Consider the following 56,145-nt stretch of genomic DNA (forward strand, 5'->3'; position numbering starts at 1 on the left):
TGCCGGGCGATCACCATGCCGCGCACCGGCTCCTCGCCCTTGCGGACCGGGTCGCCATGGAACATCTCCAGGCGGGCGTCCTCCAGGTAGCCGAGGAACTTGACGTTGTTCACGTGGCCCTGCGAGTCGATGTCACCGAACCGGATGTTGAACTCGTAGACATGCCGGTACTCGGCGGGAGGCGTGTCGGTATCCATGTCCTCGCCTGGGGTCTGGGGTCTCGCCCGGGAACGGGCTGCCACTCATGAATCAGGCCGATCGTAGCGACAGCCCGTCCCGCTCTCCCAGCCCGCCGGATTGTGGGATTGGCCTCTCTGAGGTCATGGAGACCAGCGCGACGGCTCCGGCGCAGGCGACGGACAACCCACAACGCAGCCCCATCTCACCACCGCAAGAGCCCGGCGGCCGACCATGCCCACTGCCGATATCCACCTGGACGACCAGAACATGCGGAAGGTGCCGACGCCCGCCGGGCGCTGGATGCCACCAGCGTCCATACGGACAAGCAGAACCCGCCACGGCGGGAAGAGGCCGGTTACGGCGGATGCCGGACCGGCCCCTCGCTATGTCGGCCCGTCGTGGCAGGCATGCGGCGTTCTGGAGATCCGCCCGCGCGCACACGGGGTCCGTACCGCCGTGGTGTGGGCCACGGCGGTACGGAACGCGGGTCAGTTGCGGGTCAACTTGCGGTGGGTGACGCGGTGCGGGCGGGCCGCCTCGGCGCCCAGGCGCTCGATCTTGTTCTTCTCGTAGTCGGCGAAGTTGCCCTCGAACCAGAACCAGTTGGAGCCCTCTTCCCACGCCAGGATGTGGGTGGCGATGCGGTCGAGGAACCACCGGTCGTGCGAGGTGATCACGGCGCAGCCGGGGAACTCCAGCAGCGCGTTCTCCAGCGAGCTCAGGGTCTCGGTGTCCAGGTCGTTGGTGGGCTCGTCCAGCAGCAGCACGTTGCCGCCCTGCTTGAGGGTCAGCGCCAGGTTGAGCCGGTTGCGCTCACCGCCGGACAGCACGCCCGACGGCTTCTGCTGGTCGGGGCCCTTGAAGCCGAAGGCCGCCACGTACGCCCGCGAGGGCATCTCGACCTGGCCGACCTTGATGTGGTCGAGGCCGTCGGAGACCACCTGCCAGACGGACTGCTCAGGGTCGATGCCGCCCCGGGACTGGTCCACGTACGAGATCTGCACCGTCTCGCCGACCTTCAGGGCGCCCGAGTCGGGGGTCTCCTCGCCCACGATCATGCGGAACAGCGTGGTCTTGCCGACGCCGTTGGGGCCGATCACGCCGACGATGCCGTTGGGGGGCAGATTGAGCGACAGGTCCTCGATCAGCAGCCGGTCGCCGAAGCCCTTGGTGAGGTTCTCGGCGACGATCACCGTGTTGCCCAGCCGCGGGCCCGGCGGGATCTGGATCTCCTCGAAGTCCAGCTTGCGGGTCTTGGCGGCCTCGGCGGCCATCTCCTCGTAGCGCTGCAGCCGGGCCTTGCTCTTGGTCTGCCGGGCCTTGGGGTTGGAGCGGACCCACTCCAGCTCCTCGGTCAGGCGCTTCTTGCGCTTGGCGTCCTTGTTGCCCTCGACCTTGAGCCGGTCGGCCTTCTTCTCCAGGTAGGTGGAGTAGTTGCCCTCGTACGGGTAGCAGCGGCCGCGGTCCAGCTCCAGGATCCAGGTGGCCACGTTGTCCAGGAAGTACCGGTCGTGGGTGACCGCCAGGACGGTGCCCTCGTACTTCTCCAGGTACTGCTCCAGCCACTGCACGCTCTCGGCGTCCAGGTGGTTGGTGGGCTCGTCCAGCAGCAGCAGGTCGGGCGCCTCCAGCAGCAGCTTGCACAGCGCCACGCGGCGGCGCTCACCACCGGACAGCTTGGTCACGTCGGCGTCCGGGGGCGGGCAGCGCAGCGCGTCCATCGCCTGCTCGAGCTGGCTGTCGAGGTCCCAGGCGTTGCGATGGTCGAGCTGCTCCTGCAGCTTGCCCATCTCCTCCATCAGCTCGTCGGAGTAGTCGGTCGCCATCTGCTCGGCGATCTCGTTGAACCGGTCGAGCAGCGCCTTGGTCTCGGCCACGCCCTCCTCGACGTTGCCGAGGACGGTCTTGCTCTCGTTGAGCGGCGGCTCCTGCTGGAGCATCCCCACCGAGTATCCGGGCATGAGCCGCGCGTCGCCGTTGGACGGCTGCTCCAGACCGGCCATCATCCGCAGCAGCGTGGACTTGCCGGTCCCGTTCGGGCCGAGGACGCCGATCTTGGCTCCCGGCAGGAAGCTCAAGGTGACATCGTCAAGGATCACCTTGTCGCCGTGCGCCTTGCGCACGCGCTGCATCGTGTAGATGTACTCGGGCATGCTTTAAAGCCTATGGGGTGGCGGCCACCACTCGTTGCACGTCCGCCCACCCCTCCCGCCCCTTTCCACACCACCGCCCCAACCGCCCCGCCGGCGAAGCCCACCCCTCCTTGGCGCGTCCACGCCGCCGACCCGGCCAGGGCCGGCCGCCTCGACGGGGCTTGCCTCTCCCCGGTGCGCGCGTGCCGTCGGTCCGGGCGGGTCAGACGCCCGGGGCGCGGGGGTCGTCGAGGGCGGGCAGGCAGACGCGGTCGCGGCCGGACTGCTTGGCCCGGTACAGGGCGAGGTCGGCAGCGGTCAGCAGCTCGATCAGGTCCTGGCCGTGGGTGCGCAGCAGCGACACGCCCACCGAGATGGTGACGCCGACCGTGCCCTCCTCGGCCGGGACCGTCAGGCGGCGCACCCGGCCACGCAGGCGCTCGGCCACCCGGCACGCCTCCACCGTGTCGGCGCCCGGCAGCAGGACCACGAACTCCTCTCCCCCGAACCGGCCGACCACGTCGTAGTCGCGCAGCTGGCTGCACAACGTGGTGGCGACCCCGACGAGGACCTGATCGCCGATCAGGTGGCCGTGGGTGTCGTTGACCCTCTTGAAGTGGTCGATGTCGATGAGCAGCAGGGCGAGCGGCTCGTTGGTGCGGTCGGCGCGCGACAGCTCGGTGTCGGCCTCGCGCTGCCAGGCGGCGGCGTTGAGCAGGCCCGTCTTGGCGTCGGTCCGGGCGGCGGCCTGCAACTGCTGGTGCATCAGGCTGCGCTGGAGCAGCACGACCGGCGGCAGGGCCAGGACCAGCAGCGCCAGCGACAGCGCGCTGATGATGGCCACGATGAGCCCCACGCACAGCTCGACGACGTCCAGCAGCAGGCTCTCGCGCGTCCACAGCACGTCCCGCCACCGGCTCTCGGGGTCGGCGGCGTGCGCCGCGATCGCCACCAGGGCGGTGTTGACCACGGTGAACAGGGCCGCACAGCCCACCGCGACGAGCACTCCCGGGTGGACGTCGATCACCCAGGCCGGGGAGCCCTGCAGCGGCTCGGGCACCGTCCGGTGAAAGGCGGTGGACGCGCACGCCCCGGCCAGGCCGAGCGCGGAGGCGACCAGCACCCGCCGGTACAGCAGGGTGCGCCGTACCCGGAGCTGCAGCAGCGCCTGTATCGGTATCGGCGCCAGCAGCGCGTAGACCGGCGGCAGCAGCAGCGCCACCGGCAGCCACCAGGCCGACAGCAGGTCCCGGGCGACCCCGGCGGGCATGCCCAGCCGCCGGGAGACCTCGATGCACACCGCCCCGCAGGCCAGCAGCGCGGCGAAGGTGCGCAGGTCCTCAGCCCGGACGGGGGTCCGGACGATGCCGTCGGCCGCCAGCGCCAGGTAGAGCCCGGCGACCGCGACCACGTAGAGCGCCAGCAGCGAAGGCCGCGCGAGCCGGCGGCCGAACCAGCCCGCCAGCTCCCCTCGGTCCTCCGCCGACGACTGCACTGCCGTCATCCTTCCCCCCAATCCTCACGTTGTGTAACACGATAGTTGCAACGTGTGCGACGTGGGTCTGGAATCAAGACGTTCGTCAACACTTCACGATCATCGCCCCGCACATCACCTTTCCCAGCATGAGAATCCTCCTCCTCCGCCTCCCGCCCCGGCGGCCCTTTGACGCCTCCCGTCAGATGCCCCCGCGGAGCCCTCCGCAGCGGGACCGACCGCAAGAGGCCACCCGGACACAGGACGGCGGATCTCCTCGGCCAGGCCCGCATGCCACGCGCCCCCGGCGCAGGTGAGCAGGCCGGTGCGGATGGCGTCGGTGGCGGTGCCCTTGAGGGGCCGCCCGGGTGCAGGTGGGCGGCCCCTCGTGGGCGGGGGTCAGGCGGCCTGGGTGCGGAGTTCGAACAGGTCGTGGTCGTCGGTGTCCGTGGCGGTCGCGCGGGGGTCCGCGGGCTCGCCGAAGAGGTCGGCGTCCTCGTTGCGGAGGGTGTCGGTCGGCTCGGTGGCCTGGGGGTTCTCGGTGTCGGTGGCCGAGTCACGGGTGGTCTCGCCATCGGTGGGGCTCTCGGCCAGGGACCACTGGTCGGTGAGCTCCCTGGCCTCCCGGCGGTCCTCCTCCGTCATGGTGCCGCGCTGGACGCGGCGGAACTGGGCGCTGCCCCGGCTGAGGTCGTGGCCGACGGTGGTGGCCTCGATCTCGGCGGAGAAGCGCAGCCGGCCGTCCTTGACGTACTCGCGGATGCGCAGCCGGCCGGACACCACGACGGGCTCGCCGCGCTTCATGTCGCTGGCGTTGACATTCTCAGCCAGGGAGCGCCAGCAGTTGACGGTCAGGAACATCGGCTCCAAGTCCTGCCACTGGCCGCTCTGCCGGTCGTAGCGGCGCGGGGTGCAGCCGACTCTCAGGGCCAGGAAGGGAGTGCCGTTGGCCGTCATCGTGAAGAAGGGGTCCTGGGCGAGCCAGCCGATGACGGTGACCTGTGCTTCGTTCATGGGGGTCCTCCACTTCGCGGTCGGTGCGCGGTGTCGGACGCCGCGCACTGACCACGGTGGCGGACCGGCCAAGGCCCGAGAAGCCTCCGGCGGAACTGTGGACAACCGGCCGGAACGGCGGCCCGGATCAGCCCCGGAAGAGCCCGGCAGGCGGTTCAGCTTCCGGAAGAGCCCAGCAGACGGTCGGCCTCGGCCTGGAAGCGGGCATAGGCCCGCAACTCGTCCGCGACCGGGTAGAGGACCTTCTGCTCGGCGACCTCGGCGATGCGCTCGCGCATGTGCAGTTCCATCCGCTCGCCGTGCCTGGCCGAGGACAGGGCGATCACGTTGCGGCAGGCCGACGAGGTGAGCGCTCCCATGCCCAGCACGCAGGCCAGCAGGACGGTGACGTACGGGATCAGCCCGGGGTTGCCGACCAGGTCCGGCGGCTGCTCGCTGATGCCGAGGACTCCGTAGGCGACCAGCAGGGCGATCCAGATCAGGGCCAGGGCGGCGATCAGGACCAGGAAGTACTGCCAGGTCTTGACCAGCCACCACCAGCGCGGCACCTGGTTGAAGGCCGGCAGCGTGTCCTTGAGGGAGTCGCCGAGGGCCTCGGGCAGCTCGGCGGCGTGCGAGCGGCCGGCGGCGCGGACCGAGCGGGCCCACGCCGGCGGCAGGCCGGTGACGACGTCGTCGGCGATGCCCTGCAGGGCGTTGTCCACGTCCCCCTGCTGGGCGCCGACCGGGCCGGTGAACGCGCCGCGCAGCTCATCGCGCAGCTCGGTCAGCCGCATCTTGCGCAGCGGGTCGCTGCGCAGCCGGGCGGCCAGCTTGGCCACCGGCCAGCCCACGTAGTCCACGGCGCGCAGCTCATAGGCGCTCTCCATGGCCTCGGCGACCGCCGGGACGCCCGCCGCGTCGGTGAGCGCGTCGGCCAGCTCCGCGGCGCGGCGCTCGTCGATCATGGACGGCGGCTCGGTGACGGCCCGCTGGTCGGCGAACCGCGCCACCAGCCGGTCGATGTCGACGGCCAGCCGCTGGGCGCGGGCGCGGCGGGCCGCGACGGTGTCGGCCAGCACCTCACGGAACCCGGCGACGCCGCCCTCGGCCACCGTGGAGGTGGTCACGATGCGCGGATCGGCCAGCCCCTCGGCCTCCAGCAGGCGGCGCAGGTCCGACACGCACTCGTCGATCTCCTCCTCCTGCAGCCGGTCGACCTGGTTGAGGACGATGAGGGTGACCCCGGCGTGCCGGGCGAAGGGAACGATGTAGTTGCGGTGCAGCGCGGCGTCGGCGTACTTCTGCGGGTCCACCACCCACACCAGCAGGTCGGCGACGCCGACGAACCGGTCGACCTCGGCGCGGTGCATCTCGGCGATGGAGTCGTGGTCGGGCAGGTCGATCAGGACCAGGCCCTGCAGCGACCCGGACTCGGCCCCGTTCCGGCCGCCCTCGGGCTCCAGCGCGCTGGCCCGGGCGTAGCGGTGCCGCTTGTCGACCTGCAGCCAGTCCAGCAGCGGCCCGGCGCCGTCCAGCCCCCACACGCAGGCGTGCGCCTTGGACGTCATGGGGCGGCGCATCCCGGTCGGCGACAGGTCCAGCCCGCAGACGGCGTTGAACAGGGAGGACTTGCCGCTGCCGGTGCCGCCGGCGAGGGTGACGACGGTGTGGTCGCCCGACAGCCGCAGCCGTTCCCCGGCACGGGTGAGCAGCGCGGTGGTGTCGGCCAGCAGGTCCGGGTCGATCCGTCCGGTGCCCAGGTCGACCAGCCGCTGCAGACCGTCGATCCTGGCCGCCAGGCCCGGGCCGGCGGGCTCGTCCGCGTTCCCGGCGGCCGGCTGCGGGGGGACCGCCGAGGTGGTCGTCGTCATCTGGTTCAAGTGCCGACCTCTAGGTTGTCCGGGGGTGTTCCGACGGGTCCGCCGGGCGGCGACCGCAGGTGGGCGCGCGACCGGCGGCCGCCGTCATCGAGCGACCTCTAGGTTGTAGGTGGCCTGGTAGAGCTGGACGGCGGCGGTCTCGTCGGGGATCCCGGCGGCGTCCAGCGCCTGACCGTAGCGGATGGCCTCCTCGTCGAACAGCATCCCGATGCGGCTACGCAGGTCGGCGCGGGCCTTGGCGCCCATGCCGCGCAGCGACTCGGCGCCGAACAGCGCCTTGAGCAGCCGCTGCGGCACCGCGCTGGTGCCCCCCTCGACCGTCACGTCGGTGGTCCCGTAGCCCAGCAGCCCGATCATCAGGACCAGGGACAGCGCCTCCTCGTCGAAGGTGACCAGCTTGGCCACCGACCGCTTGGTGACGCCCTCCGTGCGGATCAGCTCCAGGACGTGGTCCTGCCAGGAGCTGACCGCCCGGGTGACCCGCCGCGGCAGCTCCGGGGAGACCCCGGACAGGGCGCCGGCCGGGCCGGCCAGGATCTGCCCGCCGGCCGGGTGGGCGCGCCAGCGGGCCAGCACCTCCTCGGCGGCGTGCTCGGCGGAGGCCAGGATCAGCGACTCCAGCCCGGCGCGCAGCGCGCCCTTGAGGGCGCGCAGCCGGGCCGGGGCGCGGCGGCGCTTGCTGCTGCGATGGCCGGAACGGCCGCGCTGGACGCGCAGCGAGCGCAGCAGGTCGCCGGTGCCGGCGAAGTCCTGCCAGCGGGCCAGCACCTCGCCGCGCAGCAGCGAGCCGTTGCGGGTGGCCTCGTCCAGCTCGGCCATCGCGGTGGCGTAGGCGGCCTCGACCTCCTCGCGCAGCACGGTACGCACCTCGACCTGGGCCTCGACCTGCTTGGCCAGCTCGGGAACGCGGACCCGGAAGCTGTCCAGGACGCCGCCGAAGGTGTCGCGGATGACCTTGGAGCGGCGCTCGATGTTCTCCGACAGCTCCAGCAGCCAGGACCGGATGTCCTCGACGGCCTCCTCGGGCAGCCGGCTGTTCTCGATCCGGGTCTCGGGGATGGTGAACCGGCGGGCCTCCCCGACGCCCTGCTGCTCCAGCATCTCGCCGAAGTGGTCGACGACCTCCGAGCCGGCGCCCTGGGGGACGCGCGAGAGCACCACGCCGATGGTGGCGCCCTGCTCGCGGGCGCGCTGGAGCATCTGCCACACCTGGGCGTCGGCGTACCGGGCGGCGGTGGTGACGCACAACCACAGGTCGGCGGCGGACATCAGCTTGGTGGCGAACTCGTAGTGGTCCTCGAAGACCGAGTCGAAGTCGGGGCTGTCCAGCAGTGCCAGGCCCTCGGGGAGTTGGTCGCTGCTGATGATGACCAGCTGGTCACCGGCGATGGCGTCCGGGGCGGGACCGGGCACCCGGCCCATGTCGGGCAGCAGCGGCCCCTTGAGGAACCACTCGGCGTGGTCGGGGTGGCAGACCAGGATCGGGCTGCTGGTGGTGGGCCGCAGCACGCCGGTCGCGCTGACCCGGGACCCCACCAACGTGTTGACCAGGGTGGACTTGCCGGCCCCGGTGGAGCCGCCGAGCACCACCAGCATCGGGGCGCTCTTGCCGCGGATGCGGGGCAGCACGTAGTCGTCGAGCTGGCTCTTGATCTCCAGCTGGGCCGCCCGGGCGTCCTCGACCCCGGGCATGTCCAGTACGAACCGCACCTCGCTGACCTGGTCGCGCAGCTCGGTCAGTACCCGCGCCAGATCGACCTCCCGAGTGGGATCGGGAGCGACGCTCACCAGCCGCCCGCCCGCGCCACCGGACGCGCCCGCGCCGCGGCCGGTCCGCTCCGCGCCACCGGACGTCCCGGACGAGACCGGCGACCCACTCCGCTCGTCCCGCCCATCGGCCCCTGACGCACCGCCCGAACCGCCGGACACGCCGCTCGAATCACCGGATGTGCCTCCCGGGCCGTCGGACGCGCCGCTCGGACCGCCGGACGCCGTGGAGCCGGAAGATCCGGCGGCCCCGGAGGCCGACTCGTCCCGTTCGTCGGTCCCGGAGGACCCGGCGGCGCGCTCGTCACGTTCAGCGGCCCCGGAGGGCCGGGCGGCGCGCTCGTCGCGGTCGGCGGGCACGGAGGACCCGGCGGCCGGGGCCGGCTCGGTGGCGGCGGGGTCGGCCGGGCCCTCGGGGTGGCGGCCGTCGTGCACCGCGCTCTGGTCTGCTGGGGGTGTCACGGAGCCCGTCCCAAATCTCCATGCCGGTCTGCCGGGGATGCCGCGGAGCCCGCCCTGGAGGCCAGGTAGTCCGCTCGTATCATGTCGATCTCTCGCGCCACGTCCACCACGTCGCCCACGACCACGATCGCCGGAGGTCGCACGCCGGCGGCCGTCATCTCCTCCACCACCGTTCCGAGCGTGGCCGTCAGGGCCCGCTGGTCCGGAAGCGTACCGTCCTGGACGACGGCGACGGGCGTGTCAGGCGACCGACCATAGCGCATCAGGGCGTTGGCGATGCGGTCCATCCGCTCGACCGCCATCAGCAACACCAGAGTGCCCTGCGAGCGTCCGAGGGCCGCCCAGTCGACGGTGGAGGCGGGGTCGCCGGGGACCACGTGCGCGGACACCACGTGGAACTCCTGAGCGACGCCGCGGTGGGTGACCGGGATGCCGGCCGCCGAGGGCACCGCCACCGCGCTGGTGATCCCGGGGACCACGGTCACCGGAACGCCGTGCCTGGCGCAGTGCAGCACCTCCTCGGCGCCGCGGCCGAACACGAACGGGTCGCCGCCCTTGAGCCGCACCACGAACCTGCCCGCCTTGGCGTGCTCCACCAGGTAGTCGTTGATCCGTTCCTGGGTGACGGTGCGGCCGTAGGGGATCTTGGCGGCGTCGATCACCTCGACGTCCGCGGGCAGCTCGTCCAGCAGCAGCCGGGGCGCCAGCCGGTCGGTGACCACCACGTCGGCCTGCGCCAGCAGTTGCCGCCCGCGCACGGTGATCAGGCCGGGGTCACCGGGGCCGCCGCCGACCAGGGCCACCCCGGTCGGCTTGTGCCGCGAGTGGCGCATCCCGCCCAGCGGTACGAGAGTGGCGTCGCGCAGCCCGTCCACGACGGCGTCGCGGATGCCGGCGGCCCGGCGCGGGTCTCCGCCGGCCAGCACGCCGACGCTGGTCTCACCCACCTGTCCGGTGGCCGGGGTCCAGGCCGCCGACGCCTCGGCGTCGTCGGCCCGCACGTACCAGATCCGGGACTCCTCGGCCTCGGCGGCGACCGCCGCGTTCACCTTGGGGTCGTCGGCGGCGGCCTGGACGAGCCAGGCGCCGGCCAGGTCGCCGTCCTGGTAGGGCCGCCGCAGCCAGGTCAGCCGGCCGTCCGCGACGAGGTCGTCCAGGGAGGGGGTCACCTCCGGGGCGATCAGCACCACGTCGGCCCCGGCCGCCAGCAGCGCGGGGACACGGCGCTGGGCCACCCGGCCGCCGCCGACGACGACGACGCGGCGCCCACTCAGTCGCAGGCCAAGCAGGTACGGCGGCACGGTGCTCTCTCGATCGGGACGGTCAGGATAAGAAGGGACGGGCATGTCTGTTTGTCGACCAAAGGTACTCGGGTTCATGGACATATGGAGAGTGGTCGGCCTCAGTCGATAGCCGAGCGTGACACTACCGGCCGCCGTTCTTGTCGCTGACACCCGCGGAGTCGAACGTGGCCACCTCGTGCAGGACGCGCACCGCGCTCTGCACCAGGGGCAGCGCCAGCAGCGCCCCGGTGCCCTCGCCGAGCCGCAGTTCGAGATCGACCAGCGGGCGCAGCCGCAGGTGCTCCAGAGCGGCGGCGTGGCCCGGCTCGGCCGAACGGTGCCCCGCCACGCAGGCGCCGAGCACGTCCGGGCACAGCGCCGCCGCCACCAGCGCCGCCGCCCCGGCGATCACCCCGTCTAGAACGACCGGGACGCGCGCGGCCGCGCCGCCGAGGATGAACCCGGCCAGCGCCGCGTGCTCCAGCCCGCCGACCGCCGCCAGCACCCGCATCGGATCGGCGGCGACCGTGACGCTCTCCCCCGCCGGGCCGCCGCCCGCCCCGATCACGGCGGACTCGGCGGGGGCCAGGCCGTGGCGGGCGAGGGCGGCACGGACGACCTCGATCTTGTGGGCGTGGGCGGCGTCGTCGATGCCGGTGCCGCGACCGGTGACCCGCTCGGGCGGCAGGCCGGTGAACGCGGCGATCAGGGCGGCCGAGGCGGTGGTGTTGGCGATGCCCATGTCGCCGGTGACCAGGCAGCGGTTGCCCGCGGCGACCAGTTCGCGGGCGACCTCGATGCCCGTCTCCATCGCCCGGCGGGCCTGCTCGGGCGCCATGGCCGGGCCCCGGGTCAGGTCGGCGGTGCCGGGCGCGATCTTGCGCGGCAGCAGTCCGGGGGCAGGGGCCAGCGGCGCGGCGACACCGACGTCCACGACGGTGACCTCGGCGCCGACCTGGGCGGCGAAGGCGTTGACCACGGCCCCGCCGGCCAGAAAGTTGGCGACCATCTGCGCGGTCACCTCCTGCGGCCATGGGGACACGCCCTGGGCGTGCACGCCGTGGTCGGCGGCGAAGACGGCGACGGCGGCGGGTTCGGGGGACGGCGGCGGGCAGCGCCCGGCCAGCCCGGCCAGCCGGACCGACAGTTCCTCCAGGACGCCGAGGGCGCCCGGCGGCTTGGTCAGCCGAGACTGCAGGTCGCGGGCGTCGGCCATGGCCGCCTCGTCCAGCGGCCCGACGGCGGCGATCGTCTGCTCGATCAGGTCCACGGGCGCCTCCCCTGGCAGGCCACGCCGGCCGTAGGTCTCCTGGTGGACGGCCCACGCCAGCGGGCGGCGGCGCGCCCAGCCGTTGAGGGCCAGTTCGGGTACGGGCGGGAACCCCTCGACGTGCCCGACGCACAGGTAGGCGACCACCTCGACATGCTCGGGCAGGCCCAGCTCGGCTGCCAGCTCGCGCTCGTCGAAGAAGCTGACCCAGCCCACGCCCAGGCCCTCGGCACGGGCGGCCAGCCACAGGTTCTGCACGGCGCAGGCCACCGAGTACGGGGCGGTGCGGGGCTGGGTGTGCCGGCCCAGCGGGGCCCGGCCGCCGCGGGTGGGGTCGCAGGTCACGGCGATGTTGATGGGAGCCTCGCGGATCGCCTCGACCTTGAGGTCGTCGAAACGGTCGCGCCGGGCGGCCGGCAGGGTGCGGGCGTAGTCCCGGCGGTGCTTTTCGGCCAGTTCCCTGATCCGCCCGCGGCGGACCGGGTCCCGGATGATCAGGAAGTCCCAGGGCTGGGTGAGGCCGACTGAGGGGCCCCGGTGGGCGGCCTGGAGCACCCGGGTGAGCATGGCGTCGTCAACCGGATCGGGCAGAAAGCCGGTGCGGATGTCCCGGCGCTCCTCGATCACCCGGTAGAGGCTCTCGCGGGCGAGCGGCTCCCAGGGTCGGTCGGGGGCCCGTTCAGGGTCGGAGATCATCGAGCACCTCCAGCAGGGCGTTGTCGGCGGCCCGGTCCCGGACGGCGATCCGCAGCCAGTCCGGGCCCAGGCCGGGGAAGGTGTCGCCGCGCCGTACGGCGAAGCCCCGCCCGCGCAGCCGTTCGCGGAGCTCCGACGCGCCGGGCGTGTGAACGCACAGGAAGGACGCCCGCGCTCCGGGCACGGCGGTGAGCCCGCGCAGGGCCAGCTCCCCCGCCAGCCGGTCCCGTTCGGCGGCCATCTCGCGGGCCCAGACGTCCGCCTCGGCCAGGGCGGGCGGCTCGCAGCACGCCTCGATCGCGACGAGGGCGGGTGTGGACACCGCCCACAGCGGCTGGGCCTGTGCCAGGGCGGCGACCAGGGGCGGCTCGGCCAGGACGTATCCGGCGCGCAGCCCGGCCAGGCCCCAGGTCTTGGTGAGGCTGCGCAGCACCACCAGCCCGGGGACAGCGGCGGCGGCCAGGCTCTCCGGCTCGCCGGGCACGCAGTCCATGAACGCCTCGTCCACCACGACCGTACGGCCGGGGCGGGCCAGCGCGGCGATCTCGGCGGCGGGGTGCAGCACCGAGGTGGGGTTGGTGGGGTTGCCGATCATGACCAGGTCGGCGTCCGGGGGGATCCGGCCGGGGTCGAGCTTGAAGTCCCCGTCCAGGACGGCGCGTTCGACGGGGCGGCCGGCCGCCCGCAGCGCCGCCTCCGGCTCGGTGAACTGGGGGTGGACGACGACGGCGCGGCGCGGCGCCAGCACCCGGGCCAGCAGCACGAACGCCTCGGCGGCCCCGGCGGTCAGCAGGACGTCCTCGACGGCCCGGCCGTGCCTGCGCGCGACCGCCCGGCGGGCCGGGCCCGGGTCGGGGTAGGCGGCCAGGTCACCGACCGAGCGGCGGATCCGTTCGGCCAGCCAGGCGGGCGGGGTGCCACCGCGCACGTTGACGGCAAAGTCGGCGAGCCCCCCGCCGACCTCGGAATCCCCATGGTGCCGCAGGTCGACATCGCCGCAATCGGCCACCTTCCGTCCGGCGGTACTCGGGTCGGCTGTCTTCTGGTCGGCTGGGTTCCGGTCGGGGGCGTCAGTGGGCATGGCCATGTGCGGGGCCGTGTGCGTGGCCGTGGCCGTGGGCCGGGTCGTCGGGGTGGTGGTGCGGGGTCTGGGGGGCGCCGACGCGGTCCTCGAAGCCGGGCAGGGCGATGCGGTAGACGCAGGTGTCGCAGTTCATCCGGATGTCGCCGGCCAGGGCCTCCTCGTAGCGTTCGGCCACCAGGTCGGCCAGCCCGTCGCAGTCACCGATCACCTCGGCGCAGCGCACGTCCAGTTCCGGGTGCGCCGCCGCGTACTCCCGGGCCTCCGCGACCACTCGGTCCGGCAGGACGCCCGGGAACAGGAAGTACGGCAGCACGACGACGCGGCGGGCGCCGAGGCGGCGGCAGCGTTCCAGCCCCTCGGCGACGCTGGGGCGGGCCAGCGACACGAACGCCGCCTCGACCGCCATCAGCCCGGCCCCCTGGTCGGGCCCGCCCGCGCCGCGTCCCTCCCAGAACAGGCGGGCGACCTTATGCACCTCGGCGTTGGCGTCCGGGTCGGTCGAGCCGCGCCCGACCAGCAGCACCGCCGTGTCCTGTTCGCCGGGCGGCTGGACGGCGCGCAGGCGTTCCTCCAGCAGCGCCAGCAGGGTCGGGTGGGGGCCGAGGGGACGCCCGTAGACGTAGGAGAGGCCGGGGTGGCGCACCTGCTCGCGGGCCATCGCGGCCGGGATGTCGCCCTTGCCGTGCCCGGCCGCCACCAGGACGATCGGGACGGCGGCGATCCGGCGGTGCCCCCGCCCGTACAGCTCGGCGGCGGCCTCGGTCAGCGGCGGCGCGGACAGTTCGATGAACCCGCCGGCCACGTCGACGGGCATCCGGGACCGCAGCCGTTCCACGAACCTGCCGAACTCGGCGACGCCGGCGTCGTCGCGTGTCCCGTGCCCCACCATCAACAGCGGCGGTTTCACCGTATCCCTCACGATTCGTAGTAGAGCAGTGCGTTGACGGCGGCGGCGGCGACGGCCGACCCGCCCTTCTCGGAGACGTTGGACACCTGAGGCAGCCCGCTGGCGCGCAGCGCCTGCTTGGACTCGGCGGCGCCCACGAAGCCGACCGGCAGCCCGATCACCAGCGCGGGCCGCACGTCCAGCTTGATGATCTCCTCCAGCGCGGTGGGAGCACAGCCGACCACCCAGACCGCCCCCGGCCCCACCTCCGAGTACGACAGCCGGACCGCCGCCGCCGAACGGGTGATCCCGGCGGCCTTGGCCATCCGGGCGGCGGCCGGGTCGCCGATGTGGCACAGCGTCGGGCGGGCGGTGATCCCGGCGGCGACCATGCCCACGTCGGTCACGACCGGCGCCCCGGCCCGCAGCGCCGCCAGCCCCCGCGCCAGGTGGTCCTCGTCGGTGACCAGGTCGACCGCGTACTCCAGGTCGGCGCTGGCGTGGATGACCCGCTCGGCGACCGCCCGCCACAGCGGCGGCATCGGCGACAGGTCGACCCGGGAGCGCAGGATCTCGTACGAGCGCACCTCGATCGGGTGGGGCCTGCGGGCCGATGGTCGCTCGCCGCCGGGACGCCCCGGGGCGGCCTTCGTCACGTGTTCACTCATGAACTCTCCTCAGCGGCCCTCGGTGGCGTCGATGGCGTCCACGGGGCAGATCTCCACGCATTCCAGGCATCCGGTGCACAGGTCGGCCCGTACCTCCAGCGCCGGGCCGTACGGGCGGATGGCGTGCTCGGGGCAGGTCAGCAGGCACGCGCCGCAGCCCTGGCAGCGCCGGGTGACCGTGACGGGCGCCCCGTCGGCGCGCATCAGGCCCATCGGTACCCCCTGGGGGTGACGAACCGCCCCGCGACCGTCCGGCTGCGGCTGGAGCCGACCAGCACGACCGTGAACATGTCGACGCGGGCCGGGTCCATCTCCCCGAGCGTAGTGATCATCAGGGACTGATCCGGGCGACCGGCGTTGCGGACGATCCCGACCGGTGTCGCGGCGGGGCGGTGCCCGGCGAGGATGTCCAGCGCCTTGGGCAGCTGCCAGTCGCGGGCCCTGCTGCGGGGGTTGTAGAAGCAGACCGTGAAGTCGCCCTCGGCGGCGGCGCGGACCCGGCGCTCGATGGCCTCCCACGGGGTGTGCAGGTCCGACAGGGAGATGTAGGCGTGGTCGTGGCCGAGGGGCGCGCCGAGCAGGTTGGCGGCGGCGATGGCGGCGGTGATGCCGGGCACGCCCTCGACCTCAATGTCCGCGCCGGCGAACTCCAGCGCCGGGCTGGCCATGGCGTAGATGCCCGCGTCGCCGGAGCCGATCAGCGCCACCGCGTTGCCCTGCTGGGCCTCCTCGACGGCGGCCCGCGCGCGTTCCTCCTCCTGGCCCAGGCCGCTGGCCAGGACGCGGGTGCCGGGCCGCAGCAGGTCGCGGACCTGGTCGACGTACTGGTCCAGGCCGACGACGACCGAGGCCCGCTGCAGCGCCGCGACGGCCCGGGGGGTGAGCAGGTCGCGGGCGCCGGGCCCGAGGCCGACGATCGCGAGCCGCCCCTTGGGGGCGAGGCGGGCCACGGCCGCGGTGGCGTTGGCGGTCTTGCGCTTCTCGACGGCCAGTTCGGCGCTCCTGCCGTACGCGCGGGCGGCGTGCAGCGCGGCGGCCTCGGCCACGCTGGGAGTGCCGACCTCCGCCCGGACGGTCTCGGACGGGTTGGGAACGTCGACGGCCGCCAGCACGGAAGCCGGGAAGGTGAGGACCTCCCAGCCCCGTTCCCGGGCCGCCGCCACGATCCCCTCCTCGTCCGCCTTCAGATCGACGGTCGCCACGCACCGCACCGACGCCGGAGACAGCCCCGCCTCGGCCAGCACCCGATCGATCAGCCCGCCGGCCTCGGCCGCGGACACCCCGCGCGCCGACCCGACCCCGACGACCAGCGAAGGCGGCCGGTAGACCAGCTCACCTCCGGCCTCACCCGCCCGGCCGACGGACGGCGCCCCGGGGGCGGGTTCGTCGCCGGGCGGTGTGGCGGCCCGGTCGGTGATGCGGAGGGTGAGGGGGGACTCGGCGTCCGGGTGGACGTTGGGGGGCAGCGGAGGCAGGGGCCAGCCCTGCGCGCCGGTGAGGCGGACCGGCTCGCGGGACAGGACGGCGGCGCCGACACGAGCGAGCATGGCCGGATTGTCCACCTTGAAGCCGAGGTCGGCACCATAAGAATCCAGTGCGGTGACATTGCCCTGGTCGCTGGCGGTGGTGACCACCGGCCGGCAGCCGAGGGCCGCGGCCAGCCGGTGGGCGAGAGCGTTGGCGCCGTGGTGTCCGCCCAGGACGGCGACGGCGTGCTGGAGGCCCTCGTCCACGCAGACCACGGCGGGGTCGTCGGTCTTGTGCGCCAGCAGGGGCGCCAGGATCCGCACGGTGGCGCCCACGGCCAGGAAGCCGACGATCGCGTCGCACTCCTGCCAGGCCCGGCGCAGCCCGTCGGCGGCCTTGCCGTCGGTGAACAGCCGCACCTCGTCCGGCCAGGCCTCGGCCAGCGTGGCGGCGGCCGCCCGTCCGGCGGCGGTCGCGGCGACGATTCCGATCATTGGTCTGTCTCCGGAAGCTCGGCGAGGGTCTGGGGACGGCGGGCGGGCCGGGCGGCCCGTGCCGGTGGCGGGCCGGCGTTCCGCTCGCCCCAGACGAGGAAGACCGGGTTGGTGGCGGCCAGCCGGTGCACGTCGCCGGGCAGCGGGGACAGCCGGTTGGCCTGGAGCTGGACGGCCTCGGCGGTGAGCCCTTCGGCGGTGAGCGCGTCCAGGGCGGGCCGCACCCGTTCGATCGACGCCAGCGCCACCACGACGCTGCGCAGTGCGCGGGACGCGCAGGCGCGGACGACGTCGGGTCCGCCGCCTCCGACGAAGACCGCGTCGGGGTCGGGCAGGTGCTCCAGCACGGCGGGGACCTCGCCGCGTGACACCGCGACCCGTACCCCATGGGCCCGGACGTTGCCGCGGATGCGCTCGCAGGACGCCGCGTCACGCTCGACCGCGACGGCGGCGGCGCCGAACCGAGCGCACTCAATGGCGACCGAGCCGGAGCCCGCGCCGATGTCCCAGATCAGGTCACCGACCCGCGGCCCCAGCCTGGCCAGCGCGAACGCCCGTACCTCCGCCTTGGTCACCACCGAGTTGCGGTGCTCGAAGGCGTCCTCGGGCAGCGCCCACGACGGCGGCCCGGGACGGGCGCCGGCGATCCAGCCCCGCTCCTCCGCCGGGCGGCGTTCGTCCAGGACGAGCACCACGTTGGGGTCGCGCCAGTGCCGGGTGGTGGCCTCGGCGGGGCGGCAGCGGGTGACCCGCTCGTCCGGGCCGCCGAGGTCCTCGCACACCACGAACACGCGGGGATGCTGGGGGAACAGCGCGCGGCCCAGCTCGGCCGGCCCGGCGCCGGGGGCGGTCAGGACGGCGACCTTGGGGTGGGCGCGGCAGGCGTTGACGGCCCGGCGCAGCTCCCGGCCATGTGCGGAGACCACCAGCGCGTCGTCCCAGGGCAGCCCGACGCGGGCGAACGCCTGCGCCACCGACGACAGCGCGGGCAGCACCTGCGGCCGGTGCCCCCGCTCGCGCAGCGCCCGGACGATCCCGAAGAATCCCGGGTCACCACTGGCCAGCACCACCACGCCGCCCTCGTCGGCGGCGTTCCGGGAGGGCGCGGCCCGGTCGCCGAGTTCCTTGTCGATCTCGTCGAGGGCGGCGGTGACGTCGCCCATCACGACCGTCCGGGCGCCCGGCGGGAGCGGCACCGCCGACAGGTGCCGGGCGCCGCCCACCACCAGGCTCGCCTGTGCCAGCCGTTCCAGGGCCAGGGCGGGCAGGGGCGACCCGTCGTACCCGACCACGGTGATCATCGGGCCAGCCGCCCGTACATGGCGACCATGCGCTCGCCGGTGAAGTCCACCATCACCACCTGCACGGCCAGCTCGCCCCCGGCCTCCTCCACCGCGAACCGCTCCAGCACGTCGGCGGTCCGGCGGCACAGCTCGCGCCCGCAACGGCCCAGCAGCCCGGCGTTCTCCCACAGCTCGTAGGCGTGCCGGGCGGTGTTGGCCCGTGCGACCTCGGCGGCCAGCTCGGGGGTGCCGCCCATGTCGGTGGTGATGCCGCTCAGCAGCTCGGTGGACACCCGGGAACGGGTGTAGTGGGTCATCAGCACGCCGGAGGCCAGCTTGGTGAGCTTGCCGACCATGCCGACGAAGACGACCTGCCGCAGGCCGTGCCCGACCGCGCGGCGCAGCGCCGCCCCGGTGAAGTCGCCGACCTCCACGAAGCACACCTCGGGCAGCTTGGGCAGCATCTTCATGGCGCCCTTCTCGGTGCGCCCGCCGGTGCACAGCACCAGGGTGCTCTCGCCCTGCGCGGCCATCACCGACACGGCCTGCTCGACGCTGGCCCGCCAGGAGGCGGTGGAGAACGGCCGGACGATGCCGGTGGTGCCCAGAATGGAGATGCCGCCGAGGATGCCCAGCCGCTTGTTGGTGGTCTTGCGGGCCATCCGCTCGCCGTCGGGCACCGAGATGACCACGCGCACGCCGCGTCCGGTGCCGGGGTCGGCGGGCGCGGGCGGCGCCTGCTCCAGCGCGTCCCCGGTCAGCGCCTCGGCCACCGCGTGGGTGATCATGCGGCGCGGCACCGGGTTGATGGCGGGGCCGCCCAGCTCCAGGCCCAGGCCCGGCTTGGTGACCACGCCGACGCCCTCGCCGCCGTCCAACTCGACGCCGGGCCCGTCCAGCCAGGAAACGTCGGCGGTGACGCGGGCGCCATGCGTGACGTCGGGGTCGTCGCCGGCGTCCTTGACGACCACGGCGCGGGCCCGGCCGCGGGCGGTGTCCAGGTCGCAGTCCTCGACCCGGAACGTCACCCGGTTGCCGGACGGCAGGGCGATCTCCACGTGGTCGGGCCGCCGGCCGGTGCGCAGCAGCGAGGTGGCGGCCTTGGCGGCGGCCGAGGCGCACGAGCCGGTGGTCCAGCCGGTGCGCAGCGCCCGCTGCCGCACCTTCATGGTGCGCGGCAGGTCCGGCTCGCGCAGCCGTGGTTCCTCGGGTGTCATGCCCGGTGAGCCTTCCTCAGCTCCGCCCGGGCCGTACGGTCGGCGCGCCGGAAGCCGTGGAAGTGACCGGGGTGGTACAGGTGCGAGCGAGTGCCGTCGGCCGACAGGGCCGGGCCGACCAGCACCAGCGTGTGCTTCCACAGCTTGTGCGCCTTGACGGTGTCGGCCAGCTCGCCGAGCGTGCAGCGGACGATCAGCTCGTCCGGCCAGGTGCACTGGTAGGCGACCACGCAAGGGGTGTCGGGCGGATAGCCGCCCTCGGTCAGCTCGTCCTGCAACTGGCGGGAGCGCGCCGCCGACAGGAACAGCGCCATCGTGGTGCCGTGCCGGGCGAACTCGCGGACCTCCTCCCCCGGCGGCATGGGTGTCTTGCCGCCGCCGAGCCGGGTCAGCACGACCGACTGGGCGACCTCGGGGATCGTCAGCTCCCGCTGCACGGCGGCGGCGACCGCGCTGAAGCTGGACACGCCGGGGATCACCTCGGTGCTCAGGCCCATCTCGCGGCACCGGTCGATCTGCTCCTGCAGCGCCCCCCACAGGGCCGGGTCGCCGGAGTGGATGCGCGCGACGGTCAGTCCCTCGGCCAGCGCCCGCTCGTAGTAGGGCAGTACGCCCTCCATCGGCAGCCTGGCCGAGTCGACGATCTCCGCGTCCGGGCGGGCGTGCTCCAGGACGTCGGGGTGGACGAGGCTGGCGGCCCAGATCACCACGTCGGCCTCGCCGATGGCCCGTGCCGCCCGGAACGTCAGCAGGTCCGCCGCACCCGGCCCGGCCCCGACGAAGACGACCTTTCCACTGGTCAAAGCTTTCCTCCTCGGGAGGTACGGGGGCTGGGGGCGATCAGCGTGGACAGGTAGGGGACAGGCCCGGCCAGGTCGCGGGCGGGCCCCACCTTCTCGCCGGGCAGACCGAGGCGGGCGCCGTAGACGGCGTCGTCGAGCCGTCCGGCCTCCTTGAGGACCTCGACGACCTGGTCGGCGACCGCGCCGAACTTGTAGGCCACGACGGTGTCACAGGTCCGCAGGGCGTCGCGGAGGCGTTCGACGCCGGAGGTCAGCGGGACCAGGCCGAGCGACTCGGCGCCCTCGGTGAGCACCGTGCCCGAGCGGGCCGCCAGGTCCTGCATGGCGGTGACGCCCGGGACGGTCTCGACGGTGACGCCCGGACGCCGCGACCGCACCGTCTGGGCGAGGTAGGTGAACGTCGAGTAGACGTTGGGGTCGCCGATGGTGGCGAACGCGACCGTGCTCGCGCCCTCGTCGAACGCGCTCACCACCCGGTCGGCCGCCCCGTCCCAGGCGGCGGCGCGTCGGGAGGTCACCCCGCCCCGGTCGTTGAGCGCGAACACGACCCGCTCGGCCCGGTCGGTGTAGGCGCGCACGACCGACTCGGCCCGGCCCTGTTCGTCCAGCGCCATCACCGGTACGAGGGTCAAGTCGGCCTCCCGCAGGATCCGCACGGCCTTGACCGTCACCAGCTCCGGGTCGCCGGGCCCGACACCGATCCCGACCAGTTTCATGCCCGGTCCCCCTTCATGCGTTCCTGCCGGAGGCGGTCTCCGGAAATCCGCTCGGCCGTTCCCCGTTCTTCGGGCGGCCGTTCGCAAGGGCCACGTCGCCGAAGACCGGCTCGGTCACCCCGGGCTCCGCCGCGGTCGGTTGAGTCGGGCGAACATGACCATGTCGGTGCGCTCGCCGCCGAACAGGACCCCGGCCTCGCGCAGCACGGCCTCCCGTGTGAACCCGGCGCGCTCGGCGACCCGATGGGACGCCTCGTTGCCCACGGCGGCCAGTAGCTCGATGCGGTGCAGGCCCTTGCCGAAGCCGTAGTCGACCAGCGCCCGGACCGCCTCGGTGATCAGTCCCCGGCCGCGCGCCCAGGGCGCCAGCCAGTAGCCGATCTCGGCCCGGCCGAACAGCCACTCCGCCCGCTGCAGGCTGACCGAGCCGCAGCAGCGGCCCGCGGCCTCGACGGCGAAGCAGATCTTCTGCTGCGGATCCTCGTGGGCGGCCCTGGTGCAGAACTCGTGGGCCTGCGCCGGGGTCTGGTTCGGAGCCCACGCCATCCACCGCCGCATCTCGCGGTCGCGGCCCGCCTCCAGCACATCGGGCACATCGTGTTCGGTGAACGGGCGCAGCAGCAGCCGGTCGGTGGTCAGGGTGATGTCACGGTCGAAGGTCATCGGGCGGCCTCCATCGCGTCCACGAAACGCCGGGCGGTCCTCGGTTCACCAGCCCAGTGCAGATGGAGATAGGAGGCAAGCTGGTTTCCCCGGGCGAAGCCGTCCCGGCGGGAGCCGCTCGGCCGCATCGCCCACTGCCAGGCGGCCGTCTCGTCCGGCCCGTGGGCGGGCTGCACGGCGGTGCGGTGGAACTCGTGGCCGTTCAGCCGTTCGCCGGTACGGGCGACCACGGAGTCGGCGGTGGCGACGGCGGTGCGGTAGCCCAGCGTCAGCCGGGGCGTCATGGTGGCCGTGGCGTCCAGCACCCCGCACATCGGGACGCCGTCGAGCTCCCGCACCAGGTAGAGCAGGCCGGCGCACTCGGCGTACACGGGCGTCCGCGGAGTAACCAGCTGCCTGATCTGCTCGCGGAGGGGCTCGTTGGCCGACAGCTCGGCGGCGTACATCTCCGGGAAGCCGCCGCCGATGACCAGCCCCCGCGTTCCCTCCGGCAGCGTCTCGTCGCGCAGCGGGTCGAACCGGACGACCTCGGCCCCGGCCGCCGCCAGCAGTTCCTCGTTCTCGGCGTACCCGAAGGTGAACGCGGCGCCGCCGGCCACCGCCACCACCCGCCGCCGACCTGCCCGACCTGCCCGGCCGGCCTCGCCGTCCCGGGCGGCCCGGGCGGCGTCGTGCTCGCCGAGGGCATCGTCCGGGCTCCAGGCGGGGGCGGTGAGCGGGGGCGCGCTGCGGGCCAGGGCCAACAGCGCGTCCAGGTCGCAGCCCTCGGTGACGATCTCGCCCAGCCGCTCGACCGTCGCGACGGCCTCCGCGTTGCGTTCGGCCGCCGGGATCAGGCCCAGATGGCGGGACGGGGTGGCCACGTCGTCGCGGCGCCGCAGCACGCCCAGGACGGGGACCGACAGCTCCTCCACCGCCGTACGGCACAGGTGCTCGTGCCCGTCGGAGCCGATCCGGTTGAGGATCACCCCGCCGATCCGCACGTCACCGTAGGTGCGAAAGCCGTGCACGACGGCGGCCACCGACCGGCCCGCCGCCGAGGCGTCCACCACCAGCACGACCGGGGCGTCCAGCAGCCGGGCGATGTGCGCGGTCGAGGCGAAGTCGTCCTGCCCGGACGCCCCGTCGTACAGGCCCATCACGCCCTCGACCACCGCCACGTCCGCACCGCGCGCACCGTGCCGCAGCAGCGGCACGATCAGTTCCTCGCTGGTGAGGAACGGGTCCAGGTTGCGTCCAGGGCGGCCGGTGGCCAGCGTGTGATAGCCGGGGTCGATGTAGTCGGGCCCCACCTTGTGCGGCGAGACCCGCAGGCCCCGCGCCGCGAACGCCGCCATGAGCCCGGTCGCCACCGTCGTCTTGCCCGCCCCGGAGGCCGGGGCGGCGACGACGAGCCGCGGTGTCACCACTCGATGCCCTTCTGGCCCTTCTGGCCGCGGTCCATCGGGTGCTTGACCTTGCCCATCTCGGTGACGAGGTCGGCGAAGTCCACCAGGTCGGGGTGCGCGTCGCGGCCGGTGATGACCACGTGCTGGGCGCCCGGCCGGGCGGCCAGCGTCTCGATCACCTCGGCGACGTCGATCCAGCCCCACTTGATCGGGTAGGTGAACTCGTCCAGCACGTACAGCCGGTAGGTCTCGGCCGCCAGGTCGCGCCTGATCTGCGCCCAGCCCTCGCGGGCGTCGGCGGCGTGGTCGGCCTCGGTGCCGGGCCGCTGGATCCACGACCAGCCCTCGCCCATCTTGTTCCAGCTCACCGTGCCGCCCTGGCCGGACTCCCCCAGCACCCGCAGCGCGGTCTCCTCGCCGATCCGCCACTTGGCCGATTTGACGAACTGGAACACTCCGATCGGCCAGCCCTGGTTCCAGGCGCGCAGCGCGAGCCCGAACGCGGCGGTCGACTTGCCCTTGCCCTGCCCGGTGTGCACGATCACCAGCGGCCGGTTGCGGCGCTGCCTGGTGGTCAGCCCGTCGTCCGGGACGTGTTCCGGCCTGCCCTGCGGCATGTCAGCCCTCCCTCTTCACGCCGTACCCCGGCACGACGCCTCTCCTCGCGCCGCGCCCCGCCACACCGTGCTCCATCAGGCTGCGTTCCGGCCGGTGCGGGCGTCCCGGACGACCCGTGTCAGGCCGTCGACGGCCAGTTCCTCCAGCCGCACCGCCTCGGCGCCGAGGTGCGCCGCCAGGCGTTCGGCCAGGCCGAGCCGTACCGGGCCCGACTCACAGTCCACCACCACCCCGGCGACCCCGCGCAGCAGGGCGGCGGCCCGCTCGGGGTCGGGGCCGTGCGTGGCGCGGCCGTCGGTCACCGTCACCAGCAGCGGACGGCGGGCGGGGTCGCGCAGGCGCTCGACCCGCAGCACCTCGGCGGCGCGCAGCAGCCCGGCGGTCAGCGGGGTGCGTCCCCCGGTCGGCAGCCGTTCCAGCCTGCGGGCGCCCGCCTCGACCGATGAGGTCGGGGGCAGCACCAGCTCGGCTGACGTGCCCCGGAACGTGATCAGCCCGACCTTGTCGCGGCGCTGGTAGGCGTCCAGCAGCAGGCTCAGCACCGCGCCCTTGACCGCCCGCATCCGCTGCCGGGCGGCCATCGAGCCGCTGGCGTCCACGACGAACAGCACCAGGTTGCCTTCACGGCCGTCCCGTACGGTCTCGCGGAGGTCCTCGGGGGCGATGACCAGCCCGGCGCCGGTGCGTCCGCGGGCCCGCTGGTGGGGGGCGGCGGCACGGAGCGTGGCCATCAGATGGACGCCGCGCGTGCCGGGACGCGCGCCCGACACCCGCCCGTACGGGGTGCGGGCCTTGGACCGGCGGCCGGGTGCCCCGGTGCCGACACCGGGGACGGTGAACAGGCGCGGCCGGTACGCGGCGTCCACGGGCGCCGGATCGCCGTCGCCGGACGCTCCCGGCCCGCCGTCCGAGGGCTCCGCGTCCGTATTGTCCGACGGATTGTCCGACGGCGAAGCGTTCTGCGCGGACGTCCCTGCGCCGTCGCCGGCGAGCGGCTCCTGCGTCGCGGCGGCGTCCGCGCCTTCCGGTCGAGTCCCGGTGGCCTCGGCATCCCGGGGCTCGGGCGCGGCGTCGGCGTCCGGAGCCCGGCCGCCGCCAGGGCCTCCGGGGCCGCTGGGGTCGTCGTCGGGCGGCTCCGGGTCGGCGTGCTCGGCGAGGGCCTGTTCGAGCTTGTCGTGGTCGAGGCCGGGGGCGTCGAACGGGTCGCGGCGGCGGCGGTGCGGCAGCGCCAGCCGGGCCGCCAGCCGCACGTCCTCGGCGGTCACCGTGTCCCGGCCGTGCCAGGCGGCCAGCGCGATCGCGGCCCGGGCCGTCACCAGGTCGGCGCGCAGCCCGTCCACCTCGAAGGCGGCGCAGACGGCGGTGATCTGGCGCAGCGCGGCGTCGGTCAGCCGGACGGCGGGCAGCCGGGCGCGGGCGGCGGCGATCCGCTCGGCCAGCGCGGCCTCGGCCGCGGCCCACTCGGCGGCGAAGCCCTCCGGGGCGTCCTCGAAGCGCAGCCGCCGCCGGACCACCTCGGCGCGCTCGGCCGGGTCGCGGGTGGCGGCGACCTCGACAGTCAGCCCGAACCGGTCCAGCAACTGGGGACGCAGCTCGCCCTCTTCCGGGTTCATCGTGCCGACCAGCAGGAAGCGGGCGGCGTGCCGGACCGACACGCCCTCGCGCTCCACGTACGAGCGGCCCATGGCGGCGGCGTCCAGCAGCAGGTCGACCAGGTGGTCGTGCAGCAGGTTGACCTCGTCGACGTACAGCACGCCCCGGTGCGCGGCGGCCAGCAGACCGGGCTCGAACGCCTTGACGCCCTCGGTGAGCGCCCGTTCGATGTCCAGCGACCCGGTCAGCCGGTCCTCGGAGGCGCCGACGGGCAGCTCGACCAGCCGGGCCAGGCGGCTGCCGGCCGCCGGGCCGTCCGCCGGGCCGTCCGCCGGGTGCGGGCCGTCGGGACAGGCGGGGTCGGGGGCGGCCGGGTCGCAGGAGAAGCGGCAGCCGGCGACGACCTCGACCGGGGGCAGCAGCGCGGCCAGCGCCCGCACGATCGTCGACTTGGCGGTGCCCTTCTCGCCGCGGACCAGCACTCCTCCGACGCCCGGCGAGACCGCGTTGATGAGGAGCGCCAGTTTGAGGTCGTCCATCCCGACGACGGCGGAGAAGGGGTAGCGGGGGGCGCTCATGTCGCCTCGGGCACGGCGAGGTGGGGCAGCGGCATGCGTGGTTCGTCCTTCCTCGGGTGTCCACGCCCGTGGGGGTCGGCTCCATCCGACGGCCGGCGTTCCTGGCTCCCGGCCGTCCGCAGGAGGCGAACCGACCGGTCACAGTTGCGGGACAGCCCCGGATTCGCACCGGGTTCCACCGCGTCCGTCGCCTGCACAGGATGACATACCGCCCCTTCCGCCCCAAGTCAGGAGGGGGTGACAAGGCTCGCAGGAAGGTTCCGCCGGAGTGCGGGCGCGGCAGTACAGTGCGGCCGCACCGTGAGAAAGGCGGCCGGCCCGGCGGGCGCGGTCGGCCCTACTAGGGGACTCGTGGGAGTCAGGGCTCGAAGTGGGGCGGGCAGTGCACCGGGGACGGCAGCGCGAACCACACCGCCTTGCCCGGCGGATGGTCACCGAAGCGCGAACGGTCACGGCACATCCCCCAGCGCTCGCCGGACAGCTCGCGGACGATGCTCAGCCCCCGGCCGCAGTCGCCGGAGGTCCAGGAGTAGCCGGGCAGCCGGGTGTCGGGCAGCCCGTCGAAGATGGCGCACCGCAGCTCCCGGCCCGGCCCCTGCGGCCCGTGCGGGTAGAGCCACAGCTCGTAAGGTCCCTGGTCGGGGGCGTGCTGGTAGGCATTGGTGGCGAGCTCGCTGACCATGAGCTGGGCGTCAGCAATCAGGTCGGCGGGGGCGCCGAGCGCGCCGAGCGCCTGCCCCAGCACCGTCCGGGCCTCCCGCGCGCAGGCCGGGCCGCCGGGCAGGGTCCACGCCCAGCCGGGCGGACGCCGCCACGGGCCGTCCCCGGCGACGGCCGCCTTCGCCTCGACACCCGCCTCGACATCCTCGGCGGTGTCCGGGACGGCCGTACGGGCACGGCCGACGGCGGGCTCGGTGATATCGGGTGAGGTCTTCAACGGGGTCGCCTCCAGCCGCTACGTCAGGTAGGCCATTGTCACGCTTGGTCCCCGACTGGTCACTGAGCTACAGGTTCTCGTGAGATTCTCAGCCCTGCAACCATGTCTGCCAGATTCCCGTACCGGACTGGCCGTTCTCGTTGTGCGGTGCCTTCCGAAACACCACACTTGCGCCATGACGTACCGGCCCACCGTGCGCGGTCGCCGGCTGGCGCGGGAACTGCGCCGGCTGCGCGAGCAAGAGGGACTCACCCTGCAGGACGTCGCCGACCGGCTCGGCTGGTCGCGGGCGACGGTCTCCCGGCTGGAGACGGGGCAGACCCGGCCCCGTCCCGGCGACGTCGCCGACATCCTCGACCTGTACGGCGTGCCCAGCCCGCAGCGGGACGCGCTGATCGCCCTGGCCAAGCAGGCCGGGCTGCGCGGCTGGTGGACGGCCTACGCCGACGTGTTCACCGGCAGCTACGTCGCGCTGGAGGACGAGGCGTCGCAGATCCGCTCCTGGGACGCCCAGCTGATCCACGGGCTGCTGCAGACCGAGGACTACGCCCGTGCGGTGATCAGCGCCGGGCGGATGCTGCCGACGGCGGCCGATGTGGACCGCCGGATCGACGCCCGCAAGGCCCGTCAGGCGCTGCTCGACCGGGCCAACGCCCCGCACCTGCACATCGCGATCGACGAGGCGGTGGTGCGCCGCCCGATCGGCGGCCGCGAGGTGATGCGCGAGCAGTTGCTGTCGCTGGTCAGGGCCGCCGAGCGGCCGCAGGTCACGATCCAGGTGCTGCCGTACGCCGCCGGGGCTCACGCGGGACTTGACGGACGGTTCACGATCTTGTCGTTCCCGGACCCCGCCGACCCCGATATCGCCTATGTAGAGGGCACCATGGGTGACGTTTACCTTGAGAGCACAGTGGAAACAGGACAGCATGGGTCGAGATTCGACCGCATTATCAAGGCAGCCCTTTCACCGGAGGAATCCGCGCACCTCCTAGCAGAGGCAGCGAAGGAGTAAAACGGCTCGTGAACGACGTCCACCCCTCGATCGAGACGGAACTGTCCCGCGCCGTCTGGCGCAAGTCCTCCCACAGCGGCAGCGGTGATCAGTGCGTGGAGGTGGCCGCGCTGCGCGGTGGCCGCCGCGCGCTGCGCGACTCCAAGGACCCGCAGGGTCCGGCACTGTTGCTGACCGCCGCCACGTGGCGGACGCTGATCGGGGACCTCGGCAGCCGCTGAGCCCCGGCACTCTCGACGAGCACCTCCGGACGAGCCGCACACCCTCACCTTCCCGAGACACTAGAACGTGTTCTAGTATCACGGTGCGTCGCTACCGACCGGAGGTGCTCGTACGGTGTCCGCCCCCTTTAAACTCGGCATCAACGTCGGCTACTGGCAGCGCGACCCGGACGACCAGACCGAGACGGTGCTGGCCGCCGAGCGCCTCGGCTACGACTCGGTGTTCACCGCCGAGGCCTACGGCTCCGACGCCCTCACCACCCTGACCTGGTACGCCGCCCGCACGTCCCGCATCAAGCTCGGCACCGCGGTCGTCCAGTTGTCGGCGCGCACCCCGGCCGCCACCGCGATGCACGCGCTGACCCTGGACGCGCTGTCGGGCGGGCGCCTCATCCTCGGTCTCGGCGCGTCCGGTCCCCAGGTGGTGGAGGGCTGGTACGGGACGCCGTTCCCCCGGCCGCTGGCCCGCACCCGCGAGTACGTCGACATCTTGCGCAAGGTGTGGCGCCGCGAGGAGCCGGTGACCGCTCCCGGCCCGCACTACCCGCTGCCGCTGCCGGGCGGCACCGGTCTCGGCAAGCCGCTGAAGTCGATCGTCCATCCCGTCCGGCCCGACATCCCGATCTACCTCGGCGCCGAGGGGCCGAAGAACGTCGCGCTGGCCGCCGAGATCGCCCAGGGCTGGCTGCCGCTGTTCGTGGACCCCGCCCAGATCGACACCCTGTTCGGGCCGTCCCTGGCCGGCCGGCCGGATGACTTCGAGATCGCCGCCACGGTGACCACGATCGTCACCGACGACCTGCCGTCCGCGCTGGAGTTCGCCAAGGTCCCGCTGGCGTTCTACATCGGCGGGATGGGCGCCCGGGAGCGCAACTTCCATCTCGACCTGATCGGCCGCCTCGGCTACGCCGAGCAGGCGGCCAAGGTCCAGGAACTGTTCCTGAGCGGCCGCCGCGACGAGGCGATCAGGGCGGTCCCCGACGAACTGGCCGACTCCATCTCGCTGCTGGGCCCCATCGGCCGCATCCGCGAACGCCTCCAGTTGTGGCGCGACAGCCCGGTCACCACCCTCCTGATCGCCGGAGTCCGCGACGAGCCCACCCTCCGCGCCATCCGCGACGCCGCCTTCGACTGACCCACCGGCGCACTGGCAGGCCCAGACACGACCGGCAGGCCGGCGTTGACCGCCGGCCGCCGGACGTGTCGCGTCCTGGGCTCCCCTTCACCGGCGAGGTCCCGCGCTTGAGGCCGACTTCAAGCGCGGGACCACGGCGGTGAAGGGAGGCCGGGGCGGGGTCAGGCCGCCAGCACCGTGCGGGCGGGCGGCGTCGGCTGAGGGTCGAGGGCGGTCACGGTGGCCAGGCGGTGCGTCTCGGCGGCCGCGCGGGGTCGCTCGTCGGGGTAGGCGTTGGTCATCAGGCCGGCGTACTCGGTGAGCCAGGGCTCGATGAGCGTGCGCTCGGCGGGACCGTCCAGCGAGGCGTGCGCGATGTGGGACTTGCCGTTCGGGTCTGTCATAGCCGCTGTCCCCTTTCCGTGTCGCCCGCCGGGACCGCTTACCTGGGAGTACGGAGCGGCGGGCGTGAGGGGTTCATCCCCCGTTTCACTCCAAGCTATCCAGCCCCACTGACATTCCTTCGAACAGAAAATCGATCCCGGAGATCGGCCGAACGGCTGATGGAGGGCCGGGCGCGAGCCCGTACCCTCGGCTGCCATGAACAGCGGGGTGGTCGTTCAGGAGGACGCGCTGGAGCGGATCCACTCCTGCGGCGGGGTGCTGGTCCGGGCCGCGGTGCGGGGGCTGTCCGGGTTCTTCCTGCTGTTGTGCCTGCTGCTCGTCGGCCCGTCACCGGTCCGGCTGGGGCTGGTCGTCGCGGCCGGAGTGGCCGCGTTCGGAGCGGTCAGCGTCCGGGGAACGGCCATCTGGACGGTGGCCGCGTCCGGCGCGTCCGTCGTGGTGACCGTCCTGCTGGTGCAGCCGAGCGCCCCCGCGCTGAGCCCGGCCATGGTCGTGGAGGGGCCGGGGCTGGTGGTGCTGCTGGTACGGATGGTGTGGCGGGCCCCGGCGCACCGCGTTCCGCTGCTGGCGCCGCTGCCCGCGCTGGCACTGGCGGTGATGCCGCTACGGGCCTCTCCGATGTTCGCGGTGGCGGCGTCGATCCCGCTGGCCGGGCTGCTGGTGACCGCCGTCTGCATCGGCCTCTACCTGCGGGCGCTGGACGCGCGGCGGGCGCGGACCATCACCGACGCCCGCCGGGACGAACGGCTGGAGCTCGCCCGGGACCTGCACGACTTCGTCGCCCACCACGTCACCGGGATCGTCGTACAGGCCCAGGCCGCCCGGTTCGCGGCCGGCTCGGGGGCCGCGCAGACCCCCGAGCAGTTGGACGCGATGCTCGGCGGCATCGAGAAGGCGGGCACCGAGGCGCTGACCTCGATGCGGCGCATGGTGGGCCTGCTGCGCGACGACGGGGACACCTCTCCCGACGGGCACGCGCACGGCGGCCGTACCCGCCCCGTCGGAGACCTGGACCGGCTGGAGGAGCTGGTCGCCGGGTTCAACGACCCGCCCGCCTCCCTCGTGGTGGACCCCGGGGTGCGCGGGCTGCCCCCGGAGGTGGCCACGTCCGCGCACCGGATCGTGCAGGAGGCGTTGACCAACGCCCGCAAGCACGCCGCCGACGCAACCGCCGTACACGTCAGCGTCCGGCGCTTCCCTGAGGGAGTGGAGATCGCGGTACGCGACGACGGCCGGGGCGGAGGCCGCCGGCTGCCCGGCGGCGGCTACGGCCTGACGGGACTGGCCGAACGGGTACATGCGCTCGGCGGCCGACTGCACGCCGGACCGAGCCCGGTGGGCGGCTGGGAGGTCGTGGCCTTCCTGCCCGTGCCCTGACTTCCTCCCTCTGCCCGACACCGCAGCCAAACGGACACGCACGTCCGGCAACCGGCCACACACCCAACCAGGTCCGGTGGACGGCTGGGGGGCGAGGGCGTTTCTGTCCGTGTCCCGATCTCCCGTGGCCTGGAGGGCGCTGGAGGAACGGGCAGGGGCGTGGGCTGGGATGATGGCGCGATGATCCGCGTGCTGATCGCCGACGACCAGCGGATGGTCCGGGCCGGCTTCCGGATGATCATCGATGCGCAGCCCGGCATGCGGGTGGTGGCCGAGGCCGCCGACGGGGCGGAGGCCGTCGAACTGGCCCGCCGGCTGCGCCCGGACGTGAGCCTGCTGGACATCCGGATGCCGCGGCTGGACGGACTGGCGGCCACCCGACTGCTGGCCGGGCCGCAGGTGCCCGATCCGCTGCGGGTGGTGATCGTCACCACGTTCGACCTGGACGAGTACGTGTACGGAGCGCTGCGCGGCGGCGCGGTGGGATTCCTGCTCAAGGACGGCGGGCCCGCGCTGCTGGTCGAGGCGGTGCGCGCGGCGGTGAAGGGCGACACGCTGGTGTCCCCCTCGGTGACGGTACGGCTGCTGGAGCATCTGACCCGGCCCCGGCCGCCGGCGCGCCGGCCCCACGAGCCGCTCACCGGCCGCGAACTGGAGGTCGTCCGGCTGGTGGCGCGGGGCCGGACCAACGACGAGATCGCTGGGGAACTGTACGTGTCGCTGTCCACGGTCAAGACCCATCTGGGCAGCGTGCAGCGCAAGCTGGCGGCCCGGAACCGGGTGGAGGTCGCGGCCTGGGCGTGGGAGTCGGGGATCGTCCGTTGACGCTGACGGCGTTGCTGGTCCTCGCGGGTGCCGGCTGGCTGCTGGCCGCCGCCGGGCTGGGTCGCGGACCGGCGGAGACGGCGCGGACGGCGGCGCTGACCGCGCACGCACTCACCCCGTTCGGCGCGCTGCTGGTCAACGCGATCCTCGGCTACGGACTGCTGTACACGCTGATCGCGCTGACCGCCGAGTGGTGGGCGCTGTCGCTGGCCACACTGGGCCGTCCGCGGCGGCTGACCGACCCCGCCTCCGGCGGCCTGACCTGGCTGGTGGCCTGGCTGGCCGGGACGGCGGCGCTGACGTACGGGCTGGCCGCGTTGATCGTCTGAACGGCCGGGCCGCGACGACCGTCAAACCTACGTAGCATCTGCTTGAAATGGCCGCAAAGACTTCCGGAGGTGGCCAATGCCGTGTGCGCTGTGCGGCGACATCATCCCCACCGAGGTCGCCCGCTGCCCGGCCTGTGGCGCCTGGGCCCGGCGGCGCGACTTCCGGGCCATCGGTGTGGCGGTGTTCATGCTGCTGGGCTTCAACGCCTTCATCGCCCTCGGCTCCGGGATCAGCCTGCTGCGGTTGGACCGCCCGCTGGCCGAACTCACCCGGGACGGCTACGACGCCGGGGCCACCGGCCGGGCGCTGGCCCCCTACGCTGATGTCTTTACCGTCTCGGCGGTGCTGGCCGGGATCACCGGGGTGCTGTACCTGGCCTGGCTGTGGCGGGCCTACCGGCAGGCGTCCGGCCCCCGCCCCTACCGCAGCGGCTGGGTGGTCCTCGGCTGGGTGGTGCCGGTGATCAACCTGTGGCTGCCGCCCCGGATCGTGCACGACCTGTGGATCAGCAGCGGCCGGTTCAGCTCGGCGGGCCGGCACGCGGTGGGCGCGGTGGTGACCGTCTGGTGGGCCAGCGTACTGGCGGCGATCGGGCTGGCCCAGGCGTTCCCCGGCGGGGTCGCCAGCCTGGCCGAGGCCCGGTTCAGCGTCCATCTGGGGGTCGCGGCGACGGCCTGCCAGGCGCTGGCCGCCGCACTGTGCATGGTGACCGTCTTCCAGATCACCCGCCTCCAGGTCGGCCGCCCCCTGGCCGCCTGACCCGCTTCCGCCAAACGGCTTGTGCCCGGTCCACGCCGTGGACCGGGCACAAGCCGTTCTTCCGGACGCGTTCCACCGAACGGATCCCACCACGTGAGTTCCGCCGAACGGGTCCCACTGGACGGGTTCCGCAAATCCTGCCCGGACGGATTCCACAGAACGGCCGGACCCGCGCACCCACCTGGCGAAGCACTGGCCCCCACTGGAGCCGCAGGGCACCTGACGGGTGGGCTCCACCGGGCGGCTGGGATCAGGCGCCGACTCGGCGAGGCTCCGGTTCCGGTTGGGGTTGCAGGGTGGGGGCTGCAGGCTCGGTGCGCAGCACGGCGAGGGCGACGATCAATGCCAGGGCGGCCAGGCCCGCGCCGATGCCGAATGCCAGGTGGTAGCCGCCGGTCAGCGCCGCCGCGGCGGACTCGCCCTGGGCGCGCAGCCCGTCCGCCCGTCCGGCCGCCAGGGTGAGCAGGGTGGCCGAGCCGAGCGCCGCGCCGATCTGCTGGGTGGTGTTGAACAGGCCGGAGACGACCCCGGAGTCCTGCTCGGTGGCCCCGGACATGCCCAGCCCGGCCATCGAGGGCAGCGCCAGCCCGGCCCCGGCGGCCGCCAGCATCATCGGGACCAGCAGGTCCGGCACGTACCGGGCGTCCTCCGGCACCTGAGTGAGCAGCGTCAGCCCGGCGGCGATCAGCAGTAGGCCCGCCGCCAGCACGGCCCGCGCCCCGAAGCGGGCGATGAGCCGGGCGGTGACGAACAGCGTCAGGACGCCGATCACCGCGGCGATGGGGAACATCGCCCAGCCGGTCCGCGCCGCCTCATAGCCGAGGACCCGCTGCAGGTAGAGGGCCATGACGAACTGGAAGCCGAACATCCCGGCGACCACCAGAGCCTGGACCAGGTTGGCGCCGGAGACGTTGCGGGAGCGGAAGACCCGCAGCGGCAGCAGCGGCTGGGCGGCCCGGCTCTGGCGGAGCACGAAGGCGGCCAGCAGCGCCAGCGACAGCGCGCCGGTGCCCAGGGTGCGCGCCGACGTCCAGCCGTGCCGTTCGGTCTCCACGATCGCGTAGACGCCGATCATCAGCCCGCCGGTGACCAGCAGGGCGCCCAGCACGTCGGCGCCCCGGCCGAGCCCGATCCCCCGGTCGGCGACCAGCACCCGCGCCGCCAGCGTCCCGGCGAGGACCCCGATCGGCACGTTGACGAAGAAGATCCAGTGCCAGCCGAGCGCGTCGGTGAGCACGCCGCCGGCCACCAGCCCGAGCGAGGCCCCGGCGGCGCCGACGAAGCTGTAGGCGCCGATCGCCCGCATCCGCTCGCGCGGCTCGGGGAACAGCAGCACGATCATGCCCAGGCTCACCGCCGAGGCCAGCGCGCCGCCCACCCCCTGGGCGAACCGGGCGGCGATCAGCATCGCCGGGGTGGTGGCCAGCCCGCACAGCAGCGAGGCCAGCGTGAACAGCGCCAGCCCGGCCAGGAACACGCGCTTGCGGCCGACCAGGTCGCCGAGCCGGCCGGCCAGCAGCAGCAGTCCGCCGAAGGCGATCAGGTAGGCGTTGACCACCCAGGCCAGCCCGGAGGCGGACAGGCCCAGGTCGGACTGGACGGCCGGCAGCGCCACGGTCACGATCGTGCCGTCCAGGATGATCATCATCATTCCGGCGCAGAGCAGCACCAGGGCGAGCCGGCGGGACCGGCCGCCCGGCGGGGTCGAGGACATGGTCGTCTCCTGTGTTCGTCGCACAGGAGAGACCGTAGCAGATAGTTTTGTTGTAGACGATCCTCTATGGATTTATCTTCTTGCGGACTACTTTCGGGCCGTCCGGGCCCGTCGCACCGGCCGGCCACTCTCGGCGGGCACCGCCAGATGCCCGGCGACCAGCCGTTCCAGAGCGCTGACGAACACCTCCCGCTCCTCCTCCGGCAGCGCCTCCAGCACCCCCCGATGGACGGCGTCCACGATCTCCACTCCCGCCCGCGCCTTGCGCGCCCCGGCCTCGGTGACCGAGACGATCCGGGCGCGCCGGTCGGTGCTGGAGGTCCGCCGCTCGGCCAGCCCTGCCTTCTCCAGGGCGTCGACCGTCACCACCATCGTGGTCTTGTCCAGATCCGCCAGTTCCGCCAGTTCCGCCTGGGTCCGCTCGGCCTCCATGGCGTGTATCAACACGCAGATGGCGCGCGGCGTGACGTCGATCTCGTCCAGCGCCGCCGCCAGCCGAGTGTGGAGCACATGGCCGGCATGGTTGAGCAGGGCGGCGAGATCGGGGACGGTACGAACCGGGGCGGCGGACGTGGTGAGCATGACACCACGATACCCGGATCGTTCCGCTAGTAGATAATCTGCCGACGAAACCAAATCGGCCGCCCACGCGGCGCCGAGAAGGTCACGCCCGCACAATGCCCCGAGTAAGGGCATTGCGACGCGCGGGTCCGGGAGGGTGTCCCTTCAGGCCCCTCTCCGCGAGAGCGTCCAGGCGTCGGCGGCCGACTCGTGGCGCAGTTCGCAGAGCACGAGTTCGTCGCCGCAGGATGCCTCAACCTTCCAGAACTCGCGTTCTCCGGGGTTCTCCCAGAACGGGTCGCCGGTGTGCTGCTCGTTCCACCAGTTCCGGGTGGTGATCCAGTGCTCCAGTACGCGCAGCACGCGGTGCGGCCGCCCCCGCCATGTGAACTCGACCGGCCGCCCGCAGGCCACCACGACCTCGATCGGATCCCCGAACACCCGCGCCATCCGCCTGCCCCGCCTCCGAGGCCGGGACGCCCGGGACCGCCCGAGAGGGGCGTCCCGCCCGCACGGCCTCATAGCTCCGGACGAGTGCCGCACGGGGGAAGGCATGCGGCTCTCCTTCGAACATACGTTCGCAGGGCAGTCTAGGAAGCCCAGGGGCGGGGCCGCAAACACCGGCCCGACACCCGGCCCGTCGCGGTCACCCGGCCGAGGGCACCGGTCAGCCCAGCATGCGGGCTATCTGGTCGGCCGCGCGGGCGGGCTGCGTGACGTCCCCCATGCCGCCCCCGGCCCATAGGTAGAACCAGCCGTCCCCGGTCGGCATGGCGACCACCATCACCTGCCGCCGGGTCACCGGGTTGGCCACGTGCAGCACCGACTCGCCCGGCCCGGCCAGCCGCCAGCTCAGCCCACGAGCCTCAATCTCATATGCCAGCGCGGCGAGATGATGCCGCCGCGCGTCGGCCATCTCCCGCGCCCCGACCACCGCCACCCGATCAACCGCCTCGCCTGTGCGAGCAGTCGACGCCAGGTGGCGCACCGCAAGGAAACGGCGACATTCGGTAACTCCGCCTCAAGGATGACCCGCTCACTGCCGACAAGGCACCCGGTCAAATCGATCAACCGGTCCCAACGGGACAATAGCGGTTCGGACCACGTGTTTTCGTCGTAACGCAGACGGAGCGCGCGCCGGGCGCGTTCCCGGGATCGGCAGGCACGGGCGAACCGTCCCCAGACGGGAGATCCGTCCCGCTATGGTGGCCCTGGCCAGGCAGTCGACCCCAGGACCGAGATGACCACCCACGCCGGATCCCATGGCAACGCGTTGCACCCGGAAGACCCCCGGGAACTGGGCTCCTACCGGCTGCTGGGCAGACTGGGCCGCGGCGGCATGGGCACCGTCCTGCTCGGTCAGGACGCCGCCGGCCGGCGCGTCGCCGTCAAGGTCATCAACCGGGAACTGGCCGGGGAGGCGGCGTTCCGGGAACGGTTCCGGCGCGAGGTCACCGCCGCCCGCCAGGTCCGCCGCTTCTGCACCGCCCCGGTCCTGGACGCCGAACTGGACCGCGACCCGCTGTACGTCGTCACCGAGTTCATCGAGGGCCCCAGCCTGGAACGCGCCGTGGCCGAGCGTGGCCCGCTGCCGGGCTCGGACCTGGAGGGCCTGGCCGTCGGGGTGGCGACCGCGCTGGCGGCCATCCACGGGGCGGGCATCGTGCACCGCGACCTCAAGCCCGCCAACGTGCTGCTGTCGGCCACCGGCCCGCGGGTCATCGACTTCGGCATCGCCCGTGCACTGGACGCGGTGGACGGCCCCACCCGTACCGGCCAGTTCGTCGGCACGCCCAGCTACCTGCCGCCGGAACTGCTCCGCGGCGAGCCGGTCACCCCCGCCTCCGACATCTTCTCGTGGGGCTGCGTGATCGCCTACGCGGGCACCGGACGGGCGCCGTTCGCCGGCGCCACCCTCCCGGAGATCCTCTACAAGGTCGCGCACGAGGAGCCGAGGCTGGACGGCCTGGACCCGATGCTGCGCGGCCTGGTCACCGCCGCACTCGACAAGGACCCGCGCAACCGCCCCACCACCGGGGACCTGCTGGCCCGGCTGGTCGGCCAGGAGCAGCCCGACCCGGCCCGGCTGGCCGAGACCGTCCAGGCGGCCTGGCACGGCCCCGCTCACCTCGCCGCCGCATCCGTTCCGCCGGGCGGGTCGCCCGGCGGGGCCCATGTCGTCCCCGGGCGACCGGACGAGGCCGCGCGTCCGTCCCCGAACGGGGGCACGCACGCGCTCCCGGATGGCCCTGGCGGCATCGCGCACCCGTCCCCCGGCGGATCGGGGGAACCCACCCGCGCCGACCACGTGTCACCGCGCACCGGACGACGGCGGGGGCCGGTCCTCGGGGGCGTCGCCGTGCTCGCGGCGGCGGCCCTGGCCGCCGGAGCGGCCGCCTGGTTCACCCTCCGGCCCGGCGACGGCGCGCCGAAGACGTCCGAGCTGCCGACGATGCTGCTCGACGACAACTTCAACGACCCGCAGTCCGGATGGGACCAGGGCGTCTTCAAGGACCGCTACAAGGACGGCTACTACACCCTGCCGGTCGACTCGGTCATCGACACCTCGAAGGCGTCCCAGACCCCGGTCCCCGCCGAGAAGCTGCCGGAGTCGATCGTCGCCGAGGTCAAGGTCCGGGTCGACTCCGAGGGCGCCCAGGCCGAGGGCGGCCTGTACTGCGGCCGTGAGGACCTGTGGTACGAGCTGCTGCTACGACGCGACGGCACGGCCCGGATCCGCAAGGTGACCAAGGACCGCGGGCTGGAGATCGGGACCGCGGGCAAGGCCACGATCGACCCGAAGGCGTTCAACCGGGTGACGGCCCGCTGCGCCCAGGGGGAGGACCGGATGACCCTCACCCTCTGGGTGAACGGCAAGCGAATGGCCGAGGTGACCGACCACGACCGGCCGCCCCTGCCGGTGGACCGGATCGGGCTCGTCGCGGGCCGGCCGTCCACCAAGGACCCCACCCTGGTGGCCCGCTTCGACGACTACGTGCTGGGCGGCGAGGGCAAGTAGCCGCGCATCCACCGGTCCAGTTCGTCGAACACCTGGTCACGAGCCTGCTTGGCGGACAGCACCAGATCGTGCACCCCGCCCTCGACCCGCACCAGCGTCACATGCGGGCCGAGCCGGGGCGCCCACCGGGCGATCTGCTGCACATCCAGCACGACGTCCGCGCTGGACACCGCGGCCGCCGCGGCCCTGCCCCGGGCGCTACGGGTGGAGGCCATCACCAGCACCGGCACGTCGATGTCCAGACCCGCGTGCAGCCGCGCCTGGCCCCGCCGGATGGCCGCCAGCCAGGCCGCCCGCACCGGGAACCCGTACAGCGGCTTCCACTCCAGGTTGAACTCCCACTCACCGTCGTGGTCGCAGTGCAGGCTGCGGGCGTACACCCCGGCCGGGGGCGCCGGCAGCTTGGCCTTCGGCCAGCGCGCCCGCAGCACCTTGGAGAACACGTCGCCCGCCACCCGGACCGCCGGGGGGATGTTCATGTCGAAGAACGGGCTGTTGAGGAACAGCCCCTGCACCAGGCCGCGCCCCGTGACCCGGTCGGCCCACAGCGCGGTGGTCAGCCCGCCGGTCGAGTGGGCGTTGACCAGCAGCACATCGTGCCCGTCCTCCTCCCGGACGATCCGCACGGCCTCGTCGATCTCGGCGAAGTACTCGCTCAGGCTGTGGACGAAGTTCGGCGTCTGGTGCGGCAGCAGCGAACGGCCGTACTTGCGCAGGTCCAGCGCGTAGAAGTCGAACCCGCGCGCCACGTAGAAGTCGGCCAGGTGCTTCTGGAAGAAATAGTCCACGAACCCGTGCACGTACAGCACGGCCCGCCGTGACGGGTCGGTGCACCGCCGCCGCACCAGCGTGGCGACGACCTCCCCTTCGGAGTCCTTCCCCATCGGCAGCACGATCGCCTCGTACTCGGGACCGAGCACGTCCACCGACACGTCCACAGGCAGCTCCCTCCGCGCGCGTAGGGGTCAGACTAGGTCACTTCACCCTTAGGACGGCGACCGGGAAGGCGTCCACGGACGTGGCGTCCTCGGAGACGACCACGTACCGGCCGCCCTGGGAGTACAGCGCCACGTCGGACGTCAGCCAGCGGAAGCGGGTCACCCCGAGGTGAGTGGCCCTGCCGTCGCGCAGTGACAGGGAGAGCAGGTCAGGAGCCCGGGGGCCGTCGACGAGGACCAGGACCCGGTCCCGCTCGGCCTGGACGGCCTCGATGTCCTCCACCCGCGTGGACCAGCGCAGCCTGCCGTCGCCGAGCCCGTACGCCTGCAGGTCGTTGCGGCCCCTGTCCTTTTGGGCCGAGGCGACGAGCAGGTCGCCCTGGACCATCAGCCCGCGGACCGGCGCGGCGTCGAAGCCGGCGTCGCTGGTGTTCAGCCGCCGGTGCCCGTCGTCGATCTCGACGGTGGCGAGGATACGGCCGCTCTGGTCGAGCGACACCACAACGTCGATCCCCCGCTGCCCTCCCTCCCGTACGTGCGCGACGGCGGGCGAGGCCGACAGCAGGGTGACGTTGGCGGAGGTGCTGCGGATCGGCACCGGGACCTCCCAGCGGGTCTTGCCGTCGGCAGGGTCCACGGCCCACAACTTCGGCGCGGCCTCCGCGCAGGTGACCTCGACCAGGAACTGGCCCGCGCCGCCGGCCACGTCGTCGAAACGGCAACGCTCGTCCGCCTGCCGCTCCCAGCTCTTCTCGCCTTCACGCAGGCCGAATCCCTGCAGCAGACGGTCGGTCTGCACGACCGCCACGTCACCGGCCACCGCCACCATGTCCGGGGTCGTCCCCCTCGGCAGGGACAGGGGCACCGTGAGCCCACCCGGCCGTCTGTACTGCTCTCTGGTCTGCGGCGGCAGCCCCCGCAGGTACTCCTCCGTCGCAGCGGCGGCCAGGTCCTTGGTCCACAATGCCCGCCCGTTCGACAGGTTGACCGCGGCGACCTGGGAGCACATGTCGTTCTCCTTGCCGTACCCGACCAGGCCGACGCCGCCGTCGGCGCCACGGCTCATCGCGCACAGCACCTGCGGGGCGGGCACGTGGTAGACCCAGCGGACGTCCCCGGTGGCCAGGTCGTAGGCCGACAGCCGGTCGAAACGGGCCCGGATCACGGTGGAGCCGTGCAGCCAGCTTCCCTCGCCCTGGACTCCGGAGGGCCGCTCCCGGGCCGCCGCCCAGGCCGTCTCCAGGACGTCGCCGTGCAGCCAGCCGAAGAGCAGCTGGCCGGGGACGACGCCCAGCAGCGCCGCGACCGCCAGCACCGGCAGGCCGAGCCTGGCCTTCAACCCGCTGACCAGCGCGACGAACGCCACCGGCACGGTGACTATCAGGGACAGGAACGACAGGGTCAGCATGAGCGTGCTGCCGCGCGGGCAGTTCCCGTAGCTGACGCCCTCGCCGCTCCCGCACGAGCCCCCGGACTCCACGCCCAGCGCATGCCAGTTGCGCACCTGCAACGTCACCGCGACGCCGAGGGCGAACGCGGCCACAAGGCCGATCGCCAGACGCTTCACCGGGACCCGGGCGAGCCGTTTTCCCGCAGACTCCGATGCCATGGCAGCGGCCCTCCTTCACGCGACCGCGCCGTGCGGTGCGCCGGGATTATGACGGGCCGCAGGGCCCGTCCGGCAACAGATCCCGGCCGATCGGCACTGTCCGGATCCGGACATCAACCTGGCGTCCGGGGGCCGGTCAGGCTACTGTCCCGCCTCCAGGTCTCCTTCGAGTTCGAGGTAGGTCGCGCGCAGCCGGTCCAGGACGGCCGGGTCCGGCTCGGCCCACAGGCCCCGGTCGGCGGCCTCCAGCAGGCGTTCGGTGATGCCGCGCAGCGCCCACGGGTTGGACCTGTTCATGAACTCGCGGTTCTCGGCGTCGAAGACGTACTCCTTGGCGAGGGTCTCGTACATCCAGTCGTCCACGACCCCGGCCGTGGCGTCGTACCCGAACAGGTAGTCCACGGTGGCGGCCAGCTCGAACGCGCCCTTGTAGCCGTGCCGCCGCATCGCCGCGATCCAGCGCGGGTTGACGACCCGGGCGCGGAACACCCGGTGCGTCTCCTCCGCCAGCGTACGGGTCCGCACCTGGTCGGGCACCGCCGAGTCGCCGACGTAGGCGGCCGGATTGGCGCCGGTCAACGACCGGACCATGGCGACCATGCCGCCGTGATACTGGAAGTAGTCGTCGGAGTCGACGATGTCGTGCTCGCGGGTGTCGGCGTTCTTGGCCGCCACCGAGATCCGCCGGAACGCGGCCTCCATGTCAGGGCGGGCCTGGCGGCCGTCCAGGCCCCGCCCGTAGGCGTAGCCGCCCCACACCGCGTACACCTCGGCCAGGTCGTGGTCGTCGCGCCAGTTGCGGGCGTCGATCAGCGGCAGCAGCCCCGCCCCGTACACGCCCGGCTTGGAGCCGAAGATCCGGGTGGTGGCCCGCCGCCAGTCGCCGTGCCGGGCCTGGTCCTCCAGGGCGTGCGCCCGCAGGTAGTTGCGGTCGGTGGGCTCCTCCAGCGCGGCGACCGCCGCGATGGCGTCATCGAGCAGCCCGATGACGTGGGGGAACGCGTCCCGGAAGAAACCGGAGATGCGCAGCGTCACGTCGATGCGGGGCCGGCCCAGCTCCGCCAGGGGGACGACCTCGAAGCCGGTGACCCGGCGGGAGGCGTCGTCCCACACCGGGCGGCAGCCGATCAGCGCCAGCACCTCGGCGATGTCGTCGCCCTGGGTGCGCATCGCGCTGGTCCCCCAGACGGTCAGGCCCACGCTGGAGGGGTACTCGCCGGTGTCGTCCAGGTGCCGCTTGATCAGCGAGTCGGCCAGCGCGACGCCGACGTCCCAGGCGTTGCGGGACGGGATCGCCTTGGGATCCACGGAGTAGAAGTTGCGGCCGGTCGGCAGCACGTTGACCAGCCCGCGGGTGGGCGAGCCGGACGGCCCGGCGGGGACGTGGCCACCGTCGAGGGCGTGCAGCACCGCGTCGATCTCCCCGGAGGTGGCCGCCAGCCGGGGGACCAGTTCCCCTGAGGCGAAGCGCAGCAGGTCCTCCATCCACTGGCCGGGCGCCTCCAGCACCCTGCCGCAGACCTCGTCGAGGATGGGCGCGGAGGTGTCCCAGTCGTGCTCCTCCATGGCCTCGACGACTGCGCGGGCCAGCCCCTCCAGGATGTCGACGACGTCGGAGGCGGTGCGCGGCGGCTCGGGCCAGCGGGCGTGGTGGACGGCGAGCCGGTACGGGACGGGGATCGTCCCCGGCGGGGCGGTGTCGGGGTTCTCCTCGCCGTCCGGGCCGGGCCGGATGTGCACCCTGCGGCCGGGCTCGGTCAGCAGTTCCTTCTCGTCCACGTCGTACATACGGGCCAGCAGGGCGCGCAGGCCGGGGAACGCCCCGGCCTGGCCGCCCCAGACCTGGGTGGCGCGCAGGACCGCCAGGATCAGGTTGACGCGGGCCTCGCCCTCGGGCGCCTGGCCGAGGATGTGCAGCCCGTCGCGGATCTGCACGTCCTTGATCTCGCACAGGTAGCCGTCGACGTGCAGCAGGAAGTCGTCGAACTCCTCCTCGCCCGGCATCTCCTCGGTGTGCAGGTCGTGGTGGAGCTGCGCGGCCTGGATCAGCGTCCAGATCTGTGCCCGTACCGCCGGGAGCTTGGCCGGGTCGAGCGCCTGCACGGTGGCGTACTCGTCCAGCAGTTGCTCCAGCTTGGCCAGGTCGCCGTAGGTGTCGGCGCGGGCCATCGGCGGCACCAGGTGGTCGACGACGGTGGCGTGCCCGCGCCGCTTGGCCTGGGTGCCCTCACCGGGGTCGTTGACGATGAACGGGTAGACCAGCGGGAGGTCGCCGAGCACCGCGTCGGGCGCGCAGCCGGCGGCCAGCCCCAGCCCCTTGCCCGGCAGCCACTCCAGCGTGCCGTGCTTGCCCAGGTGGATCACCGCGTCCGCGCCGAACTCGGCGTCCAGCCAGCGGTAGGCGGCCAGGTAGTGGTGGGACGGCGGCAGGTCCGGGTCGTGGTAGATCGCGATCGGGTTCTCCCCGAAGCCCCGGGGCGGCTGGATCATCAGCACCACGTTGCCGAACCGCAGCGCGGCCAGCACGATGTCCTCTGATTCTCCTGAGGTGTCCACGTACAGCTCGCCGGGCGGCTCGCCCCAATGCTCCCGGATGCCCTCGCGCAGCTCGTCCGGCAGGGCGGCGAACCACTGCTCGTAGGTCTTCAGGGGGACGCGGGCGGGCGCCTGCCGCAGTTGCTCCTCGGTCAGCCACTCCACGTCGTGGCCACCCGCCGCAATCAGCGCATGGATGAGGGCGTCGCCGCTGCCGGGGTCCTGCCAGAGGGTGTGGTCGTCGCCGAGGTCGTAGCCCGCCTCGGCCATGCGGCGCAGTAGCCGCACCGCCGAGGTGGGAGTGTCCAGCCCGACGGCGTTGCCCACCCGCGAGTGCTTGGTCGGGTACGACGACAGCACGACGGCGACGCGGCGTTCGGCGGCGGGCCGGTGCCGCAGCCTGGCGTGCCGCACCGCGATCCCGGCGACCCGCGCGGCCCGCTCTGGATCGGCCTCGTACACGGGGATGCCGTCGGGGCCCTCCTCCTTGAACGAGAACGGCACCGAGATCAGTCGGCCGTCGAACTCGGGGATCGCCACCTGCATCGCCGCGTCCATCGGCGACAGCGCCGCGTCCGACGCCTCCCACGTCGCCCTGGAGGTGGTCAGGCACAGCCCCTGGATCACCGGCACGTCCAGCGCGGCCAGCGCCCCGGCGTCCCAGGCGTCCTCGTCGCCCCCCGCGCCGGCCGCCGAGGCGACCGCGCCGCCGGCCGCCAGCACCGTCGCGACCAGCGCGTCGGCCCGGCCCAGCAGGTCCAGCAGCCCCTGGTCGGCGCCGCGCAGGGAGCCGCAGAAGACCGGCAGCGCGTTGCCGCCGCGCCGCTCGACGGCCTCGCACAGCGTCTCCACGAACGCGGTGTTGCCCGACAGCTCGTGCGCCCGGTAGAAGACCACTCCCACCGTGGGCCTGCCGTCGTGCCAGGGCCGCTCGCCGTGCACCCCGTACGAGGGCATCGCGACCGGCGGCTCGAACCCCTCGCCGGTCAGTAGCACCGTGTCCGACAGGAAACGGGCCAGCTCCCGCAGGTTGGCCACCCCGCCCTCGCGCAGGTAGTCCAGCGCCTCGGCGGCGACCCCCGCCGGAACGGTCGACAGCGCCATCAGCTCGGCGTCCGGGTCGGCCTCCCCGCCCAGCAGAACGAGCGGCAGCCCGGTGGCCCGCAGCGCCTCGATCCCCTCCGGCCACGTCTTGCGGCCCCCCAGCAGCCGGACGACCACCACGTCCACGCCCTCGGTCAGCGCGGGCAGCTCCGTAGGCTCCACCCGCACCGGATTGGCGGTCACATACCCGGCCCGCGCCGCGCGGGCGGCGAGCAGCTCGGTGTCGGCCGTGGACAGCAGCAGTACGCGCATCGGGCGCCTCCCCCGGGGTTCCGCGCCCCGGCATCGAGTGAAGCGGTCGGCGACGGCGGGCAGTCTCCTGGCTCCCGGATCACCGCGTCTCCCCCGGCCTTCCAGCGTCACCGCCGTGGCCACCTGCGGGGGAACGCTCCCCGGTCACAGTTGCGGGACAGCCCCGGATTCTCACCGGGTTCCTCCCCTGCCGTCGCCCGGCAGTCTAGGCAACACCGGCCCGCAGTGGCCCGCCGGGGCAGGGCGCGTCCTGCGACCGGTCACCCACCCGTGGCACCGCGCACAGAGAGCGGAGCATGAACCCGGCCGCTGCCCCGGGTCATTTCGTCACCCCCGGTCCCTACAGTGCGGAGCATGGCGAGCGTTGCGGTGCCCGAGCGGCTGACCTGGGCGGTGGAGACCTTGGAGGTGCGGCCCGGCGATCGGCTGCTGGAGATCGGCTGCGGGCGCGGGGTGGCCGTCGCGCTCGTCTGCCCCCGGCTGGACGGCGGGCACATCACGGCCATCGACCGTTCGGCGACGGCGATCGAGGCCGCCGTGCGACGCAACGCCGAGCACGTCGCCGCGGGCAGGGCGGCCTTCGAGCACATCGACCTGGAGACCGCGGACCTCGACGACCGGTGCTTCGACAAGATCTTCGCCGTCAACGTCAACCACTTCTGGGTCCGTGACCCCGCCACCGAACTGGACCGCCTCGTTCGGGTCCTGAATCCGGGTGGTGCTCTCTACCTGTTCTACGAGCCGCCCTCTGCCGCCAAGGCCGCCGAAATCACCGCCAGCCTACGGCCCGCGCTGATCCGGCACCGCCTCACCGTCACCACGTCAACGGCCCGCACCGCCAAGCGGACACCCTTGCTGTGCCTGAAGGCCGGCACGTAGACGACCAGATCACTGCAGTTCCAGGCCCTTCACGGCGAGCACCACGTCAGGCCCGAGGACATCGACGCCGTACGGCCGTCGCAGGCAGCCCGGGATCGGCTTCGCGGCGGCGAGCCGGCGTGCCCGGTTCGGCGGACGAGGTCCTCGGCGGTCAGACCGGGTAGCGGGTGGCCTCGTCGAGCTTCGTGGGGCCGGGATCGGCGATGGCCTGGGGAAGGGGCGGGACCTCCTGTTCGGCGACCAGGTCCTCCAGCGGTGTGCGCGGGGGCAGGGCCCGCCACCGCTTCGTCTCGGCCGGCTGCTGTCGATCATCGCTCATGCGACCATCATGCACGCGGATATCCGTTTTGCGCATGGCAGGTCGATGCTTTCTCCCCGCCGGTGTGCCGCCCTCCGGATGCGGCGGGGCATGGTCCTTCGGGCCGGTCGGCCGGGGCGGCGTTCTACTCCAGGCGGCGGATGATGGGGTTGATCAGCTCGTTCAGCTCCTTGACCATGACGGCGACCGCGTGGCGGGCCGTCTCCTCGAAGTCGGCGTCCGGGCCTTCGGGCGCGGCGGGGAGGTGGTCGAGCGGGACGGGGGCGTCCACCAGCAGGGTGGTGCGCAGGTGGGGGCTTTTGCTGAGCTCCTCGTCGGAGGGTTTCAGGAACTGCCCGAACACCTGCGGCCACCCCCGCCAGCCCCGGTCGCGCCACCACTCGCGAGAGGCGGTGAGCTCGGCGGGCGGCGGCGACACCAGCTTGATGTGCGCGGTCAGGCTGCCGTCCCAGGCGTTACGGGTACAGGTCGCCTTCCACACCCGGCGGTGCCAGCGGACATATCCCGGCGTCAGCGAGGGCACGGTGGCCAGCCGCCAGGCCGTGCAGGCGAACGTCACCGGAGCGATGTCCCCCCAGCTCTCGGCGAAATCGGCCACGTTGCGGCGCACGTGCTCGCCGTAGCGGCTCAGGCCCGTGACGGCACGTTCCCGGTCGTAGTCGTGGTCGACCCAGAAGGCCACATGCTCGCCCAAGTCCCCTCCCTGGCGGTGGCGTCCTCCCAAGCCAGTCTCAGGGAGCGCACGCACCGGACAGGCGCGATTCCGTTCTCAGCGGAACAGGCTGTGAGCGAACACCCCCGAACGCCCCGTACCCGGCCGGCCGACGTGTGACAGCACGTTCCGTACTGTCGCCAGGCGGGGAACGCGCTCTAAGCGAACAGTTCCCAGGACGTTCCGCGCCGTACCAGCAGGTCCCTGGTCAGCAGGAGGTGGGGGCGCTGGGGGGCCAGGCCGTGGGGAGGGATGCCGGAGGCGTCCTCGGGCGGCAGGCGGCGGTCGTCGGACCAGATCTGGTCGACGACCCAGCGGAGCTTCTCGACGCCGTCCGGGTGGCCGGTGCCGGTGGCCACGAACAGGTCCCGGGCGGGGATCGCCACGACCAGGTCGCCCTCCACGTCCTGGGCGAGCTTGTCCACGAAGCCGTCGTCGAGGACCAGCCCGGCCTCCAGGTCGCCGCCCGCCGTCACCGAGACCGCGCGCACGTCCGGGTACCAGTTGAACGACACGTCCGGGCGCCGCACGCGCAGGTTGGCCACGGCATGTTCACGCAGCTCCGGCGGTTCCACGCCCAGCTCGGCGCAGTGCCGCGGCGCGATGTGCTCTAGCGCGCAGGTCTCGGCGGGGGCCTCCGCCTCGGGCCGGTCGATCGCCCGGTCGATCACCCGGTCGATCGCGTAGCCGACCAGCAGGTTCCCGGCGAACGGCTCGGCCAGCGGCACCTCGGTGGCGGGCAGCGGGAACTCCAGCTGCATCTCCACGGGCACCCGGGCCTTCATCACCGGGACGACCAGGGCGAGCGCCTCGGTCTGCGGTGGGGCGACGGCGCTGTGCCGGGGCTGCCTCATGCACGATCCTCCTGCGGCTTTCGGCTTGAAACCGATCACCTTACCGGCATCATGGCCGGTCCACGGTGTGCGCCGGTCCTCCGGCCTGTCGTTCCGCCGGTGCGCCTCACGGGACGAGATCGGCTCCCGCGGGGGGCACTACGGGCAGGCCGGGCGGGGCGCCCCGCTCGATCAGCCGCCAGAGCGCGGCGGTGTCGAGGTGCCGTTCCACCATGTCCCCGAGCGCGTCCAGCCTGGCCTCGCGCAACGCGCCGAACGACACGTCGGGGGCAGGGGTGAAGTCCCGCCCGGCCAGGTCCGCGACCTCTCGCAGGAACGCCCGACGGAACCCATCGTTCTCCAGCGCGCCATGCCAGGTGGTGCCCCACACCGCGCCCGCCCGGCAGCCGTCCAGGAACGGCTCGGCGCCCTCGTCCACCGTCGCGATCCCGTGATGGATCTCATAGGCCCGCACGTCGTGGCCATAGGCGGCCCCGGACGGACGGCGCAGCGTCTTGTCTGCGGCGAACTCCACCCGTACGGGCAGCAACCCCAGCCCTTCGACCCGGCCGGCAGCGGACTCCACCTCGTCGACGATCTCCGCCGCGAGCATCTGGTAGCCCCCGCAGATGCCCAACACCGGACGTCCCGCCGCGGCCCGCCGTACGATCTGGTCGGCCAGCCCCCGGGCGCGCAGCCAGCCGAGGTCGGAGACGGTGGCGCGCGAGCCGGGCAGCACCACCAGGTCGGCGTCGGCCAACTCGCCGGGCGTGGTCGCGTACCGCACCGACACGCCGGGCTCACAGGTCAGCGCATCGATGTCGGTGAAGTTGGAGATCCGTGGCAGCCGGACGACCGCCACCCGCAGTGTCTCGGCCCCGTGCGGGGCCGGCGCCGCGGGGAGCGGAACGTCCAGGCCCAGGCTGTCCTCCACGTCCAGTTGGAGGCCGTCCAGCCAGGGCAGCACGCCGTAGGTGGGGCGCCCGGTCAGCCGTTGCAGCTGTTGCAGCCCCGGGGCCAGTAGTTCCTGCGCGCCCCGGAACTTGTTGATGACGAATCCGGCGATGAGGGCCTGGTCGGCGGGCTCCAGCAGCCCCACCGTCCCGTACAGCGCGGCGAACACCCCGCCGCGGTCGATGTCGCCCACCACCAGGACGGGTAGCCCGGCGGCCCGCGCCAGGCCCATGTTGGCGATGTCACCGGCCCGCAGGTTGATCTCCGCCGGGCTGCCCGCGCCCTCGCAGATCACCACGTCGTACTCGGCGCGCAGCCGCTCCAGGCTGGCCAGCGCCACGTCCCGCAGCCGGTCCTTGTGCTCGCGGTACTCCAGCGCGTCCACGTCCGCCACCGGACGGCCGAGCACCACCACCTGGCTGCGGCGGTCGCTGCCGGGCTTGAGCAGGACGGGGTTCATGTGGGCGGTGGGCTCGATCCGCGCCGCCTGCGCCTGCGTCACCTGAGCCCGGCCGATCTCCGCGCCGTCCAGGGTGACCATCGAGTTCAGCGACATGTTCTGCGCCTTGAACGGGGCGACCTTCACCCCCTGCCGCACCAGCCACCGGCACAGCCCGGCGGTCAGGACGCTCTTGCCCGCGTCCGAGGTCGTCCCGGCGACCAGCAACGCCCCGCTCATCCGAACGCCCCCACTTCCCTTCGGCCGACCGCTCGGGCCGACCCGTCCACTCTGCTCGCCCTCCGCCGCGCTCCAGGCCACGCGCCCTCTCCGGGGGCCGCGTCTTTCCTCTGACTCCTTGAAGCGTGGAGACCCCCGCCTTGAGGCAGGGGAGGAAGTCAACCTGGTCGCGTTCCAGTGCCGGCCGCTCCGCGTCGTACGGCCAAGGCGCCCGCCGCGCACACCGCGGCCGCGGCCAGCCCGACGGCGGTCGACAGGCGGACCGCCCGGCGGATGTCATCGACCTCCGGCGGTGGGCCGTCCCCCAGTTCGGGGCGGTGCTCGGCCCGCCCGCCGTAGACGTTCGTGCCGCCGAGCCGCACGCCGAGCGCCCCGGCGAAGGCCGCCTCGCACCGGCCGGCGTTGGGACTGGGATGCGCCGCGCCGTCACGCCGCATCACTGCGTGGGAGCGCCGCATCGTCCCGCCCGCGAACGGAGCGCAGGCCACGGTGAGCAGGGCGGTCAGCCGGGCCGGCACCCAGTTGGCCACGTCGTCGGACCGTGCCGACGCCCACCCGAACCTCTCGTACCGCTCGTTGCGGTAGCCCACCATCGCGTCGAGCGTGTTGATCGCCCGATAGGCCAGCAGCCCCGGGACACCGGCCACCGCTCCCCACACCAGCGGGGCGACCACGGCATCGGAGGTGTTCTCCGCGACGGACTCGACCGTGGCCCTGGCCAGTTCCTTCGGCCCCAGGCCGGCCGGGTTGCGGGCGCACAGGTGGGGCAGGCGGGCGCGGGCCGCCTCCAGGTCTCCGTCCTGGAGGGCTTTGGCCATGGCCCGGCCCTCCCGGCCCAGCGACGTACCGCCGAGCACCGCCCAGGTCGCCGCAGCCGTCACCGCCACCTGGGCACAGCGCCCCCGGGTCGCTCGTTCGACGGCGACACCGGCCATCGCGGCCCCGGTGACCAGGATTCCGGCGTAGACCGCTCCGCGTGCCCTGGAGTCGGCGTACATCCGCCGTTCCAGCGCCGCCGCCGTACGGCCGAACGCCGCCACCGGATGCCCGCGCCGGGGATCGCCCGTGGCCGCGTCCAGCGCCACCCCGAGCAGCAGCCCCGCCGCGCGTGCGCCGGCGGCCCTACCCGAGCCGGGCATCCAGTACGTCCCAGCTCTGCTCCAGCCAGTCCTGTCCCCGACGGATGCGCACGCCTATGCCGCCCCGCCACATGCGCTCCCAGCCGCCGCCCAGCCGCTCGGCGCGCGCCCGCATCGCCAGGTAGGAGCGTTCGAACCGCAGCCGCGCGACCGGCAGCACCCGCCGCCGCTCCTCCCGGCCCAGCCCGTAGGCATCGCAGAACCGCCGGATCCGCCGCCCCACGGCGTCCGCGTCCAGCCTGGCGAACACCTCGTCACGGTCGGCCGGATCGGCCAGCGGCGCCCACGTCCGCAACGTGTTCACCACGTCGAACAGCCGTGTCGTGGGCCGTGCCAGATCGAAGTCGATCAGCCCGTACGGAACACCGTCCCGGAACACCACGTTGTCCGGCGTCACGTCGCAATGCCCGATCAGCTCCGGAGGATCGTCCACATTGGTGGTGAACGCCACGTCCCAGGGCGCGTCAGGCGGCGCCTCGTACATGCTCACCGCATCGTGGAACCGCCGCAGCAACCGCGCGACCCCGCGCAGCGCCTCCTCGGTGGCGGCGTACTCCCGCATCGGCCGGCCCGGAGTCTCCCCCGGCATCCACGTGAGCACCTCCCGGCCCAGCTCGTCGATGCCCAGGAACCGCGGCGCCCCCTCGAACCCCACCCGCTCCAGATGCCCCAGCAGCCCGTGCACCGCCGGGCTGTGGGCCCGCAGCGGACGCCGCACCGTGTCCCCCGCCCGAACGACACCCTCCGTGACGTCTCCGCCCGTCAGAACGACCTCATGCCCCTGCTCCACAGCCACGGGCAACAAAGATAGGCCCCGGCGGCCACTTCTCCACCCCAGATCTCCATGGCCTGAAGCCACAGGTCCCCCCTACACTGTGGGTCGGCGTCCGGCCCTCGGCCGGATCCCACGCTCAGCCGAGGGCTCCGCGAACCACGCGTTCGCCCCCGCCACCGGCCAGGCGAGGTGTGCGAGCGCCCGTAGCTCAGCTGGATAGAGCATCGGACTTCTAATCCGACGGTCGCAGGTTCGAATCCTGCCGGGCGCGCCTTCCTCACCCAGGAAAACTCCCTACGACCAGGGGAACGCACTCTCTCACCAGCGGTGACATAGCCTGGTTACACGGAGAGCCTCTGGAGACGCGCTTAGCCCGGCACATTGCCGAATGAGGCTGTTTGAGATCAAGGCGGCGGTGCTGCGCGCTGCTGCTGCGGTCCGCTGGCCGCGCTGCCCGGCGCGTGCGGCGTGGGCGCCGGTCACCGCCGCCGGTCCGGCCGGCCGCTGCGCATCGTGCCCCACCGCCAAGTGCTCGCTGTACCGGCGGTCACCGAGTCCGCGTCACCACCCCCGAAAACGGCTGGCGGCCCAACCGTGCGACTGTGACGATCGGCCCATGAGCGAGGAATCCGACCGGCTCGATGGCCTGATCCTCAACTGCCAGGTACTCCGTGCCGTACGGCTGATCATGGAGTTGTTCGAGTGCGGTCTTCGCGAAGCCATCGGGCTCTTCGACGCCCGGTACCACGAGCTACGCGAGACACGGCCCGATGACTTCATCGTGAGCCCGGACGAATACGGCCACGGCGTCTACACCTGAAAGAGCACGCCTCCGGCGGGGGTACTCCGGCCCCGGAAGCCCAGCCCACACGGGCACCGGTGGTCTGTGGTGAGGGTGGAAGTCTGGTCCTCGCCCACCGCCGTCCCAGGCAGAGCCGAGCCATGTGCCCTGGCCTCGCTACCATGTGGGCGGGCCAATCACCGGAAGTGATCCATGCCTCGCCGCCCCCCGGCACAAGTACGTTCCAGGCTTCCCCGCCGGTCTCGCCGGTACCGCTGCTCGATCCCCGGGCTGCCGGCATCAGTCCACCGCCAACTCCAGAACTACGAGCTGGACAACGGCTTGGACCTCGGCCAAGTTGCCGATGCCTACGGCAGATACAGACGGTTCGCCCTTCGAGGGAAGCCATACAGGCGTTTTGCCGGATGGACACCGGACAACGCCTATGACTGGCGAGCCGACCTCGACACCCCCCGCAACATGCTCGAACTCGCCATGCGGAGCCTCAGCCCCCGAGCCAGACGCCGGCTTCAAGCGCTGATCACACCGCTCGATGAGGCTTACCAGGCATGGTCGCTTAACAACCCGTTCGCTCCGCCGGACCTCCCCTGGTGGATGCGCCGTATCAACAGCGTCCATTAGCAGTGGCAGCAGCGACAAGCCGCATCCACCACAGGCACGCCGCACGGTTCCGAAGCCTGTTTCAGGAGCCTTGCCCTCTGCGATCATTCCGGCATGAGCTACGACCTGGCGGTCTGGGAGGGCAACCCGCCCGCAGACGATCGGGAAGCCCTGTCGGTGCATCTGGCCTTGTTCGATGAGTACCTTGAGGCCGATATCGGCGAGTTGCTTCCAGGGAACCCCCTCGTCAAGGAGTTCGTGACGGCGATGGCAGAACGCTGGCCCGACTCCCTCGGAGAGGACACCCCGTGGTCCGCTGGCGCTCCCGACGAAGGGTCGGCCGCCGGCCCGATCGCCTACCTTGCGATCTCGTACAGCCGGGCCGAGGAGGTGGCGGCCTACGCGGAAAGCGTTGCCGCGGAACTTGGACTCATCTGTTTCGACATAAACCAAGGACGCCTGCGCACGTGTCCTCCAGCCTCCAGAAGGTGAGGGGCAGGCCCTGAGACCGGCTGATCGAGCGTGACTCTGGGGACTCCGCCGTCCCCAGACCCCTGCGCGCCAGAGCACTCGTCCGCGCGCTTTCGTCTGTCACACCGTCTCACCGTTCGCGCGGACGAGCACTCTGGACCGACGCGCCTCCGTCTGGCGCGTTGGTGAAGCGGTGGAGTGGCGATTGGCCTGATTCACTCCCGCAGCAGGGATTCCGCCGTGGTGCGGACCTGCTCCACCTGGTCGGCGGTGAGGCGTCGGACGTCCCAGATCAGTTCGGCCACGTCGGCTGCCACCGGGTTCTGCCGCGGTGCCACGTCGGGCAGTTCGATACCGGTCAGGGCGGCCATGTCGTCGGCGGGGATGCCCAGCACGGTTGCGAAATCGGCCAGCAGGTCGGGGGTCAGTTCCTTGCGGCCGCCCCCCACCGCCCCGATCGTGGCCCCGGCCAGATACCGGCCGGTCAGACAGAGCAGCACCATGGCGGATCCCGTCCATGCCAGACTGCGGTTGCGGAGCATGCGCACGAGCAAGGCGCCGAAGCCCGGCTGGTACTGCTCCCATGCCGGCGGGGGTGGAACCGGCTGTGTGCGGTTCTGCTGCGGCAGTGAGCGAACGAGCTGACGCAACCGATGTACGTGCTCTGAGGGCAGGGACACGGCACGCTTCACCAGGGGCGGGACCAAGAGCCCGGCCTTCGCGTCCAAAGGGGCCAGATCGTCCGGCACCACCGCCCCTGCCATCACGAACAGGTCTGCGGTACGCAGCCCGAGCACGGGCGCGAGCCGTCGAAGCAGCGATGAGTCCGGCGCCGCACCGCCCATGACCGCTTGCAGTTCAGGCTCACCGGCCCCGACCAGCGGGGACAGGGCACCAACATCTAGATTCCGGTGGGCTGACAACCTCGCCAACAACACGCCAAAGCCCGGATGTTCCGTCATCCCGCCCAGCCTAGTTCCGGTCGACGCGACACCACAGGGCTGGAAGGACCATCTCCCCCGAATCCGTGAGCGCTGGCAGCGGTGACGGCAGGACAGCCCGCCGCGGACGTTGCTCACCTTCAGGGCGGAACGAACTGGTAAGGATAAGGCCGGGAAGCCAAGCGGTTGCCGAAAGCAGGGACCGAAGGGGCCTTCGACCGCTGCGGGATATACGCGGGATGGAAAACATTCGGGTCACACCCGGCAGAGGCGTTCGGGCAGATGAGAGCGCCGACGAGTGTGGAACGGGCGCTCGATTCCTAAACCGTTGCGCCGCCATGGTCAGGTGGTGATCAACGTCAGTCCTTCGTGGGTGGCGAAGTCTTCGAAGTCCTTGGCGTTCAGGGTGGCCAGCGGGAGGCCGTACGCCAAGGCGCAGGCGGCTATCCAGGAGTCGTTGGCCGGCCGGGGGCGGCCGCGGCGGATCGCGGCGGCGGAGATGTGGCCCCAGGTGATCGCGACGTCCTCCGTGTAGGGCAGGACGATCACGCCGTTCAGCCAGTGGCCGAGAGCCTCGCGGTTGCGGCGGCCCCACTGGCGCAGCTCGGCCCACTGGGTCAGTTCACCCAGGGTGATGAACGTGATGCAGGGCTGCTTGCCGATCAGGCGCGTCATCACCGGGGAGGGGACGCGGCGCTTGAGGCTCAGGGAGGCTACGTCGGTGTCGAGGACCACACGATCCATGGGTGATCAGGCTAGGTCCGCTCGGCGCTCCGCCGCGACGTGTTCGAGGAAAGCGTCCAACTCCTCATCGGAGTCGAACACGCCGTCCTGGGCGAGATCATCGGCGGACTGGACCGGCCGGACGCTCTTGCGGCGCGCCAGTTCATCGAGCGACACCGAGCCGCCCAGCGGAGGCTCCGCCGCGTAGTCTGCGCTGCTCGTGGTCACCGTCACCCCAGACTCTCTAAGGGCTGTCTAAGTGCTGTCCGACCAGTGTCTCATCCTGATGCCAGGTAGCGACAGATAAGGACAGGTAGCGACAGGCACGCCCAGGACGAGTCCACGATCCAGGCACTGCGTCAGACTCAGAACCGCTCACAGGACCGCGCACCGCGTCGACCGGGTTGACCAAGATCCGGAGCATGCACGGAATGATCTTGCTGGTGGACGCGCGCTGGCGAGCGATCGCGGCAGGTCAAGCTGTACGGGGCCTGGTGGTTCACGGTCGGACTTCTAATCCGACGGTCGCAGGTTCGAATCCTGCCGGGCGCGCCTTCCTCACCAGGAAAACCCCTACGACCAGGGGAACGCGCTTTCTCCGCTGATCGCCCAGGTGCAGCCGCAGACCGCCGTCAGCAGCGCCCACGGAACGATCTTGGTGGTGTTCACGCGGGTCAGCACGGGCAGCAGAGAGGTCCTGAACGATTCCGGGGCCTGTACGCGGGGTCGTCATCACGCCGCCGATGCGCCCTCAACACGTTGGTCTGCGGCCTCGCGTTCCCCGTCGGTGCACCACCCGGCGCACCACAGACACAAGACCGCCTATCGAGAAGTCTCCACGCTTTGAGGGGATTGCCATACCCTCATCCTAGAAAATCAGCAGAGACGACTCAGAGCCGAGCATATCTAGGAACACGAGTGCGCAATCATGTGCGAAGCAACGAGACCCAATGAGCACGGAATCCCCTGACCACAAGTCGGATGGCTGCATTGGCGCAGGCCATGTCGCATGTTTCCAAAAAACCCAGCCTGTAGGCCGGTTTGTCTGCTACAAAATAGGCATGACCATCTTCTTCTGCGCCAAGTGCGGGGCCGCGCTCACACAGGAGCTTGAGGCACTGCCAAGTGTTCCTGAGATCGAGGATCTCAATAACAGACGAGATCCCAAGACTCGACGGGCACCGTCCACGGTTCCGCTCGGCTACTATGCGATCGAGACGGAACCATGGGGTGCGCCCTACGTCCCAGCGCAGGGACAGAAGAAACCCAAGCCCGCACAGCCACGCGGTCCAGTCATGATCATCGGTGGCACATTTGTGATCTCCGCCGGAGTGACCAACAGCGTGGTGGTAAATCCGGATGACGCGCCGCACCTCCGGCCATTGACCGACGGGGCCAACAGCCTCGGTTGCTGTGGACCCTCAGGCGAATACGGACTCAATCGCGCCTGTCCTTGCGGTGCACCCATCGCCACCCTAACCGCGGATTGCATGGGCCCATACGAGCTCCACCTAGATCCCGTACGGGCATACGCCTTCGATCAGTGAATCCAGCCCCGTGGTCGACCATGCCCGGCCTCAGCTCACGTGTCACGCACATGAGCTTGCGCTCATGCGCGAGACGTCAGAAGCGTTGAGGGCCGGAACTCCCGGCCAGGAGATGCCCCGCCCCTCGTGCAGTCCTAACGGGTGGACCATCGCACCGCAGCGCGGAAGACTCGCCATGAAGCCGGGGGTAAGCAGCTAGCCCGACACGTTGCCGAATTGGGCTGTTTGGGATCAAGGTGGCGGCGCAAGCGCCGCCTCTACGGTCGCCGGTGGCGGTCAGGCGTGGGCACCTTCGGTCAGTTACAGGGCGCCGCCTCGGTTTCCCACCCAGGCCAGCGCAAGGTGTCGTAGAACTGCGTCAGCGAACCGGTGAGCACGGCGTACGGCCAGTCGGCGTACCCCTGCTCCAAGTCCAGCCAGTCGAGATCATACGGGCCGAAGCAGTGGACGGTCGGTGGCGC

The 56,145-nt window shown here is 72.8% G+C and carries 50 protein-coding genes, 2 tRNA genes, 1 pseudogene and 2 riboswitches (1 of these 55 running past the window's edge); of the genes and pseudogenes, 13 read left to right on the top strand and 40 right to left on the bottom strand.

Annotated features, from left to right (window positions below; all coding sequences use genetic code 11):
* From C4U03_RS16970 to C4U03_RS17075, 22 genes are all read right to left on the bottom strand, one after another.
* On the bottom strand, positions 1-197 hold the beginning of the coding sequence (locus tag C4U03_RS16970; protein ID WP_103938749.1) for an acyl-CoA thioesterase. 235 nt of this gene lie to the left of the window's left edge; 197 of the gene's 432 nt are visible here — the first part of the coding sequence; the start codon lies at positions 195-197; the stop codon falls past the left edge of the window.
* A gap of 471 nt (positions 198-668) precedes the next feature.
* Complete coding sequence (gene ettA / locus C4U03_RS16975; protein ID WP_103938750.1) at positions 669-2,333, bottom strand: energy-dependent translational throttle protein EttA; 1,665 nt, start codon at positions 2,331-2,333, stop codon at positions 669-671.
* Positions 2,334-2,535: 202 nt separating this feature from the next.
* Complete coding sequence (locus tag C4U03_RS16980; RefSeq protein ID WP_103938751.1) at positions 2,536-3,816, bottom strand: sensor domain-containing diguanylate cyclase; 1,281 nt, start codon at positions 3,814-3,816, stop codon at positions 2,536-2,538.
* A 369-nt stretch (positions 3,817-4,185) separates the two neighbouring features.
* Positions 4,186-4,800 (bottom strand): single-stranded DNA-binding protein, encoded by a 615-nt coding sequence (gene ssb / locus C4U03_RS16985; RefSeq protein ID WP_103938752.1) that lies wholly within the window; start codon positions 4,798-4,800, stop codon positions 4,186-4,188.
* A 155-nt stretch (positions 4,801-4,955) separates the two neighbouring features.
* Positions 4,956-6,653 carry a P-loop NTPase family protein gene (locus C4U03_RS16990; protein WP_235017918.1) on the bottom strand — a complete coding sequence of 566 codons (1,698 nt, stop codon included), beginning with the start codon at positions 6,651-6,653 and terminating at the stop codon, positions 4,956-4,958.
* 93 nt (positions 6,654-6,746) lie between these two features.
* Complete coding sequence (locus C4U03_RS16995) at positions 6,747-8,450, bottom strand: AAA family ATPase (protein WP_103938858.1); 1,704 nt, start codon at positions 8,448-8,450, stop codon at positions 6,747-6,749.
* 437 nt (positions 8,451-8,887) lie between these two features.
* The gene (cobA, locus tag C4U03_RS17000; RefSeq protein WP_103938754.1) at positions 8,888-10,237 is read right to left on the bottom strand and encodes a uroporphyrinogen-III C-methyltransferase; all 1,350 of its coding nucleotides are present in this window, start codon (positions 10,235-10,237) and stop codon (positions 8,888-8,890) included.
* Between the two features lie 79 nt (positions 10,238-10,316).
* On the bottom strand, positions 10,317-12,140 hold the full coding sequence (gene cobT / locus C4U03_RS17005; RefSeq protein ID WP_103938755.1) for a nicotinate-nucleotide--dimethylbenzimidazole phosphoribosyltransferase: 1,824 nt from the start codon (positions 12,138-12,140) through the stop codon (positions 10,317-10,319).
* Entirely contained in the window at positions 12,124-13,149 is a 1,026-nt protein-coding gene (cobC, locus tag C4U03_RS17010; RefSeq protein WP_235017919.1) for an Rv2231c family pyridoxal phosphate-dependent protein CobC, read from the bottom strand. The genes cobT and cobC overlap by 17 nt, the downstream gene beginning before the upstream one ends.
* A gap of 61 nt (positions 13,150-13,210) precedes the next feature.
* Positions 13,211-14,143: a sirohydrochlorin chelatase gene (locus C4U03_RS17015; protein ID WP_235017920.1), complete on the bottom strand. Its 933-nt coding sequence runs from the start codon at positions 14,141-14,143 to the stop codon at positions 13,211-13,213.
* Complete coding sequence (locus tag C4U03_RS17020) at positions 14,140-14,778, bottom strand: precorrin-8X methylmutase (RefSeq protein WP_103938757.1); 639 nt, start codon at positions 14,776-14,778, stop codon at positions 14,140-14,142. Before C4U03_RS17020 ends, C4U03_RS17015 begins: the two co-directional genes overlap by 4 nt.
* Positions 14,779-14,787: 9 nt before the next feature.
* Positions 14,788-14,991, bottom strand: coding sequence for a DUF362 domain-containing protein (locus C4U03_RS17025; protein ID WP_103938758.1), 204 nt, complete (start codon positions 14,989-14,991; stop codon positions 14,788-14,790).
* Positions 14,982-16,739 carry a precorrin-3B C(17)-methyltransferase gene (cobJ, locus tag C4U03_RS17030; RefSeq protein WP_103938759.1) on the bottom strand — a complete coding sequence of 586 codons (1,758 nt, stop codon included), beginning with the start codon at positions 16,737-16,739 and terminating at the stop codon, positions 14,982-14,984. The genes C4U03_RS17025 and cobJ overlap by 10 nt, the downstream gene beginning before the upstream one ends.
* Complete coding sequence (gene cbiE, locus C4U03_RS17035; RefSeq protein ID WP_103938760.1) at positions 16,736-18,040, bottom strand: precorrin-6y C5,15-methyltransferase (decarboxylating) subunit CbiE; 1,305 nt, start codon at positions 18,038-18,040, stop codon at positions 16,736-16,738. The genes cobJ and cbiE overlap by 4 nt, the downstream gene beginning before the upstream one ends.
* Positions 18,037-19,239: a cobalt-precorrin-5B (C(1))-methyltransferase gene (locus tag C4U03_RS17040; RefSeq protein WP_103938761.1), complete on the bottom strand. Its 1,203-nt coding sequence runs from the start codon at positions 19,237-19,239 to the stop codon at positions 18,037-18,039. Before C4U03_RS17040 ends, cbiE begins: the two co-directional genes overlap by 4 nt.
* Positions 19,236-20,042 carry a precorrin-4 C(11)-methyltransferase gene (gene cobM, locus C4U03_RS17045; RefSeq protein WP_103938762.1) on the bottom strand — a complete coding sequence of 269 codons (807 nt, stop codon included), beginning with the start codon at positions 20,040-20,042 and terminating at the stop codon, positions 19,236-19,238. The genes C4U03_RS17040 and cobM overlap by 4 nt, the downstream gene beginning before the upstream one ends.
* Positions 20,039-20,758 carry a precorrin-2 C(20)-methyltransferase gene (cobI, locus tag C4U03_RS17050; RefSeq protein ID WP_103938763.1) on the bottom strand — a complete coding sequence of 240 codons (720 nt, stop codon included), beginning with the start codon at positions 20,756-20,758 and terminating at the stop codon, positions 20,039-20,041. The genes cobM and cobI overlap by 4 nt, the downstream gene beginning before the upstream one ends.
* A gap of 114 nt (positions 20,759-20,872) precedes the next feature.
* A complete protein-coding gene (locus C4U03_RS17055; protein WP_103938764.1) occupies positions 20,873-21,421 on the bottom strand; it encodes a GNAT family N-acetyltransferase in 549 nt (182 codons plus the stop codon).
* Positions 21,418-22,827, bottom strand: a complete 1,410-nt coding sequence (locus C4U03_RS17060) for a cobyrinate a,c-diamide synthase (protein WP_103938860.1) — start codon at positions 22,825-22,827, stop codon at positions 21,418-21,420. The genes C4U03_RS17055 and C4U03_RS17060 overlap by 4 nt, the downstream gene beginning before the upstream one ends.
* Positions 22,824-23,426, bottom strand: coding sequence for a cob(I)yrinic acid a,c-diamide adenosyltransferase (cobO, locus tag C4U03_RS17065; RefSeq protein ID WP_103938765.1), 603 nt, complete (start codon positions 23,424-23,426; stop codon positions 22,824-22,826). Before cobO ends, C4U03_RS17060 begins: the two co-directional genes overlap by 4 nt.
* 75 nt (positions 23,427-23,501) lie before the next feature.
* Complete coding sequence (locus tag C4U03_RS17070; protein WP_103938766.1) at positions 23,502-25,598, bottom strand: putative cobaltochelatase; 2,097 nt, start codon at positions 25,596-25,598, stop codon at positions 23,502-23,504.
* Between the two features lie 73 nt (positions 25,599-25,671).
* A riboswitch (cobalamin riboswitch) is annotated at positions 25,672-25,802 on the bottom strand.
* A 154-nt stretch (positions 25,803-25,956) separates the two neighbouring features.
* Entirely contained in the window at positions 25,957-26,535 is a 579-nt protein-coding gene (locus C4U03_RS17075; protein ID WP_103938767.1) for an ATP-binding protein, read from the bottom strand.
* 175 nt (positions 26,536-26,710) lie between these two features.
* Between C4U03_RS17075 and C4U03_RS17080 the strand changes: the two genes are divergently transcribed.
* The 3 genes from C4U03_RS17080 (at position 26,711) to C4U03_RS17090 (ending at position 28,903) form a co-directional block, all read left to right on the top strand.
* On the top strand, positions 26,711-27,547 hold the full coding sequence (locus C4U03_RS17080) for a helix-turn-helix domain-containing protein (RefSeq protein WP_103938768.1): 837 nt from the start codon (positions 26,711-26,713) through the stop codon (positions 27,545-27,547).
* An 8-nt stretch (positions 27,548-27,555) separates the two neighbouring features.
* On the top strand, positions 27,556-27,768 hold the full coding sequence (locus tag C4U03_RS17085) for a DUF397 domain-containing protein (RefSeq protein WP_200827286.1): 213 nt from the start codon (positions 27,556-27,558) through the stop codon (positions 27,766-27,768).
* Positions 27,769-27,883: 115 nt separating this feature from the next.
* Entirely contained in the window at positions 27,884-28,903 is a 1,020-nt protein-coding gene (locus tag C4U03_RS17090) for an LLM class F420-dependent oxidoreductase (RefSeq protein WP_103938769.1), read from the top strand.
* Positions 28,904-29,064: 161 nt separating this feature from the next.
* Here the strand turns inward: C4U03_RS17090 and C4U03_RS17095 are convergent, their stop codons facing one another.
* Complete coding sequence (locus tag C4U03_RS17095) at positions 29,065-29,286, bottom strand: hypothetical protein (RefSeq protein ID WP_103938770.1); 222 nt, start codon at positions 29,284-29,286, stop codon at positions 29,065-29,067.
* 196 nt (positions 29,287-29,482) lie between these two features.
* On the opposite strand from C4U03_RS17095, the gene C4U03_RS17100 reads away from it, so the two are divergent.
* From C4U03_RS17100 to C4U03_RS17115, 4 genes are all read left to right on the top strand, one after another.
* The gene (locus tag C4U03_RS17100; protein WP_103938771.1) at positions 29,483-30,664 is read left to right on the top strand and encodes a sensor histidine kinase; all 1,182 of its coding nucleotides are present in this window, start codon (positions 29,483-29,485) and stop codon (positions 30,662-30,664) included.
* A 180-nt stretch (positions 30,665-30,844) separates the two neighbouring features.
* Positions 30,845-31,489 carry a response regulator gene (locus tag C4U03_RS17105; RefSeq protein WP_103938772.1) on the top strand — a complete coding sequence of 215 codons (645 nt, stop codon included), beginning with the start codon at positions 30,845-30,847 and terminating at the stop codon, positions 31,487-31,489.
* Positions 31,486-31,818, top strand: coding sequence for a hypothetical protein (locus tag C4U03_RS17110; RefSeq protein ID WP_103938773.1), 333 nt, complete (start codon positions 31,486-31,488; stop codon positions 31,816-31,818). The genes C4U03_RS17105 and C4U03_RS17110 overlap by 4 nt, the downstream gene beginning before the upstream one ends.
* 76 nt (positions 31,819-31,894) lie before the next feature.
* Complete coding sequence (locus C4U03_RS17115; protein ID WP_103938774.1) at positions 31,895-32,578, top strand: DUF4328 domain-containing protein; 684 nt, start codon at positions 31,895-31,897, stop codon at positions 32,576-32,578.
* 250 nt (positions 32,579-32,828) lie between these two features.
* Here C4U03_RS17115 and C4U03_RS17120 read toward each other — a convergent pair whose 3' ends face one another.
* The 4 genes from C4U03_RS17120 to C4U03_RS17135 all read right to left on the bottom strand — a co-directional run bounded on the left by C4U03_RS17120 (position 32,829) and on the right by C4U03_RS17135 (position 35,793).
* The gene (locus C4U03_RS17120) at positions 32,829-34,292 is read right to left on the bottom strand and encodes an MFS transporter (RefSeq protein ID WP_103938775.1); all 1,464 of its coding nucleotides are present in this window, start codon (positions 34,290-34,292) and stop codon (positions 32,829-32,831) included.
* 87 nt (positions 34,293-34,379) lie between these two features.
* The gene (locus C4U03_RS17125) at positions 34,380-34,874 is read right to left on the bottom strand and encodes a MarR family winged helix-turn-helix transcriptional regulator (RefSeq protein WP_103938776.1); all 495 of its coding nucleotides are present in this window, start codon (positions 34,872-34,874) and stop codon (positions 34,380-34,382) included.
* Between the two features lie 144 nt (positions 34,875-35,018).
* Positions 35,019-35,303 (bottom strand): DUF6504 family protein, encoded by a 285-nt coding sequence (locus C4U03_RS17130; protein WP_103938777.1) that lies wholly within the window; start codon positions 35,301-35,303, stop codon positions 35,019-35,021.
* Between the two features lie 217 nt (positions 35,304-35,520).
* The gene (locus tag C4U03_RS17135; protein ID WP_235017921.1) at positions 35,521-35,793 is read right to left on the bottom strand and encodes a hypothetical protein; all 273 of its coding nucleotides are present in this window, start codon (positions 35,791-35,793) and stop codon (positions 35,521-35,523) included.
* 300 nt (positions 35,794-36,093) lie between these two features.
* Here C4U03_RS17135 and C4U03_RS17140 point away from each other — a divergent pair, with 300 nt between their 5' ends.
* On the top strand, positions 36,094-37,872 hold the full coding sequence (locus C4U03_RS17140) for a serine/threonine-protein kinase (protein WP_103938778.1): 1,779 nt from the start codon (positions 36,094-36,096) through the stop codon (positions 37,870-37,872).
* On the opposite strand, the gene C4U03_RS17145 is transcribed toward C4U03_RS17140, so the two are convergent.
* The 3 genes from C4U03_RS17145 to cobN form a co-directional block, all read right to left on the bottom strand.
* Positions 37,845-38,810: an alpha/beta hydrolase gene (locus C4U03_RS17145; RefSeq protein WP_200827287.1), complete on the bottom strand. Its 966-nt coding sequence runs from the start codon at positions 38,808-38,810 to the stop codon at positions 37,845-37,847. The genes C4U03_RS17140 and C4U03_RS17145 overlap by 28 nt on opposite strands.
* A gap of 37 nt (positions 38,811-38,847) precedes the next feature.
* Positions 38,848-40,419, bottom strand: coding sequence for an outer membrane protein assembly factor BamB family protein (locus C4U03_RS17150; protein WP_103938779.1), 1,572 nt, complete (start codon positions 40,417-40,419; stop codon positions 38,848-38,850).
* A gap of 141 nt (positions 40,420-40,560) precedes the next feature.
* The gene (cobN, locus tag C4U03_RS17155) at positions 40,561-44,310 is read right to left on the bottom strand and encodes a cobaltochelatase subunit CobN (RefSeq protein ID WP_103938780.1); all 3,750 of its coding nucleotides are present in this window, start codon (positions 44,308-44,310) and stop codon (positions 40,561-40,563) included.
* 61 nt (positions 44,311-44,371) lie between these two features.
* Positions 44,372-44,494, bottom strand: a riboswitch (cobalamin riboswitch).
* A 170-nt stretch (positions 44,495-44,664) separates the two neighbouring features.
* Here cobN and C4U03_RS17160 point away from each other — a divergent pair.
* On the top strand, positions 44,665-45,189 hold the full coding sequence (locus tag C4U03_RS17160; RefSeq protein ID WP_103938781.1) for a class I SAM-dependent methyltransferase: 525 nt from the start codon (positions 44,665-44,667) through the stop codon (positions 45,187-45,189).
* 151 nt (positions 45,190-45,340) lie between these two features.
* On the opposite strand, the gene C4U03_RS40450 is transcribed toward C4U03_RS17160, so the two are convergent.
* The 6 genes from C4U03_RS40450 to C4U03_RS17185 form a co-directional block, all read right to left on the bottom strand.
* On the bottom strand, positions 45,341-45,508 hold the full coding sequence (locus tag C4U03_RS40450; RefSeq protein WP_160147021.1) for a hypothetical protein: 168 nt from the start codon (positions 45,506-45,508) through the stop codon (positions 45,341-45,343).
* A gap of 124 nt (positions 45,509-45,632) precedes the next feature.
* Positions 45,633-46,202, bottom strand: a complete 570-nt coding sequence (locus C4U03_RS17165) for a hypothetical protein (RefSeq protein WP_103938782.1) — start codon at positions 46,200-46,202, stop codon at positions 45,633-45,635.
* Between the two features lie 176 nt (positions 46,203-46,378).
* Positions 46,379-47,074 (bottom strand): DUF1444 domain-containing protein, encoded by a 696-nt coding sequence (locus C4U03_RS17170; protein WP_103938783.1) that lies wholly within the window; start codon positions 47,072-47,074, stop codon positions 46,379-46,381.
* A gap of 106 nt (positions 47,075-47,180) precedes the next feature.
* On the bottom strand, positions 47,181-48,686 hold the full coding sequence (locus C4U03_RS17175) for a cobyric acid synthase (protein WP_103938784.1): 1,506 nt from the start codon (positions 48,684-48,686) through the stop codon (positions 47,181-47,183).
* A 158-nt stretch (positions 48,687-48,844) separates the two neighbouring features.
* On the bottom strand, positions 48,845-49,825 hold the full coding sequence (locus C4U03_RS17180; protein WP_103938785.1) for a cobalamin biosynthesis protein: 981 nt from the start codon (positions 49,823-49,825) through the stop codon (positions 48,845-48,847).
* Positions 49,809-50,621 carry a phosphotransferase gene (locus C4U03_RS17185; protein ID WP_327372989.1) on the bottom strand — a complete coding sequence of 271 codons (813 nt, stop codon included), beginning with the start codon at positions 50,619-50,621 and terminating at the stop codon, positions 49,809-49,811. Before C4U03_RS17185 ends, C4U03_RS17180 begins: the two co-directional genes overlap by 17 nt.
* Positions 50,622-50,797: 176 nt before the next feature.
* Between C4U03_RS17185 and C4U03_RS17190 the strand changes: the two genes are divergently transcribed.
* The 3 genes from C4U03_RS17190 to C4U03_RS17200 all read left to right on the top strand — a co-directional run bounded on the left by C4U03_RS17190 (position 50,798) and on the right by C4U03_RS17200 (position 52,494).
* Positions 50,798-50,871 (top strand) — tRNA-Arg (locus tag C4U03_RS17190).
* Between the two features lie 345 nt (positions 50,872-51,216).
* Positions 51,217-51,420: a hypothetical protein gene (locus tag C4U03_RS17195; RefSeq protein ID WP_103938787.1), complete on the top strand. Its 204-nt coding sequence runs from the start codon at positions 51,217-51,219 to the stop codon at positions 51,418-51,420.
* Positions 51,421-52,116: 696 nt separating this feature from the next.
* On the top strand, positions 52,117-52,494 hold the full coding sequence (locus C4U03_RS17200; protein WP_103938788.1) for a hypothetical protein: 378 nt from the start codon (positions 52,117-52,119) through the stop codon (positions 52,492-52,494).
* A gap of 194 nt (positions 52,495-52,688) precedes the next feature.
* Here C4U03_RS17200 and C4U03_RS17205 read toward each other — a convergent pair whose 3' ends face one another.
* The 3 genes from C4U03_RS17205 to C4U03_RS17215 form a co-directional block, all read right to left on the bottom strand.
* On the bottom strand, positions 52,689-53,435 hold the full coding sequence (locus C4U03_RS17205; RefSeq protein ID WP_103938789.1) for a hypothetical protein: 747 nt from the start codon (positions 53,433-53,435) through the stop codon (positions 52,689-52,691).
* A gap of 321 nt (positions 53,436-53,756) precedes the next feature.
* The gene (locus C4U03_RS17210) at positions 53,757-54,158 is read right to left on the bottom strand and encodes a type II toxin-antitoxin system VapC family toxin (RefSeq protein WP_103938790.1); all 402 of its coding nucleotides are present in this window, start codon (positions 54,156-54,158) and stop codon (positions 53,757-53,759) included.
* 6 nt (positions 54,159-54,164) lie between these two features.
* Positions 54,165-54,371: a hypothetical protein gene (locus C4U03_RS17215; protein WP_103938791.1), complete on the bottom strand. Its 207-nt coding sequence runs from the start codon at positions 54,369-54,371 to the stop codon at positions 54,165-54,167.
* 253 nt (positions 54,372-54,624) lie between these two features.
* Here C4U03_RS17215 and C4U03_RS17220 point away from each other — a divergent pair.
* A tRNA-Ser gene (locus C4U03_RS17220) sits at positions 54,625-54,689 on the top strand.
* Positions 54,690-55,980: 1,291 nt separating this feature from the next.
* Here C4U03_RS17220 and C4U03_RS42990 read toward each other — a convergent pair.
* Positions 55,981-56,139: pseudogene (locus C4U03_RS42990) on the bottom strand (DUF2625 family protein); the annotation flags it as partial.
* Positions 56,140-56,145 lie beyond the last annotated feature (6 nt).

Source organism: Thermomonospora echinospora, from assembly GCF_900108175.1.
GTDB lineage: Bacteria > Actinomycetota > Actinomycetes > Streptosporangiales > Streptosporangiaceae > Thermomonospora > Thermomonospora echinospora.

Excerpts from the sequence above, each read along its gene's own strand:
- ssb (WP_103938752.1), bottom strand. The coding sequence starts at position 4,800 with ATGAACGAAGCACAGGTCACCGTCATCGGCTGGCTCGCCCAGGACCCC.
- C4U03_RS17100 (WP_103938771.1), top strand. The coding sequence starts at position 29,483 with ATGAACAGCGGGGTGGTCGTTCAGGAGGACGCGCTGGAGCGGATCCAC.
- C4U03_RS17120 (WP_103938775.1), bottom strand. The coding sequence starts at position 34,292 with ATGTCCTCGACCCCGCCGGGCGGCCGGTCCCGCCGGCTCGCCCTGGTG.
- C4U03_RS17055 (WP_103938764.1), bottom strand. The coding sequence starts at position 21,421 with ATGACCTTCGACCGTGACATCACCCTGACCACCGACCGGCTGCTGCTG.
- ettA (WP_103938750.1), bottom strand. The coding sequence starts at position 2,333 with ATGCCCGAGTACATCTACACGATGCAGCGCGTGCGCAAGGCGCACGGC.
- cobA (WP_103938754.1), bottom strand. The coding sequence starts at position 10,237 with ATGCCCGTCCCTTCTTATCCTGACCGTCCCGATCGAGAGAGCACCGTG.
- C4U03_RS17095 (WP_103938770.1), bottom strand. The coding sequence starts at position 29,286 with ATGACAGACCCGAACGGCAAGTCCCACATCGCGCACGCCTCGCTGGAC.
- C4U03_RS17205 (WP_103938789.1), bottom strand. The coding sequence starts at position 53,435 with ATGACGGAACATCCGGGCTTTGGCGTGTTGTTGGCGAGGTTGTCAGCC.
- cbiE (WP_103938760.1), bottom strand. The coding sequence starts at position 18,040 with ATGATCACCGTGGTCGGGTACGACGGGTCGCCCCTGCCCGCCCTGGCC.
- cobT (WP_103938755.1), bottom strand. The coding sequence starts at position 12,140 with ATGATCTCCGACCCTGAACGGGCCCCCGACCGACCCTGGGAGCCGCTC.
- C4U03_RS17040 (WP_103938761.1), bottom strand. The coding sequence starts at position 19,239 with ATGACACCCGAGGAACCACGGCTGCGCGAGCCGGACCTGCCGCGCACC.
- C4U03_RS17195 (WP_103938787.1), top strand. The coding sequence starts at position 51,217 with ATGAGCGAGGAATCCGACCGGCTCGATGGCCTGATCCTCAACTGCCAG.
- C4U03_RS17115 (WP_103938774.1), top strand. The coding sequence starts at position 31,895 with ATGCCGTGTGCGCTGTGCGGCGACATCATCCCCACCGAGGTCGCCCGC.
- cobI (WP_103938763.1), bottom strand. The coding sequence starts at position 20,758 with ATGAAACTGGTCGGGATCGGTGTCGGGCCCGGCGACCCGGAGCTGGTG.
- cobO (WP_103938765.1), bottom strand. The coding sequence starts at position 23,426 with ATGCCGCAGGGCAGGCCGGAACACGTCCCGGACGACGGGCTGACCACC.
- C4U03_RS16980 (WP_103938751.1), bottom strand. The coding sequence starts at position 3,816 with ATGACGGCAGTGCAGTCGTCGGCGGAGGACCGAGGGGAGCTGGCGGGC.
- C4U03_RS17025 (WP_103938758.1), bottom strand. The coding sequence starts at position 14,991 with ATGGGCCTGATGCGCGCCGACGGGGCGCCCGTCACGGTCACCCGGCGC.
- C4U03_RS17200 (WP_103938788.1), top strand. The coding sequence starts at position 52,117 with ATGAGCTACGACCTGGCGGTCTGGGAGGGCAACCCGCCCGCAGACGAT.
- C4U03_RS17125 (WP_103938776.1), bottom strand. The coding sequence starts at position 34,874 with ATGCTCACCACGTCCGCCGCCCCGGTTCGTACCGTCCCCGATCTCGCC.
- C4U03_RS17210 (WP_103938790.1), bottom strand. The coding sequence starts at position 54,158 with ATGGATCGTGTGGTCCTCGACACCGACGTAGCCTCCCTGAGCCTCAAG.
- C4U03_RS17150 (WP_103938779.1), bottom strand. The coding sequence starts at position 40,419 with ATGGCATCGGAGTCTGCGGGAAAACGGCTCGCCCGGGTCCCGGTGAAG.
- C4U03_RS17160 (WP_103938781.1), top strand. The coding sequence starts at position 44,665 with ATGGCGAGCGTTGCGGTGCCCGAGCGGCTGACCTGGGCGGTGGAGACC.
- C4U03_RS17105 (WP_103938772.1), top strand. The coding sequence starts at position 30,845 with ATGATCCGCGTGCTGATCGCCGACGACCAGCGGATGGTCCGGGCCGGC.
- C4U03_RS17070 (WP_103938766.1), bottom strand. The coding sequence starts at position 25,598 with ATGAGCGCCCCCCGCTACCCCTTCTCCGCCGTCGTCGGGATGGACGAC.
- cobJ (WP_103938759.1), bottom strand. The coding sequence starts at position 16,739 with ATGATCGGAATCGTCGCCGCGACCGCCGCCGGACGGGCGGCCGCCGCC.
- C4U03_RS40450 (WP_160147021.1), bottom strand. The coding sequence starts at position 45,508 with ATGAGCGATGATCGACAGCAGCCGGCCGAGACGAAGCGGTGGCGGGCC.
- C4U03_RS17080 (WP_103938768.1), top strand. The coding sequence starts at position 26,711 with ATGACGTACCGGCCCACCGTGCGCGGTCGCCGGCTGGCGCGGGAACTG.
- cobN (WP_103938780.1), bottom strand. The coding sequence starts at position 44,310 with ATGCGCGTACTGCTGCTGTCCACGGCCGACACCGAGCTGCTCGCCGCC.
- C4U03_RS17020 (WP_103938757.1), bottom strand. The coding sequence starts at position 14,778 with ATGAGTGAACACGTGACGAAGGCCGCCCCGGGGCGTCCCGGCGGCGAG.
- C4U03_RS16990 (WP_235017918.1), bottom strand. The coding sequence starts at position 6,653 with ATGACGACGACCACCTCGGCGGTCCCCCCGCAGCCGGCCGCCGGGAAC.
- C4U03_RS17140 (WP_103938778.1), top strand. The coding sequence starts at position 36,094 with ATGACCACCCACGCCGGATCCCATGGCAACGCGTTGCACCCGGAAGAC.
- C4U03_RS17130 (WP_103938777.1), bottom strand. The coding sequence starts at position 35,303 with ATGGCGCGGGTGTTCGGGGATCCGATCGAGGTCGTGGTGGCCTGCGGG.
- C4U03_RS17175 (WP_103938784.1), bottom strand. The coding sequence starts at position 48,686 with ATGAGCGGGGCGTTGCTGGTCGCCGGGACGACCTCGGACGCGGGCAAG.
- C4U03_RS17180 (WP_103938785.1), bottom strand. The coding sequence starts at position 49,825 with ATGCCCGGCTCGGGTAGGGCCGCCGGCGCACGCGCGGCGGGGCTGCTG.
- C4U03_RS17170 (WP_103938783.1), bottom strand. The coding sequence starts at position 47,074 with ATGAGGCAGCCCCGGCACAGCGCCGTCGCCCCACCGCAGACCGAGGCG.